General features: G+C 46.6%; 51 protein-coding genes and 1 other annotated feature (2 of these 52 cut by a window edge). Of the genes, 41 read left to right on the forward strand and 10 right to left on the reverse strand.

Going from position 1 to position 57,671, the window contains the following annotated elements; genetic code table 11:
- Window positions 1–867, forward strand: the 3' portion of a protein-coding gene (locus NQ095_RS10880) for a thiolase family protein (protein ID WP_258263490.1). 339 nt of this gene lie to the left of the window's left edge; the window shows 867 of its 1,206 coding nt (coding positions 340–1,206); the start codon falls outside the window, past its left edge; its stop codon occupies window positions 865–867.
- A 74-nt stretch (window positions 868–941) separates the two neighbouring features.
- Window positions 942–1,163, forward strand: coding sequence for a hypothetical protein (locus tag NQ095_RS10885; RefSeq protein ID WP_219167958.1), 222 nt, complete (start codon window positions 942–944; stop codon window positions 1,161–1,163).
- Between the two features lie 27 nt (window positions 1,164–1,190).
- On the opposite strand, the gene NQ095_RS10890 is transcribed toward NQ095_RS10885, so the two are convergent.
- Window positions 1,191–2,117 carry a hypothetical protein gene (locus tag NQ095_RS10890; protein ID WP_258263491.1) on the reverse strand — a complete coding sequence of 309 codons (927 nt, stop codon included), beginning with the start codon at window positions 2,115–2,117 and terminating at the stop codon, window positions 1,191–1,193.
- 170 nt (window positions 2,118–2,287) lie between these two features.
- Between NQ095_RS10890 and paaX the strand changes: the two genes are divergently transcribed.
- Window positions 2,288–3,163 (forward strand): phenylacetic acid degradation operon negative regulatory protein PaaX, encoded by an 876-nt coding sequence (gene paaX / locus NQ095_RS10895; protein WP_258263492.1) that lies wholly within the window; start codon window positions 2,288–2,290, stop codon window positions 3,161–3,163.
- A gap of 245 nt (window positions 3,164–3,408) precedes the next feature.
- Here paaX and NQ095_RS10900 read toward each other — a convergent pair whose 3' ends face one another.
- Window positions 3,409–4,074, reverse strand: coding sequence for a DUF1129 domain-containing protein (locus NQ095_RS10900; protein WP_258263493.1), 666 nt, complete (start codon window positions 4,072–4,074; stop codon window positions 3,409–3,411).
- Window positions 4,067–4,402: a PadR family transcriptional regulator gene (locus tag NQ095_RS10905; RefSeq protein WP_258263494.1), complete on the reverse strand. Its 336-nt coding sequence runs from the start codon at window positions 4,400–4,402 to the stop codon at window positions 4,067–4,069. The genes NQ095_RS10900 and NQ095_RS10905 overlap by 8 nt, the downstream gene beginning before the upstream one ends.
- Before the next feature lie 205 nt (window positions 4,403–4,607).
- Between NQ095_RS10905 and NQ095_RS10910 the strand changes: the two genes are divergently transcribed.
- From NQ095_RS10910 to thrB, 28 genes are all read left to right on the forward strand, one after another.
- On the forward strand, window positions 4,608–5,564 hold the full coding sequence (locus NQ095_RS10910) for an NAD(P)H-dependent flavin oxidoreductase (RefSeq protein WP_258263495.1): 957 nt from the start codon (window positions 4,608–4,610) through the stop codon (window positions 5,562–5,564).
- Window positions 5,565–5,938: 374 nt separating this feature from the next.
- A complete protein-coding gene (locus NQ095_RS10915; protein WP_258263604.1) occupies window positions 5,939–6,910 on the forward strand; it encodes an ABC transporter substrate-binding protein in 972 nt (323 codons plus the stop codon).
- Window positions 6,911–6,926: 16 nt separating this feature from the next.
- Window positions 6,927–7,955 carry an ABC transporter permease gene (locus tag NQ095_RS10920; protein ID WP_258263497.1) on the forward strand — a complete coding sequence of 343 codons (1,029 nt, stop codon included), beginning with the start codon at window positions 6,927–6,929 and terminating at the stop codon, window positions 7,953–7,955.
- Window positions 7,930–8,724: an ABC transporter ATP-binding protein gene (locus NQ095_RS10925; RefSeq protein WP_258263498.1), complete on the forward strand. Its 795-nt coding sequence runs from the start codon at window positions 7,930–7,932 to the stop codon at window positions 8,722–8,724. The genes NQ095_RS10920 and NQ095_RS10925 overlap by 26 nt, the downstream gene beginning before the upstream one ends.
- 249 nt (window positions 8,725–8,973) lie before the next feature.
- The gene (locus NQ095_RS10930) at window positions 8,974–9,369 is read left to right on the forward strand and encodes a thioesterase family protein (protein WP_258263499.1); all 396 of its coding nucleotides are present in this window, start codon (window positions 8,974–8,976) and stop codon (window positions 9,367–9,369) included.
- A 101-nt stretch (window positions 9,370–9,470) separates the two neighbouring features.
- A complete protein-coding gene (locus NQ095_RS10935; RefSeq protein ID WP_258263605.1) occupies window positions 9,471–10,577 on the forward strand; it encodes a Leu/Phe/Val dehydrogenase in 1,107 nt (368 codons plus the stop codon).
- Window positions 10,578–10,647: 70 nt separating this feature from the next.
- Window positions 10,648–11,712 carry a pyruvate dehydrogenase (acetyl-transferring) E1 component subunit alpha gene (pdhA, locus tag NQ095_RS10940; protein ID WP_258263500.1) on the forward strand — a complete coding sequence of 355 codons (1,065 nt, stop codon included), beginning with the start codon at window positions 10,648–10,650 and terminating at the stop codon, window positions 11,710–11,712.
- 1 nt (window position 11,713) lies between these two features.
- Window positions 11,714–12,709, forward strand: coding sequence for an alpha-ketoacid dehydrogenase subunit beta (locus NQ095_RS10945; protein ID WP_309137634.1), 996 nt, complete (start codon window positions 11,714–11,716; stop codon window positions 12,707–12,709).
- Window positions 12,710–12,724: 15 nt separating this feature from the next.
- Window positions 12,725–13,903 carry a dihydrolipoamide acetyltransferase family protein gene (locus tag NQ095_RS10950; RefSeq protein ID WP_258263501.1) on the forward strand — a complete coding sequence of 393 codons (1,179 nt, stop codon included), beginning with the start codon at window positions 12,725–12,727 and terminating at the stop codon, window positions 13,901–13,903.
- Window positions 13,904–15,331: a dihydrolipoyl dehydrogenase gene (gene lpdA, locus NQ095_RS10955; RefSeq protein ID WP_258263502.1), complete on the forward strand. Its 1,428-nt coding sequence runs from the start codon at window positions 13,904–13,906 to the stop codon at window positions 15,329–15,331.
- A 120-nt stretch (window positions 15,332–15,451) separates the two neighbouring features.
- Entirely contained in the window at window positions 15,452–16,567 is a 1,116-nt protein-coding gene (gene hppD / locus NQ095_RS10960; protein ID WP_258263503.1) for a 4-hydroxyphenylpyruvate dioxygenase, read from the forward strand.
- Between the two features lie 187 nt (window positions 16,568–16,754).
- Window positions 16,755–17,864: a histidinol-phosphate transaminase gene (gene hisC, locus NQ095_RS10965; protein ID WP_258263504.1), complete on the forward strand. Its 1,110-nt coding sequence runs from the start codon at window positions 16,755–16,757 to the stop codon at window positions 17,862–17,864.
- Between the two features lies 1 nt (window position 17,865).
- The gene (locus tag NQ095_RS10970) at window positions 17,866–18,477 is read left to right on the forward strand and encodes a flavin reductase family protein (protein ID WP_258263505.1); all 612 of its coding nucleotides are present in this window, start codon (window positions 17,866–17,868) and stop codon (window positions 18,475–18,477) included.
- Between the two features lie 6 nt (window positions 18,478–18,483).
- On the forward strand, window positions 18,484–19,467 hold the full coding sequence (locus NQ095_RS10975) for a fumarylacetoacetate hydrolase family protein (RefSeq protein ID WP_258263506.1): 984 nt from the start codon (window positions 18,484–18,486) through the stop codon (window positions 19,465–19,467).
- Window positions 19,415–20,560, forward strand: a complete 1,146-nt coding sequence (locus NQ095_RS10980; protein WP_258263508.1) for a homogentisate 1,2-dioxygenase — start codon at window positions 19,415–19,417, stop codon at window positions 20,558–20,560. The genes NQ095_RS10975 and NQ095_RS10980 overlap by 53 nt, the downstream gene beginning before the upstream one ends.
- Window positions 20,561–21,083: 523 nt before the next feature.
- Complete coding sequence (gene ilvE, locus NQ095_RS10985) at window positions 21,084–21,983, forward strand: branched-chain-amino-acid transaminase (protein ID WP_258263509.1); 900 nt, start codon at window positions 21,084–21,086, stop codon at window positions 21,981–21,983.
- Window positions 21,984–21,998: 15 nt separating this feature from the next.
- On the forward strand, window positions 21,999–23,666 hold the full coding sequence (ilvD, locus tag NQ095_RS10990) for a dihydroxy-acid dehydratase (RefSeq protein WP_258263510.1): 1,668 nt from the start codon (window positions 21,999–22,001) through the stop codon (window positions 23,664–23,666).
- Window positions 23,667–23,924 (forward strand) — a binding site (T-box leader).
- 115 nt (window positions 23,925–24,039) lie between these two features.
- Entirely contained in the window at window positions 24,040–25,761 is a 1,722-nt protein-coding gene (ilvB, locus tag NQ095_RS10995) for an acetolactate synthase large subunit (protein WP_258263511.1), read from the forward strand.
- Window positions 25,758–26,282 carry an acetolactate synthase small subunit gene (ilvN, locus tag NQ095_RS11000; protein WP_034761039.1) on the forward strand — a complete coding sequence of 175 codons (525 nt, stop codon included), beginning with the start codon at window positions 25,758–25,760 and terminating at the stop codon, window positions 26,280–26,282. The genes ilvB and ilvN overlap by 4 nt, the downstream gene beginning before the upstream one ends.
- A 54-nt stretch (window positions 26,283–26,336) precedes the next feature.
- Window positions 26,337–27,368, forward strand: a complete 1,032-nt coding sequence (gene ilvC / locus NQ095_RS11005) for a ketol-acid reductoisomerase (RefSeq protein WP_258263512.1) — start codon at window positions 26,337–26,339, stop codon at window positions 27,366–27,368.
- A complete protein-coding gene (locus NQ095_RS11010; protein WP_258263513.1) occupies window positions 27,355–28,905 on the forward strand; it encodes a 2-isopropylmalate synthase in 1,551 nt (516 codons plus the stop codon). Before ilvC ends, NQ095_RS11010 begins: the two co-directional genes overlap by 14 nt.
- Before the next feature lie 59 nt (window positions 28,906–28,964).
- Window positions 28,965–30,077 (forward strand): 3-isopropylmalate dehydrogenase, encoded by a 1,113-nt coding sequence (leuB, locus tag NQ095_RS11015; RefSeq protein ID WP_258263514.1) that lies wholly within the window; start codon window positions 28,965–28,967, stop codon window positions 30,075–30,077.
- A gap of 100 nt (window positions 30,078–30,177) precedes the next feature.
- Window positions 30,178–31,593: a 3-isopropylmalate dehydratase large subunit gene (gene leuC, locus NQ095_RS11020; RefSeq protein WP_258263515.1), complete on the forward strand. Its 1,416-nt coding sequence runs from the start codon at window positions 30,178–30,180 to the stop codon at window positions 31,591–31,593.
- 12 nt (window positions 31,594–31,605) lie between these two features.
- A complete protein-coding gene (leuD, locus tag NQ095_RS11025) occupies window positions 31,606–32,211 on the forward strand; it encodes a 3-isopropylmalate dehydratase small subunit (protein WP_258263516.1) in 606 nt (201 codons plus the stop codon).
- A gap of 26 nt (window positions 32,212–32,237) precedes the next feature.
- Window positions 32,238–33,194, forward strand: a complete 957-nt coding sequence (gene ilvA, locus NQ095_RS11030; RefSeq protein ID WP_258263517.1) for a threonine ammonia-lyase — start codon at window positions 32,238–32,240, stop codon at window positions 33,192–33,194.
- Window positions 33,195–33,648: 454 nt separating this feature from the next.
- Complete coding sequence (locus tag NQ095_RS11035) at window positions 33,649–34,947, forward strand: homoserine dehydrogenase (RefSeq protein ID WP_258263518.1); 1,299 nt, start codon at window positions 33,649–33,651, stop codon at window positions 34,945–34,947.
- A complete protein-coding gene (thrC, locus tag NQ095_RS11040; protein ID WP_258263519.1) occupies window positions 34,944–36,005 on the forward strand; it encodes a threonine synthase in 1,062 nt (353 codons plus the stop codon). The genes NQ095_RS11035 and thrC overlap by 4 nt, the downstream gene beginning before the upstream one ends.
- Window positions 36,002–36,937 carry a homoserine kinase gene (thrB, locus tag NQ095_RS11045; RefSeq protein ID WP_258263520.1) on the forward strand — a complete coding sequence of 312 codons (936 nt, stop codon included), beginning with the start codon at window positions 36,002–36,004 and terminating at the stop codon, window positions 36,935–36,937. The genes thrC and thrB overlap by 4 nt, the downstream gene beginning before the upstream one ends.
- 26 nt (window positions 36,938–36,963) lie before the next feature.
- Here the strand turns inward: thrB and NQ095_RS11050 are convergent, their stop codons facing one another.
- On the reverse strand, window positions 36,964–37,269 hold the full coding sequence (locus NQ095_RS11050; protein ID WP_152968534.1) for an AbrB/MazE/SpoVT family DNA-binding domain-containing protein: 306 nt from the start codon (window positions 37,267–37,269) through the stop codon (window positions 36,964–36,966).
- Between the two features lie 380 nt (window positions 37,270–37,649).
- Here NQ095_RS11050 and NQ095_RS11055 point away from each other — a divergent pair, with 380 nt between their 5' ends.
- Together NQ095_RS11055 and NQ095_RS11060 are read left to right on the forward strand one after the other, a co-directional pair.
- Entirely contained in the window at window positions 37,650–38,948 is a 1,299-nt protein-coding gene (locus NQ095_RS11055; RefSeq protein ID WP_258263521.1) for an ATP-binding protein, read from the forward strand.
- 40 nt (window positions 38,949–38,988) lie between these two features.
- Window positions 38,989–40,122 (forward strand): DEAD/DEAH box helicase, encoded by a 1,134-nt coding sequence (locus NQ095_RS11060; RefSeq protein ID WP_258263522.1) that lies wholly within the window; start codon window positions 38,989–38,991, stop codon window positions 40,120–40,122.
- 58 nt (window positions 40,123–40,180) lie between these two features.
- On the opposite strand, the gene NQ095_RS11065 is transcribed toward NQ095_RS11060, so the two are convergent.
- A complete protein-coding gene (locus NQ095_RS11065; protein ID WP_258263608.1) occupies window positions 40,181–41,788 on the reverse strand; it encodes an amidohydrolase in 1,608 nt (535 codons plus the stop codon).
- A gap of 155 nt (window positions 41,789–41,943) precedes the next feature.
- Between NQ095_RS11065 and NQ095_RS11070 the strand changes: the two genes are divergently transcribed.
- Window positions 41,944–42,489, forward strand: a complete 546-nt coding sequence (locus NQ095_RS11070) for a GNAT family N-acetyltransferase (RefSeq protein ID WP_309137635.1) — start codon at window positions 41,944–41,946, stop codon at window positions 42,487–42,489.
- Window positions 42,490–43,408: 919 nt separating this feature from the next.
- Here the strand turns inward: NQ095_RS11070 and NQ095_RS11075 are convergent.
- The gene (locus NQ095_RS11075; protein WP_258263524.1) at window positions 43,409–43,642 is read right to left on the reverse strand and encodes a hypothetical protein; all 234 of its coding nucleotides are present in this window, start codon (window positions 43,640–43,642) and stop codon (window positions 43,409–43,411) included.
- 258 nt (window positions 43,643–43,900) lie between these two features.
- On the opposite strand from NQ095_RS11075, the gene NQ095_RS11080 reads away from it, so the two are divergent.
- Entirely contained in the window at window positions 43,901–46,150 is a 2,250-nt protein-coding gene (locus NQ095_RS11080; RefSeq protein WP_309137636.1) for a UvrD-helicase domain-containing protein, read from the forward strand.
- A 75-nt stretch (window positions 46,151–46,225) separates the two neighbouring features.
- Here NQ095_RS11080 and NQ095_RS11085 read toward each other — a convergent pair whose 3' ends face one another.
- The 3 genes from NQ095_RS11085 to kynU all read right to left on the reverse strand — a co-directional run bounded on the left by NQ095_RS11085 (window position 46,226) and on the right by kynU (window position 48,401).
- Window positions 46,226–46,363, reverse strand: coding sequence for a hypothetical protein (locus NQ095_RS11085; protein WP_258263525.1), 138 nt, complete (start codon window positions 46,361–46,363; stop codon window positions 46,226–46,228).
- 115 nt (window positions 46,364–46,478) lie between these two features.
- Complete coding sequence (gene kynB, locus NQ095_RS11090; protein WP_258263527.1) at window positions 46,479–47,102, reverse strand: arylformamidase; 624 nt, start codon at window positions 47,100–47,102, stop codon at window positions 46,479–46,481.
- 21 nt (window positions 47,103–47,123) lie between these two features.
- Window positions 47,124–48,401: a kynureninase gene (kynU, locus tag NQ095_RS11095; protein WP_258263528.1), complete on the reverse strand. Its 1,278-nt coding sequence runs from the start codon at window positions 48,399–48,401 to the stop codon at window positions 47,124–47,126.
- Between the two features lie 221 nt (window positions 48,402–48,622).
- Between kynU and NQ095_RS11100 the strand changes: the two genes are divergently transcribed.
- From NQ095_RS11100 to NQ095_RS11110, 3 genes are all read left to right on the forward strand, one after another.
- Window positions 48,623–50,002 (forward strand): sigma-54 interaction domain-containing protein, encoded by a 1,380-nt coding sequence (locus NQ095_RS11100; RefSeq protein WP_258263530.1) that lies wholly within the window; start codon window positions 48,623–48,625, stop codon window positions 50,000–50,002.
- A 74-nt stretch (window positions 50,003–50,076) separates the two neighbouring features.
- On the forward strand, window positions 50,077–51,462 hold the full coding sequence (locus NQ095_RS11105; RefSeq protein ID WP_258263531.1) for a YjiH family protein: 1,386 nt from the start codon (window positions 50,077–50,079) through the stop codon (window positions 51,460–51,462).
- A 537-nt stretch (window positions 51,463–51,999) separates the two neighbouring features.
- Window positions 52,000–53,322: an aspartate aminotransferase family protein gene (locus NQ095_RS11110; protein ID WP_258263533.1), complete on the forward strand. Its 1,323-nt coding sequence runs from the start codon at window positions 52,000–52,002 to the stop codon at window positions 53,320–53,322.
- A gap of 41 nt (window positions 53,323–53,363) precedes the next feature.
- Here NQ095_RS11110 and NQ095_RS11115 read toward each other — a convergent pair whose 3' ends face one another.
- A complete protein-coding gene (locus NQ095_RS11115) occupies window positions 53,364–54,215 on the reverse strand; it encodes a MurR/RpiR family transcriptional regulator (RefSeq protein ID WP_258263534.1) in 852 nt (283 codons plus the stop codon).
- Window positions 54,216–54,519: 304 nt separating this feature from the next.
- Between NQ095_RS11115 and NQ095_RS11120 the strand changes: the two genes are divergently transcribed.
- The 3 genes from NQ095_RS11120 to NQ095_RS11130 form a co-directional block, all read left to right on the forward strand.
- The gene (locus NQ095_RS11120; RefSeq protein ID WP_258263535.1) at window positions 54,520–55,863 is read left to right on the forward strand and encodes a GntP family permease; all 1,344 of its coding nucleotides are present in this window, start codon (window positions 54,520–54,522) and stop codon (window positions 55,861–55,863) included.
- A 78-nt stretch (window positions 55,864–55,941) separates the two neighbouring features.
- On the forward strand, window positions 55,942–57,465 hold the full coding sequence (gene gntK / locus NQ095_RS11125) for a gluconokinase (protein WP_258263536.1): 1,524 nt from the start codon (window positions 55,942–55,944) through the stop codon (window positions 57,463–57,465).
- A gap of 141 nt (window positions 57,466–57,606) precedes the next feature.
- Window positions 57,607–57,671, forward strand: partial view of a YebC/PmpR family DNA-binding transcriptional regulator gene (locus NQ095_RS11130; protein ID WP_098438242.1) — the start only. Its footprint extends 655 nt past the window's final position; 65 of the gene's 720 nt are visible here — the first part of the coding sequence; it begins with the start codon at window positions 57,607–57,609; the stop codon falls past the right edge of the window.

The raw sequence follows: 57,671 nt of genomic DNA on the forward strand, positions 1-57,671 counted from the left end.
GCAGGTGGTACCGAAAGCATGACGCGTGCCCCATATGTCATGGCTAAGCCTTCAAAAGAATTCCCGAGAGGAAATATGGAAATGTTCGATACGACGATCGGCTGGCGCTTCGTCAACTCCCGTCTGAAAGAAAGATACGGGACCGACTCCATGCCGGAAACGGCTGAAAACGTAGCGAAACAATTCAGGATTTCCCGTGAAGAACAAGATCACTTTGCCTATTGGAGTCAGGTGAAGGCGAAGCGTGCCATGGATGAAGAACGTTTTAAAGAAGAAATTGTACCGGTGGAGCTTCGTGATCGTAAAGGAAATGTCTCTACCTTTATGATGGATGAACATCCAAGACCCGACACCAATAGTGAGAAGCTGCAGAAACTTAAGCCCCTGTTCCAGGGAGGGACGGTAACAGCAGGGAATGCTTCCGGTGTGAATGATGGTGCTTCGGCCCTTCTTCTCATGAGCAGGGAAAAGGCGGAAGAATTAGGCGTTACGCCACTTGCCCGCTACGTGACGTCAGCCACTGCGGGACTGGAGCCTTCAGTCATGGGCCTGGGGCCGATCTATGCGACACAGAAGGTCCTGAAACGTTCAGGTCTAGCCCTGGACCAGATTGGACTAGTGGAGCTGAATGAAGCCTTCGCTGCCCAGTCACTTGCTTGCATCCGTGAACTCGGACTGAACGAAGAAATCGTCAACGTCAACGGAGGTGCCATCGCTTTCGGTCATCCGCTCGGAGCCAGTGGAGCCCGTATCCTCACCACCCTTTTATATGAAATGAAGAAAAGGAAGGTACGCTATGGCCTGTCCACCATGTGCATTGGAGTAGGTCAGGGAATCGCGACCCTCGTTGAGAATATAGAATCGTAAGTGCCCTGTTTTTGCAGGGCTTTTTGTGATTAAGAGTTTTCTTTTTTAGAAAGGATAGAGGTGAGGTGATAAAGATGGAATTTGAAATCATGACAGTCGAAAGTGAGATTCCTTGTCTTGTAGTCGCAGATGAAGATAACGGCAGATTTATGATCAGGAAGGCTGACACGAGCGGGGAAGTGTTCAACAGTCAGGAGGAACTTGTAAATTGGATCGAGGCAAACTGGTCCAAGGAAAAGGTAGTGAACACGTATGATTTTGTGAAGATGCTGGAAATGTTGAGGGTGTATCATTGAGGGACAGGCTCCCCCAGAGCCTGTCCTTCAATGTGTCACCGATCTTTTATTCTTTTTCGTAACGGGGATTCTGCCAATGAAGAATATTCCATTCAAGAAGATAGAGAAGGTAATGACATTCACGTAAAGGGCATAGAACATTTCATTTGGAACAGATGTATATAGTTTTGCGCCCAGCAATCCACCGAACCATGCACCACTCAATAGGATCGTATCGAAGAGAGACTGGTAGACAGGTTGCTTCTTACGCACATAACTGCCAAAAATATAAATCATAAGGATGGCAGCAAAATATAAAAACATCCCGTTAGAAAAAGTCCCTTCGTCATCAAGTCTCCAAAAAGGCATCCATAATAAAGAAACGAAGAAATTTGAGAGAAACACAAATAATGTGAGTTTCTTTATTCTTTCATCCCAGATGGTCTGTTTGTGCTCCCTTCTTTGATAAAAGGATGGTGGACGCCAAACAGGGTGTTCCTGATGATCTTTCGTCGTATCGAGGACGTTTGGTAACTGTGCCTCGTCCGTAAAGGGTTCTTTTATAATAGATTCATAATGGGAACGATAGTCCTCGGCCGGGACTTGATAGAGGTCCCATTTCGTCACATAGACCGATGCATTCATTTCCTTTATCCGTTGCAGCCAGGTTGCTAAATCTTTTTGTGTCTCAGATAGAAATAGTAGATAGTCTTCACTTTGGTCATTCACTTGATATTTGATGACGATTTTAGCCGCAATCCTATAGATGTCGACTGAAGATCTTTGCCTATCCGGATTAGGTAATACCAGAAGGGAGTAACCGATCAAAACTTCTTTCATATCTTCAAAGGGAATGGTGAGTTCTACTTCTTTTTTCTCAGATTTATGAAAGATCTTTTGAACATATCCCTCATCCGTCCACCGGGATTTCATGATGACCCTGTCTTCAGGAGGGTCATATTTTTGTAGGTCCATATGTTGCTCCTTTCTGTTATGCTATTTACCATTTTAATATATTCGATGGGTTCGTTTCACATTAGAATAAGAATATTCATTTATTTTCACGAAATGTTTGTGATATTATATTAATTAAACGTAAAATTAACGTCATAAATGAATGCAATAGGATAAAAGGAGAGGCAGCGATGAATACAAGATCAATGATCTTTACACTATACGGGGACTATATCCGCCATTACGGAAATAAAATTTGGATTGGCAGTTTGATTCGCCTGCTGAATGAATTTGGTCATAATGATCAGGCCGTCCGTGCCGCGATTTCCAGGATGAACAAGCAGGGATGGGTCCAGGCGGAGAAACAAGGGAACAAAAGCTATTACTCACTGACTGAACGCGGCGAGATCCGTATGGAAGAAGCGGCAAACAGGATATTTAAGCTGAAGCCTGAGCAGTGGGACGGTAAATGGAGGATCCTTATGTACTCCATTCCTGAAGAGATCAGGAGTATCCGTGATGAATTGAGAAAAGAGCTGGTTTGGAGCGGTTTTGGAACACTGTCGACGAGTACGTGGATTTCTCCCAACAACCTGGAGAAACAAGTGCAATCCCTTATCGATAAGTACGAGATTAAAGAGTACGTCGATTTTTTCATCGCAGAACATAAAGGTCCGAATGACAATCAACGGTTAATAGAAAAGAGCTGGGACCTGAACGAAATCAATGACCGCTACCAGGAATTCATTTCCCGTTACAGCCAACAATATATGATTGATAAGAGTAAAATCAGTAAAGGGCAAATGAGCGATGCCGAATGCTTCGTGGAAAGAACGAAGCTCGTCCATGAATACCGGAAATTCCTCTTCGTCGACCCAGGCCTGCCGGAAGAACTCCTGCCTGTAAAATGGCTCGGGGCCCACGCAGCCACTCTGTTCGGAGAATACTACAAAGAACTCGCAGAACCGGCATCCCGTTTTTTTGAAAGTGTATTTGAAGACGGAAACGAACTGAAGAACAAAGATGTGAGTTATAACGTGATGAAACATCCATTATTGCTGGATTGAATAAACCACCTGCCTGTTGCATTTAAGGATACCTTTTTAGAGCACAATTCAAGCTGGTTGGGAGATCAGGTTGAGAGGGAAAGAAAAAGTGAAACTCGCTAATTTTACTAAGGCGAATTTCAATTTTTTATATACCAATAATGTTGCTACGACAACTGCCATTTGAGCACATATTTTACAAGAAGCACCCCAATACGGATTGGTATAGGGGCATTTGACAGGTGGTTTTTTAGAGGGACGGACTTCTACTTTTTTAGAAAATAAGAGAGTGCTAAAAGGAACGCACCTGTAATAAGCGAAGCATACCAAGGAAACATGAATGAAGGCCCGATATTAGGCAGGAAGTAGATACTGCAAATAATGACCCCCATTGATATCATGCCCATTGTTCCTGCCTTAATGGAGTCTTTAATAGGGGTTTGCTTCTCTTTGAACAAGGATTTTTTAATAATAGAGAAGATAATCTTTACACCAATTAAACTTGAGCAGAATATAAGAATAGCAAGGATAGAGAATGTTACTGGATAAATTTCATTTCTTACTTCCTTAAACATTGGACCTATCAATAATAAAAATCCACGAGTCAACAAGAAGTATGCGAATAAATTCAAAGCTAATGATGCTATGAATGTAGCAATACTTCTCTTCTTTTCGAAGGGTAGCTGTTCAATGATATCGTCAGCGTAAGCCTTGGGATCTTCTCCTAAAATCATTCTCGCTGTTTTACCCTCACGCTGTCCATCAATGATATGATCCAGGATTTCCATCAATATTTCCTCGGTCTGCTGCTCTGATAATGTAAGCTGAAGACGCATGTATATCAGAAAGTCCGAATAATACTTTTCATTCTCTTCTGACAATCTTGTTCGTTTCTGATTATTTAATTCGATCAATTGCTTTGCTTCAATCATTCTGGTTCCCCCTTTTTAATAATGCAGTGACCGGTAATACGATTTGTTCCCATTCCCTTGATATATCAGAGAGTGCTGTATGTCCTTCCTCCGTTAAATAATAATATTTTCGGTTGGGTCCAGATTCTGAAGGCTGCATTTCCCCGCGGATTAAATTATTTTTCTGGAGCCGTAGCAATACTGGATATATAGTCCCTTCGCTTACATCCTGTAATCCTGAAGACTGCAGTTTTTTTGAAAGTTCATACCCGTAGACCGGTTCTTTTTCAATTACAGAAAGAACGCAACCATCTAATATCCCCTTTAATAGCTGACTGCGGATAGACATATGATATGAATCCCCCACTTCTATTATATTGCATTACAAGGTACTGAGTGATTAAACAGCTACCTTGCTTTGCAAAGTAGCTGCTTTTAGAATATGTGTTTAGGAATAAATTGTCAACAAAAAACTTCAAATTAGTGAAATTATCTTTTGGACTTGTCGAACAATCCCAAAAAGTATAACATAAATTTAACGAAGGGGGATTATAATGAATAATCTAACGAACGTCTTACATATAAAATATCCTATCATTCAAGGTGGCATGGGGAACATCAGCAATGCCCCGTTGACGGCGGCAATCTCTGAAGCAGGAGCACTCGGTACAATCGGAGTCGGTACCATGGGCGTGGAGGAAGTGGAAGGGATCATCACCGAAACAAAAAAGAGGACCAGTGAGCCTTTCGCGCTGAACATTCCGATTTCCATCACACCGCATCTGAAAGAAATGGTTCGCTTAGTGGTGAAGCATGGGATTCCGGTCGTTTCTTTATCAGCGGGAAATCCATCCCCGCTCATTCCCTATTTTCATGAACACAACGTAAAGGTGATCTGCGTCGTCGCTTCGAAAAAGCAGGGGAAGAAAGTAGAAGATGCAGGAGCGGATGTAATCGTGGCGGAAGGATATGAAGCTGCAGGGATCAACTCCAACCTGGAAACAACCACTCTGACTCTTATCCCACAGCTCGTGGATACGGTGAAGATTCCCGTAGTCGCTGCAGGAGGGATCGGTGATGGACGTGGACTTGCTTCCATGCTTGCCCTCGGTGCCAGTGGGGTACAAATGGGAACACGTTTCATCGCGACCAAGGAAGCTCCTTTTCATGAAAACTATAAATCTACACTGGTGGAAGCAAAGGACGATAGCACGGTCATCGTAGGACGTTCTGTCGGCAGGGTAAGACGTGTGATGAAGACACCTTATGCAGATGGGTTGCTTCAAAAAGAGCGGGAGGGGGTCGCCCCTGATGAATTCAACAACATGACATCCGAAGATCATCACCGGATTGGGGCGCTTGAAGGGAAACTGGATCAGGGCTTCATCAACGGCGGGCAGGTGTCCGGTCTTGTAGAGGATATTCCAACAGTAGAGGTGCTACTGGAAAGAATGATGAGCGATGCAAACAGGATTTTCAGAGAGCTTTCCAGTTACGGAATGCGTTCTTAATAGATTAAGGTTTTCTAAGCGCTGCTCCTTTTAGGGAGGGCGCTTTTTTTTGGGTGGAGCTCGCAAAGTGGCACAGGTTCAACATCCCCCATCACAGATTCCATCCTCATGTCAGAAAGCTATTGCACAAAAATTTTCCGTAACTTCCTCTAGATATTCACCCCAAGACCGACTATACTAGTATTAATTTTTAAATTTTCCGAATATTATTGACTATTTTGTGACTGGAGTGATAATATAACGTTGTATTTACGTTCGCTCATATTTTTATCATACATGGATTTGCTAGTCTAGTAGACTACTGATCATATATCAGGAAGAGAAAAAGGGGGATTTCTGTGAAAAAGAAGAGTTTATTACTTGTTGTGATCTCTATGTTATTTGGAATGCTGATCCTATCAGGATGCGGTAGTGATAAGAGTTCCGGCGATGGAGATGGTGAGAAGCAATATGTCATCGGGGTAACTCAGATTGTGGAACATCCATCATTGGATGCAGCGTTTGAAGGTTTTAAGAAGGCTTTGGATGAAAACGGTTTCAAGGAAGGCGAAAACGTTAAGTATGATGTTCAAATCGCGCAAGGAGATCAAAGTAATTCTCAAAGCATTGCGAAGAACTTTGTCGGGGACGGTGTAGACCTCATCTTTGCAAACTCAACCCCAAGTGCACAAACTGCCCTGAATGCAACGAAAGACATCCCAATCGTATTCACCTCTGTCACTGATCCTGTCGGTGCTGAACTGGTCAAGTCATTTGACGAGCCAGGTGAGAATATAACAGGTACGACAGATACTCACCCAGAAGCGATTTCAAAGACACTTCACTTTATTACGGATGAAATGAAAGCGAAGAAGATCGGGATTGTGTATAATTCCGGAGAGCAAAATGCTGTCGTTCAAGTAGCTGAAGTGAACAAGCTTGCGAAGGAAAAAGGCGTAGAAGTGGTTGAAGCAACGGTTTCAACGTCTGCAGATGTGAAGCAGGCGACTGAATCCATGGTAGGAAGGGTCGATGCCCTTTACATCCCGAAAGATAACACAGTCGTTTCAGCCCTTGAGTCCGTCATCACGGTAGCCAATGAAAAGGATATTCCTCTTTTTGTAGGAGAACTTGATTCATTGAAAAAAGGAGCTATTGCAGCGAGTGGATTCAACTATGAAGATCTTGGTTACCAAACCGGGTTGATGGCAGTGAAGATTTTAAAAGGAGAGAAAAAACCTTCTGAACTCCCTGTACAGGCTCCGGAAAACTTTGAATTGATGTTCAATAAAGCGGCAGCTGAAGAACAAGGTGTGGAAGTACAGGAAGCCTGGTCAGACCTTGGGAAGTTTATCGAAGAAAAATAGGAAAGGATGATGATTCGTGCCAACAGCAATATTCGCATCCTTTGAATCTGGAATCATTTACGCTATTATGGCCCTCGGAGTCTATCTGTCCTTTCGGATATTGGATTTTCCAGATTTAACAGTCGATGGCAGCTTCGTAACAGGGGCCGCTGTCGCTGCAACCATGATCGTCAGTGGCGTAAACCCCGTCATCGCAACGATTACGGCGATAGTGATTGGATTTGTAGCAGGATGTATAACAGGTTTACTTCATACGTTTGGTAAAATTAATGCCTTATTATCAGGGATCTTGATGATGATCGCCCTTTATTCCATCAATCTCCGGATCATGGGGAGGTCGAATGTACCCCTGCTCAGTCAGGATACTGCCTTTACAGGGATAGAAGGATTCTGGTCCCCTCTTGGAATCGATGCCGCCCTTAATAAAGTATGGACGGCCATCGGACTCGGGGAACCTGTTCCGGGAACGTGGAGCATTCTATTCATCATGACGATCATTACGCTTGTGATCAAATTTTTGACAGATGCATTTCTGAAGACGGAAATCGGGTTGGCGTTGAGAGCGACAGGGGATAATCAACGGATGATCCGCAGCTTCTCGGCCAATACGAATCTGATGATCATTCTCGGTTTAGGCATCTCGAATGGGATGGTGGCACTATCCGGTGCCCTGATCGCCCAATACAGCCGTTTTGCCGATGTCGGAATGGGGATCGGGATGATCATCATAGGGCTCGCTTCTGTCATCATCGGTGAAGCATTATTCGGAACGAAGACAATTGCCCGTACGACTTTAGCCGTAATCGGTGGGGCGATTATCTACCGATTGGTCGTTTCCATGGCCCTTCGAGTAGATTTCCTTGAAACAGGAGATATGAAACTGATCACGGCGACCATCGTCATTCTGGCACTTGTCATGCCTAAGGTGATGGATCGTTACAAGGATAAGAAACGGAAGGCACAGCGGATGGCGGACCGACTAAACCAAACGCCGATTTCAGAGAGAAAGGGTGATGGCGGTGTTACAATTAAATCGAATTCATAAGGTATTCAATGAAGGGACGCCCGATGAAAAAATCGCCCTTGATGATATTCAGCTCTCTCTGAAACCAGGTGATTTCGTCACGGTCATCGGCAGTAACGGTGCGGGGAAATCGACACTGATGAATATCGTTTCAGGGGTACTGCTTCCTGATATCGGAAATGTGTTGATTGATGATCACGAAGTATCGAAGGTTTCTGAGTATAAACGTTCCAAGCTGATCGGCCGCGTATTCCAGGACCCCATGGCAGGGACGGCGCCATCCATGACCATAGAAGAGAACCTGGCCATGGCGTATTCACGCAATCGGACGAGGACCTTTAAGATGGGGGTCACGAAAAAACGGAAAGTGTTCTTTAAAGAAGTACTTGAAACCCTGCATCTCGGACTTGAAAACCGTCTGAATGCCAAGGTTGGGTTATTGTCAGGTGGAGAACGGCAGGCACTTTCCCTCTTGATGGCGACCTTCACAGAGCCATCGATCCTACTGCTGGATGAACATACGGCCGCCCTTGATCCGGCCCGTGCGGATCTGATTACGAACCTGACAAAAGAGATTGTGGAGAAATACAAGCTCACCACGTTGATGGTCACCCATAATATGCAGCAGGCGCTGGATCTCGGGAACCGTTTGATCATGATGGATAAGGGGCAGATCATCCTTGAAGTGAATGAAGAACAGAAGAAGCATCTTACCGTCGAAGGACTGCTACATGAATTCCAGAGGATCCGAGGCAGTCAACTGGCAAGTGACCGTGCACTTCTTTCATAGGCTAATAAAAAAATAAACAACCTTCTGTAAAAAGCAACGGGACTTTGGTTCCGTTGCTTTTTTGCGTTAGTAGAGTGAGGGACGGACCTTCCGCGATGCGGAAGGTCCGTCCCTCTGCATAACTTATATTAATATAATATTTTAAATATTTTAACAATTTATTGACTATTTATAAAACAAAATGTTATTATATCGTTGAATTAACGTTATATAAAAATATATTATTCGTTGGTTTAAAGGGGGCAAGCAATGAAGTCTGGACTAGCAGTAGGCCATACAGCCGTTATTACGACTGAAGTCACCCCCGGCATGTATGCCCAGTTTGAAGGAAACGTGGTTCATCCCGTGTATTCAACGGTGTCGATGGTATATCACATGGAGTGGGCATCCAGGAAAGTCATTCTACCCTATTTGGAAGAGCACGAAGAAGGAATGGGGGCAAAGGTGAACGCCAGCCATGTGACGCCGGCGAAAACGGGTTCCCATCTTGAAATCAGAGCGAACGTTATTGAATATGAACGAAATGTCATCATAACCGAAGTGACTGTCAGAGATCGAGAGAATGACAGACTCATTGGAAAAGGTGAAGTGAAGCAAGTGGTATTACCCAAAGAGAAAATTAACGAAAGAATAAAAGAGGGCTAGATCCATTTAATAAGCAAGTAGTAAAAGGAGGAAGCACAGTGTCTAAAGTATCGACTGAATTGAAAGCGGTTACAAACAGAGAGCTTGTAGGGGGAAATGAAATGGATATGTTCCAGAGAATACAAAACCATGAACAAGTCGTATTTTGCAACGATGAAGAAACAGGGCTTAAAGCCATCATCGCCATACATAATACCACTCTTGGACCAGCTCTTGGCGGATGCCGCATGAGACCGTATGCATCAGTGGATGAAGCGCTTGAAGACGTCCTGCGCCTATCCAAAGGCATGACGTATAAATGTGCCGCAGCCGACGTGGACTTCGGTGGAGGCAAGGCGGTCATTATCGGAGATCCGGAAACAGATAAGCATCCGGAGTTGTTCCGTGCCTTCGGTCAATTCGTTGAATCCCTAAACGGAAGATTCTATACAGGGACGGACATGGGGACCACGCCTGAAGATTTCGTTTATGCCTTAAAAGAAACAAATTGTATCGTCGGTGTCAATGAAGAGTACGGTGGGAGCGGTGATTCATCCATCCCGACTGCCATGGGCGTGATTAATGGCTTGCAGGCGACAAACCAAAACGTATGGGGCTCAAAAGACCTTCATGGGAAAAGCTACGCCATTCAAGGACTTGGGAAGGTCGGGTTTAAAGTAGCCGAACGACTGCTTGAAGAGGGAGCAGATTTGTATGTAACGGATATCAGTCAGAAATCAATCGATCTATTGGTTGCGAAAGCGAAAGGCATGGGAGCAGCCATAAAGGTCGTATCGGGAGAAGAAATTTATTCTGTCGATGCGGATGTTTTCGTTCCGTGTGCCATCGGGGGAGTCATTAACGATCACACGGTGGATCAGTTGAAAGTTAAAGCGGTCGTGGGCTCTGCCAACAATCAACTATTAGATCTTTCCCATGGCATGAAGCTTCACGAAAAAGGGATCCTGTACGCCCCGGATTACATCGTCAATGCAGGTGGATTGATCCAGGTTGCGGACGAATTATACGAGCCGAACAAAGAACGTGTCCTGCAAAAGACTAGCGCCATCTACAACAGCCTTCAGAACATCTATCTGCAGTCAGAAAATCAGCACATGACAACGGTGGAAGCGGCCAACCGTTTCTGCGAGGACCGGATTCACGCACGCACGAGAAGAAACAGCTTCTTCTCCCATGCGAAGCGTCCGAAATGGTCGGTTAGAACGTAAATCCAGGCAATTTCATAAAAACATGATTATCCCAAATCTCCAACAATAATGCACCATACGAGGTGATGAAATGATCGAGGAATTTCAACTGGTCCGAGTCATGGATCAGGAAGGACAGTTGCTTAGAAACGAATATGAAAAGGATATTTCAGAGGATTTGGCCCGCACCTTTTACCGGCATCTCATCCGGATCCGTACCTTCGACCGTAAAGCCGTTAGCCTGCAGCGTCAGGGCCGTATCGGAACGTATGCACCATATGAAGGCCAGGAGGCATCTCAGGTCGGGAGTGCCCTTGCCCTGCAAGACAAAGACTGGTTATTCCCATCCTATCGGGACCATGGTGCGACCATGACGTTCGGCCATTCGCTCCTTCATATCCTGCTTTTCTGGAAAGGGAGGAATGAAGGCTGTGTGCCTCCTGAAGGTAAGAACATCTTCACTCCAGGCATCCCGATTGCGACTCAGCTTCCACACGCGGTAGGGGCAGCATTCGCCGAAAAGAGAAAAGGGACCCGTAATGCAGCCATTGTGTACTTTGGCGACGGTGCCACCTCTGAAGGAGATTTTCATGAAGGATTGAATCTGGCAAGCGTGTGGGGGGCTCCGGTCGTCTTTTTCAATCAAAATAATCAGTATGCCATATCTGTTCCCATACACAAACAAATGAAAACGAAAACCATTGCCCAGAAAGCGCTGGCCTACGATATCCCAAGCGTCCGAATCGATGGCAATGATATTTTTGCGGTTTATTTTGAAACACTGAACGCTTTGGAGAGGGCAAGAAACGGGGACGGACCTACCTTGATTGAGTCCGTGACGTGGAGATACGGTGCCCATACGACAGCCGATGACCCGACGAAGTACCGTGATCAGCAGGAAAGCGATTCGCGGCGTAAGGAGAATGACCCTGTCGATCGCTTAACAAAATACATGGAGCTAAGGGGCTGGCTTGACGCGGAATGGATGGCTTCTGTTCAAATGGAATGTGTAAAGGAAGTGGACCTTGCCGTTGACGAACTGGAAGCTTACCCAGCCGCAGATCCGAGCTTGATCTTCGATTATGTGTTTGAGAAGCCGACGTGGACAATCCGTGAACAAAAAGAAAAGCTCCTTGAGCAATTGAGAGGTGAGTAGAATGAACACCTTAACGAAAATGAAGACGTTGACGATGGTTCAGGCCATCACGGATGCGATGAGAGTAATGCTTGCGGAGAATGACGATGTCCTGTTAATGGGGGAGGATATCGGTACCAATGGTGGTGTGTTCAGGGCGACGGATGGCCTGCAACAGGAATTTGGGGAAGACCGGGTTCTTGATACACCTTTAAGTGAAGCAGGATTTATTGGAGCAGCAATCGGAATGGGTTTGAACGGTTATCGTCCCGTGACCGAGGTCCAATTTTTAGGATTCATATATCCTGCCTACGAGCAGATCATGACCCATGCATCAAGGATACGCGCCCGTACACTTGGACATTTTACCTGTCCGTTGGTCATCAGGGCTCCCTATGGGGCTGGGGTGAGGGCACCTGAGATTCATTCCGATAGTACAGAGGCAATCTTCACTCATATGCCGGGAATCAAAGTGGTTTGTCCGGCAACGCCGTATGATGCCAAGGGCCTTCTGATTGCGGCAATTGAAGACCCTGATCCCGTCCTGTTCCTTGAGCCTATGCGATGTTACCGGTCTTCCAAAGAAGAAGTGCCGGAAGAGAAGTACACCGTGGAAATCGGGAAGGGCAAGGTAGTAACTGAGGGTGAGGATGTCACGATCATTGCGTGGGGAGCGATGGTGAAGGTCGCAGAGGACGCAGCGAAAGAAGCAAATGGAAAAGGGATTTCCTGCGAGGTACTCGATCTTAGAACTCTCTATCCTCTTGATAAAGATCTGATCTCAAGCTCTGTCCAGAAGACGGGGAGAACGGTCATCGTACATGAAGCCCATGCAACGGGTGGGGTTGGCAATGATGTACTGGCGATCATCAATGACAAATCCTTTTTATATCAAAAAGCGCCGACAGAACGTGTAACAGGATTCGATACGCCTGTTCCGTATTTCGGATTTGAAGATTTCTATTTGCCTGACAGTAAACGAGTGCTTGCTGCAGTGGAGAGAGTGGCACGCTATTAGAGTAGGAGGGAGTCCATGGAAGTTAAGCTTCATGATATCGGGGAAGGGATGACCGAAGCCAACATCAATCACTTTCTTGTGAAAGTGGGGGATGTAGTTAGAGCGGATCAACCACTTGTAGAGGTACAAACAGATAAAATGACGGCGGAGATCCCGGCACCTTTTTCAGGTGTGATCAAGGAATTCACCGTAAGGGAAGGTGAGACGATCCCGGTTGGATCGACGGTCCTGTTGATGGAAAAGGAACATAGAGATGCAAGCCGACGTATCGTTCCCCAAACGACTCAGGTCTCGAAGAAGAAAAGGATCCTTGCTTCCCCGTATACGAGAAAAATCGCAAGGGAAAATGGGATCAACATTGAAAAAGTGGTCGGTTCCGGAGCCGGGGGGAGAATTGTCGATGAAGATGTTCTCCTCTATATGAAAGGGGAAGTCGGGCCACCTCCAAAACCCGAGGAAGAACAAGTGCCCGATGGTCAAGTGACTACAGAAGAGCACACCGGGACCACCATCCCTTTCCGGGGCAGAAGAAAACAGATTGCTTCCAAAATGTCACAGTCGCTCAGAACGATTCCGCACTGTACCCATTTTGAAGAAATCGACGTCACGAATCTATTAGTCTGGAAAGATACGATGAAACGATGCGGCCAGTCCATTTCCATGGGGGCGTATTTTGTCAAAGCCCTTTCTGTTTGTTTAAAAGAGTTCCCGATCTTCAATGCACGCCTCAATGAAGAGGAAGAGTGCGTCAAGCTTCAATCCCGGCATAATATCGGTATCGCAGTCGATACAGATGAAGGTCTGATCGTCCCTGTCATCAAAGGGGTGGAAGGGAAGACGATGAAAGAAATCCAGGCTGAAATGAAGGCACTCACCGTTAAGGCGCAGGAAGGCAAGCTTACGATGAAAGAGGTCAAAGGGGGTACCTTCACGGTCAGCAATGTCGGCCCGTTGAACGGTTCGATCGGAGCCACTCCGATCATTAACGAACCGGAAGTGGCCCTCGTCGCCTTTCATAAAACGAAGAAGCGTCCAATGGTGAATGATAAGGACGAAATTGTCGTCCGCTCCATGATGAATGTATCCATGTCATTTGATCACAGAGTGGCCGATGGCGGGACGGCCGTGAAGTTCACGAATCGTTTAAGAGATTTGATTGAAGAGCCTCAATCCATGCTTTTGGAGTTGATGTAAATGGTAGTAGGAGAAATTACAGAAGAAAAAGACGTTGTTGTCATCGGGGGAGGTCCAGGCGGCTATCACGCAGCGATCAGAGCAGCCGGCCTCGGTAGACAGGTCACGCTGATCGAACGGGAAGATCTGGGGGGGACCTGTTTAAATAAGGGATGCATCCCGTCAAAGGTATTCACCCATTTTGCCCAGGAATTCAAAAAAATGAAGCACTTGAAGGAAATGGGAATGGAGCTTGGGGAAGTAGAAGCAAATCTTGCGACTCTTCAACACTATAAACATAAAAAAATCACCCAGCTCAGAAGCGGTGTGGAATCCCTCTGTAAAGCGAATATGGTGGAAATCGTAAAAGGGACGGCATCCTTTCTGTCAGAATCCCGTATAGGGGTTGAAAACGGTCATGAGTTCAGTCTCCTTAATTTTAAAGAGGCGATCGTGGCGACAGGTGGAGACTTTCACTATCCGGATGGAATCATCTTCGATGGGGGTACTGTCTTGAAGGAAAGACAGGTTTTTGAGCTGGAGGAGACCCCCCGGGAATTGATCGTATATGGTGCAGATTATATTTCATTGGAGATTGCGTCCGTTTTCTGCACATTGGGAAGTCGTGTCACGTTGATCTTGAGTGAAGAATTAGCATTGGATACCTCCCTGGCTAAAGAATTGTCCAGACAGTTAAAAAAACAAAAAATCAGTGTCATCAAAAATTCCGTATTGAGAAATGCCTGTGAAAGGGACGGACATGTCATCGCTGAGATCGAAAAAGAAAACGGTGAAACAGTCTCGATAGAAGGCTCTCACTTTGTCGTGAGCGGACAAGTGAAACCGAACCTATCCGACCTTGGACTCGACCGTCTCCGGATGGAAATAACCGACGAGGGGTTTATCCAGACAGATCGGGAGGGACGGACCTCCATTCCCCATATTTGGGCGATCGGGGATGTGACGGAAGGTCCGTCCCTCGCAGTGAAGGCGATCAAGCAGGGGAAGACGGTTGCAGAGGCGATGGCGGGACTTCCGGTAGAGGCGGATTTGCGGTTTGTGCCTACGGTGGTGCAGATGAGTCCTCCGATTGCGTATGCCGGCCTTACAGAAGAGGAAGCGCAGAGGGAGGGCTACTCGGTCACAGTGAGTGAGAACCCCGTCAGAGGAAATGGGTACGCCCAGCTTACAGAGGAGAAGGACGGATTCGTCAAAGTCGTGTCAGACAGTGAAACGGATATGATCCTTGGTGTCCATATGATGGGAATGGGTGCGGTCGAGCTGATCACAGCAGGTGTAATGGGACTCGAAATGGCAGCGAGGGATGAGGACTTTCGCTTTCCGCTCTATCCCCACCCAAGCATGAATGAGACCATGCTCGAAGCAGTCGAAGGTTTAAAGGGGGATGCCGTGCATATGCCTCCCAGAAAAAAGGAACCAGCAAGATGAAAAGAGGGACGGACTTCATCACAGAGAAGCGTTTAAGCTTTACTAGCCGCTCTTGAGAAGTTCAATGAAACTATTTAATATAATATTCAGAATATACTAACGTTTGATGGAGGGATTAGTATGCAAGAAAATGCAGCAAAAAAACAGGTGAAAGTAGAAGATGTATTTCCGGTAAGGGATGTTGACTATTTAGAGTACTATACAGGGAATGCAAAGCAGGCAGCCCACTTCTTCTGTACGGCATTCGGCTTTAAGACCGTTGCCTATTCAGGACTCGAAACGGGGAATCGTGACACGGTATCATATGTACTGCAACAAAACAAAGTAAGATTGCTCATTACAGGAAGTCTGCACGAAGGAAGCCGGGTGTCCCAATTCGTGAAGAAACACGGAGACGGCATCAAAGACATCGCACTTGTCGTGGATGATGTTGAAAAGGCTTACAGTGGGGCAGTGTCACGGGGTGCGATTGAGATCATGCCTCCTTCGACACTGGAAGATGATAAGGGACAAGTGAAGAAAGCCGTGATCGGTACATATGGGGATACGATCCATACACTTGTGGAACGTAAGGATTACAAAGGGATTTTCATGCCTGGCTTTGAAAAATATGAAACCGCTCTTAAAAATGAAGATGCGGGCATCATCGCTGTCGACCACGTCGTCGGAAACGTGGAGCGCATGGAAGAGTGGGTGGAATACTACGAAAAAGTGATGGGCTTCAAGGAAATGCGTCATTTCACGAATGAAGACATTACAACCGAATATTCTGCCTTGATGTCCAAGGTCATGCATAATGGCGGCCGCATCAAATTCCCGATCAATGAACCTGCTGAAGGGAAACGTAAATCACAAATCCAAGAATATCTTGAATTCTACGGTGGTCCGGGAGTTCAGCATATTGCGATCTTAACGGAAGATATTGTGAAAACAGTCGGTATTTTGAAAGAAAATGGAGTGGAGTTCCTCAACACTCCTGATTCCTACTACGAAATGCTTTCAGAGCGTGTAGGTGAAATCGATGAAGAGATTTCGCAAATCAAAGAGTTGAATATTTTAGTAGACCGGGATGACGAGGGGTATCTGCTTCAAATTTTCACGAAGCCAATCGTTGATCGTCCTACATTATTCATCGAAGTGATCCAGCGTAAAGGGGCAAGAGGATTCGGCGAAGGAAACTTCAAAGCACTATTCGAATCCATCGAGCGTGAACAGGAACGCAGAGGAAACCTATAAATAAAAAAATAGACAGATAGAACATATATAACGGGGGTCAAAGGACCGGTCAGGGGGTTAACTCATGAAGAGATTAGCTGCTTCTACGCTTTAATATCGTACAGATTACAGGTACATATTTTAACGGGGAGACAAGCTAACACATGGGTCGACCCCCTTCATCCATGAGGAAGGCGAGGGTATATGTATGACATTGAAGTTCAAAACAAGAGAAGCGGTCACACATATCGCTCCATATGTGCTGGGGAAGACGCTTCTGGACTTAAAGAAGGAGCACGGGCTCAGTTCCATCAGAAAGTTATCGGAAAATGAAAATATATATGGCTGCTCCCCGAAAGTGAAAGAGTGGTTTAAAAAAAACGGAAGCGACCTGTTTTTATATCCGGACGGGGCTGCGGTTGATCTGAGTCAAAAAGTTTCAGCGTTCTTAGGGGTTCCGATAGAACAACTCGTATTCGGCAACGGATCGGATGAAGTGATCCGGCTGTTGACGAGGGCCTATTTGAATAGCGGCGACGAAGCGATCATGGCCGACGTGACGTTTCCCAGGTACCAGACCAATGTGTTGATAGAAGGAGGCACTCCGGTCATTGTCCCTCTAGTAGACGGCACACATGACTTACAAGGGATGCTTGCTCATATCACACAAAAAACAAAGATCATCTTTGTGTGCAATCCGAATAATCCGACGGGTACCATCGTCGGAAAAAAAGAGCTCCTGCATTTTATCGAGAGCGTACCGCCAGACATCCTGGTGGTGGTGGATGAAGCCTATATGGAGTACGTGACAACCGATGATTATTTAGAAACCCTGCCGCTTCTGCCTGCATTCGAAAATTTGATCGTCCTCAGGACATTTTCGAAAATATATGGCCTTGCCGGACTAAGGGTCGGGTTCGGGGTCATGAATGAAGAAATAGCTGAACAGCTCCGTAAAGTGAAAGATGTCTTCAATGTGAATACCGTTGCTCAGAAATCGGCGATCATTGCCCTGGAAGATCAGGCGTTTATAAGGGAGTGCACCCATAAGAACGAACAGGGTCGTCGTTATTTGGAGAGGGAATTCGACCGATTGGGCTTATCCTATTTCCCTTCTCAATCGAACTTTATCATGGTGGACACAGGGTGGAATGGGGATGTGGTTTCCTATGAGCTTGTCAAAAGGGGTCTCGTCGTCCGTTCAGGAACGCTTCTCGGATATCCGACCACGGTCAGGGTCACGATTGGAACCGAAGAGGATAATAAACGATTCGTTGGGGCATTAAAATCCATTTTAAATAACGAAGGGGTGAAGTGAAATGGATATCAAACCCCAGACGCTTGAGTGGCAGTCAGCTTATAAACTGATGATCGGCTCGATTCTGCCAAGGCCGATTGCCTTCGTATCATCCCTTGATGAAAAAGGAATTGCAAATCTGGCGCCTTACAGCTTCTTTACGGCGATTTCTGCAGAGCCTATGCTTGTCTGCTTCTCCCCGATGAGAAAAGGGAAGGATGGCAGCAAAAAGGATACCCTCCGAAACATCGAGGAAACGAAGGAATTTGTCATCAACATCGTCAGTGAAGAGTTCGTGGAGGAGATGAACAACTGTGCCATTGAATTTGAATCCGTCGTTGATGAATTTGCACAGGTCGGGCTTACGAAGAAAGAATCGATCACGGTAAAACCGCCGGGTGTAACCGAAAGCAAGGTTCAATTGGAATGTGTTCTTCATGACGTACTTCACTTCGGTGATCATCCAGGTGCAGGGAGCCTGATCATCGGGAAGGTTGAATGTGTGAGAATCAATGATGAACTCTATTATGACGGGAAAATAGATTCAGAGAAACTCAAACCGGTGGGAAGGCTTGCCGGTCAGATGTACACCAAACCATTATCCGATTCATTTGAATTGATTCGAAAAAGGTGATATGACGTGAAGCTTGTTAGTTTTATAAAAGAAGGAGAAGTGAGGCTCGGAATCGTTCAGGATGATCTTGTCGTGGACATCCATGCTGTAAGCGGAGGATACCTCCCTAAAGGTATGTTATCCATCATCGATCTTGGTGATGCAGGACTGAAACGGATGAAAGAGCTGGGCGCTTTTTCAGAGGGAGACGAAGGAGTGTATCCATTACGGAACGTCACACTGAAGGCCCCGATTCCAAGACCTGTCAGCATCAGGGATTTTTATGCGTTTGAAGAGCATGTGAAAACGGCCCGTAAACGGAGGGGGCTCGACGTGGTACCGGAATGGTATGACTTCCCAGTCTTCTATTTCACCAATCATTTGGCCGTCAAGGGCCCCCTTGATCACATTGAAAGGCCGGCTGGATGTGAGTGGCTGGATTATGAACTGGAAATTGCCTGTGTCATCGGTAAAGAAGGCAGGAACATTTCCCGCGACAATGCGGAAGACTTCATTTACGGATATATGATCATGAACGACTGGAGTGCAAGGGACATTCAGAAGCATGAAATGAAAGTCGGACTCGGTCCCGCGAAAGGAAAAGATTTTGCCACGTCTTTCGGTCCCTATCTAGTGACGAAGGATGAGATGGATGCTTATCGCAGAGGTGACCGTCTTGACCTTCCCATGACGGCAAAAGTGAATGGGAAGCTCTTATCACAAGGGAATTATCAGGATATTCATTATACATTTGGAGACATGATTGAACGCGCATCGAAAGACGTCACCCTGTATCCCGGTGAGGTGGTCGGATCCGGTACGGTTGGAACCGGCTGTATTTTAGAACTTGGTCCCGAGAAGCATCCGTGGTTGAAGCCCGGGGATGTGGTGGAATTAGAGATTAAGGGGTTAGGAGTTTTAAAGAATACGATTGCAGAGAGAAGAGAGGAGGAAGACCATGTACTATCGACAAATGGGGAGCATACCTCACAAACGTCACACCATGTTTAAAAAGGACGACGGCACCCTCTACAGGGAGCAGGTGATGGGGACGAAGGGATTCTCGGGAACACAGTCGATTCTGTATCATCATCATTTGCCGACGGCGGTGGCGAAAACAGAGTATTTAGGCAGTTATATGCCGGAATTTGAGGAAGAGGGTGCTCTGCGCCATCGACATTTCTTTACAGACAAGGTAGAAAAGAAAGGCTGTGCCTTAAAGAGCCGGGAGTATTTACTTGGTAATTCCGATTTATTGATTGGAACTGCCTATGTCACAGAAGAGATGAAAAGCTTTTACCGGAATGGTGATGGAGATGAGATGCTTTATATCCATTTTGGTAAAGGAAAGGTAGAGACGATGTTCGGAACGATCACATATGGAAAAGGTGATTATGTGGTGATTCCGATCGGCACCATCTACCGAGTACTTCCAGAAGAAGAGACGAAGATGCTGATCGTCGAGTCATTCAGCCAGATCACCACTCCTCGTCGCTACCGAAACGAGTACGGGCAGCTGCTGGAACACAGTCCATTCTGTGAACGGGATCTGCGTGGCCCGGAAAAGCTAGAAACCAAGGATGAAAAGGGCGAGTTTGAAGTGATCACCAAGTCAAGGGGTGCGCTCCATTCCCACGTGTTGAATCATCATCCACTGGACGTCGTCGGATGGGATGGATATTTGTATCCATGGGTATTCAACATAGAGGATTTCGAGCCGATCACCGGTCGTGTCCATCAGCCGCCGCCTGTTCATCAAACGTTTGAAGGGTATAACTTTGTGGTCTGCTCATTCGTGCCGAGATTATATGATTACCATCCGGAATCGATTCCGGCTCCGTATAATCACAGCAACGTGAATAGTGATGAGCTCCTCTACTATGTAGAAGGAAACTTCATGAGCAGAAAAGGAATCAAGAAAGGATCGATTACCCTCCATCCGAGCGGAATTCCACACGGACCTCATCCAGGAACGACGGAAGCCAGTATCGGAAAAAAAGAAACGTTGGAGCTCGCTGTCATGATCGATACCTTCAAGCCGTTGAAAATTGTCAAAAAAGCTAACGATGTCGAAGATAAGAATTATATGTATACATGGGTATAGAAGAATCAATCCAGGGGCCCGGCTTTCTGGATTGATTCTTTTTTTGTGGAATGGAAAAAGCATCTCGCTTAAAAAGACAGAAACATTCTCCATTGTAAGATAGTGAAAAGGATGCACCTGTCCCGATCCGCCTGGGTACAAACTCCCCGAACCCCCATTCCTGTAGGATTTTGTCGAAAAATTTTCGACTGAGATATTTGCCACTTCTGAATGGCCATTCACCCCTTAAATGAAAAAAATCTCATAAAATTTTTTCTCACCATAAACTCTATTAGGACAAAGATGTAAGCGTTTACTTATAATCAGATTAATCTAAATAGTCAAATAATTTACAAAAACCCTGTTGACCTTCCTGTGAAACGGGAGTAATATTGTCCTCAATATAAAAACCTGAGCCGGCGGGAAGCGGCAGTCATAAACCGATTCAGCCCCCTTTCAACAGGCTTACAGTCAACGTACTTTCGTTGCAAAAATAAATTTCTGAATAATCAAATAAATTTCAACCGGGAAAGGAATGATTAACATGAACGAACAGTGGATCTACTTAGACGGGCAATACGTAAAAAAGGAAGACGCAGTTGTATCTGTGTACGACCATGGTTTTCTATATGGAGATGGAGTGTTCGAAGGGATTCGAATGTACGATGGGAACGTGTTCCGTCTGGAAGAACATGTTGATCGCCTTTATGACTCTGCCAAATCCATCATGTTGCACATTGAGCTATCTAAAGATGAGATGAGCGACATTATCGTTGATACATTGAAAAAAAATCAGCTGGAAAATGCCTACATACGGGTGGTCATCTCCAGGGGTGTTGGAAACTTGGGATTGGATCCATTCACTTGTAGAAAGCCACAGATCATCGTCATCGCAGAACAGCTGGCCCTTTTCCCTAAAAGCTTATACGAAACAGGCATTGATATCGTTACCGTTGCTAGCCGGAGAAATCGTGCGGATGTTCTCTCACCTAAAGTCAAATCATTAAACTACTTAAATAATATTCTCGTTAAAATCGAAGCAAATCTTGCAGGCGTAAGCGAAGCGTTGATGTTGAACGATCAGGGATATGTAGCAGAAGGATCTGCGGATAACATCTTCATCGTGAAAAAAGGGAAAATCCTTACGCCGCCAGGATATGTAGGGGCACTGGAAGGGATCACGCGGAATGCCATCATCGAAATCGCCGAAAAATCAGGTTTCGTGATGAAAGAAGAAGTTTTCACCCGGCATGATGTATATACAGCAGATGAAGTGTTCTTAACAGGGACAGCCGCTGAAGTCATCGCCGTTGTAAAAGTTGATGGACGTGTCATCGGAGACGGAAAACCTGGGAAGTATACGAATCAATTATTGCAGGAATTCAGAAACACTGTCACGCAGGATGGAAGAAAAGTTTACAAACAAAATGCTCAAGTCGGCTAAGTTGGAGGTGATGACGTGCGAAGTGACATGATCAAGAAAGGGATCGACCGGGCTCCCCACCGCAGTTTACTATATGCGACGGGAGTCAAGCTCGAAGACATGGAAAAACCATTTATCGGGGTATGTAACTCTTACATCGACATCATACCCGGTCATATGCATTTAAACGGATTCGCCCAGGTGGTGAAAGAAGCGATCCGGGAAGCGGGGGGAATCCCGTTCGAATTCAATACGATCGGTGTCGATGACGGAATCGCCATGGGTCATATCGGGATGAGGTACTCACTCCCGAGTAGGGAACTGATCGCCGACTCAGCAGAAACCGTCATCAACGCTCACTGGTTCGACGGAGTGTTCTACATTCCGAACTGTGACAAGATCACACCGGGAATGCTGATGGCATCAGTCAGAACCAATGTCCCTTCCGTTTTTGTATCGGGTGGCCCGATGGAAGCAGGTGTTTCGAGCGATGGAAAGCCTTTGTCCCTCGTATCTGTATTCGAAGGGGTTGGAGCTCATCAGTCAGGAAGGATGACGGCGGAACAACTTCTCGACATTGAAGCCAATGCTTGTCCGACTTGCGGATCATGTTCTGGGATGTTCACGGCGAATTCCATGAATTCCTTGATGGAAATGCTAGGAATGGCTCCACCGGGGAACGGGACGATCGTAGCCACCTCCGAAGAACGGCACAAATTGATCAAGGACGCAGCGAAACATCTTGTAGAAATGGTGAAAAAAGATATCAAGCCACGAGATATCATAACGAAGGACACGATCGATGACGCATTCGCCTTGGATATGGCGATGGGCGGTTCAACGAATACCGTCCTCCACACCCTCGCGATTGCCAATGAGGCGGAAATCGACTATGACATCAATCGGATCAATAAAGTCGCTGAACGGGTTCCCTATTTATCCAAGATAAGCCCGGCATCCGATTACTCCATGCAGGATGTTCACAATGCTGGAGGGGTCAGCGCCATCATTAAAGAGTTGTGTGAAATGGGAGCCGTACACAAAGACCGCATCACCGTTACTGGAAAATCCCTTTATGAAAATGTGAAGGATGCTCATATTCAAAATGATGATGTCATCCGCCGCAGGGAAGATGCCCACAGTCCAGTCGGAGGATTATCCGTCCTTTTCGGGAATATTGCTCCAAATGGCGGTGTCATCAAGGTAGGGGCAGTCGACCCATCCATTAAAACATTCATGGGCGAAGCGATTGTATATGAATCACAGGATGAGGCCCTTGCCGGAATCGAAAGCGGAGAAGTAAAAGAAGGTCATGTTGTCGTTATCAGATATGAAGGTCCAAAGGGCGGACCGGGAATGCCGGAGATGCTGGCACCGACGGCAGCCATTGCAGGACGCGGGCTTGAGAAGCAAGTCGCACTCATGACAGACGGCAGATTTTCAGGAGCATCCCGGGGCATTTCAATCGGGCATGTCTCCCCTGAAGCAGCTGAAGGAGGGCCGATCGGCGTGGTGGAAAATGGAGATCCCATCTTCATTGATCTCACGAACCGGACGATTTCCCTTATGGTTTCTGAAGAAGAATTGAAGTTCAGACAACAGGAGTGGGTACAGCCTCCTCCGAAAATCAAAAAAGGGTATCTTGCAAGATATGCCAAACTTGTAACATCAGCTAGTACAGGTGGAATCTTGAAAACGGAATAAGTGAAAGCGTTGAAGAGGTAAAAGGATTGGGAACTGTATTTTCAGAGAGCTGGTGGTGCTGCAAACCAGTAATACAACCAATACCGACATCCCCTCTGAGTATCGTTCTGAACCGTGTAAGTAGGAACGATCGAGTAGATGATACTCGTTACAAAAACAAAGGCTGGTGAAACCGATCAGCCTGCAAAGGGAGATGCTTTGGCATCTCTGAACTAGGGTGGTACCGTGGAAAGGAAATAAGGCCTTTTCGCCCCTGCGAAAGATGAACTCTGTCGTAGTGGGTGGAAAGGTCTTTTTTGTTTGAATAATTTGATGAAAAACGTTCAGGGGAAAATCAATCATAGCAATTCAAAAAGGAGAGGAGAGATAGGCAATGAGGGCAAAAGTTGAGGCAGAACTGGCTTCACAGAAACTGGCGGAATATGTAAACGGTGCTGATATGCTCATGAAGTCGTTGAAGGAGGAAAAGGTTGAGATTCTTTTTGGATACCCTGGAGGTGCGGTCTTGCCGATTTACGATGCTCTTTACAAAGCCCCGATCAAGCACGTACTCGCCCGTCATGAGCAAGGAGCCATCCACGCGGCGGAAGGATACGCCAGGGTATCGGGAAAACCGGGTGTGGTCATCGCCACTTCAGGACCCGGTGCAACGAATCTCGTGACAGGGATCGCTGATGCCATGATGGACTCCTTGCCTCTGGTCGTTTTTACGGGGCAGGTCGCTTCAGGGGTGATCGGGACCGACGCATTCCAGGAAGCGGACGTGGTAGGCATTACGATGCCGATTACAAAGCATAATTACCAGGTGCGGGATCTCAAAGATTTACCGAGGATTGTGAAGGAAGCTTTTCACATTGCGTCAACGGGCAGGCCGGGACCGGTACTCGTAGATATTCCGAAAGATTTGACTCTGCAGCAAGCGTATCCCGTTCATGAAGTGGAGATGGATCTCCCTGGATATCAGCCTAATTTCCAACCTAATCCCCTCCAAATCAAAAAACTGGTGGATGCGATCAAGGTTTCGAATCAGCCCGTCATCTTAGCGGGTGCGGGAGTCCTCCACGGAAAGGCCACAGAGGAATTGAAGACCTTCGCTGAACAATATGACATCCCGGTGATCCACACCTTATTAGGATTAGGGGGATTCCCGGCAGACCATTCCCTGTTTCTTGGCATGGCAGGGATGCACGGGTGTTATGCAAGTAATATGGCCATCCATGAATGTGACTTGCTCATTAATATCGGTGCCCGTTTTGATGACAGGTTAACCGGGAATCTTGCTACCTTTGCACCAAGGGCCAAAGTGGTGCATATCGACATCGACCCTGCTGAGATCGGGAAGAACGTTGAAACCCAGATCCCGATCGTGGCCGATGCGAAACAGGCGCTTGCCAGACTCCTCCAGCATGAGCCCGAGAAGCCTGATTTTGATGCCTGGCATCAGCATCTTAAGTCATACAAAAGGGAATATCCTTTCTGGTATAACCAGGCTCATGATGTGTTATCCCCTCAGCGTTTGATTGAGCAGGTGTACGAAATGACGAATGGGGAAGCCGTCGTCACAACCGATGTTGGACAGCATCAAATGTGGGCGGCCCAATACTATTCTTTTAAAAAGCCGAATAACTGGGTCACATCCGGAGGACTTGGAACGATGGGATTCGGATTCCCCGCAGCCATCGGGGCACAGCTGGCCAATCCCGACAATACGGTGGTTGCGTTTGTAGGAGATGGGGGATTCCAGATGACTCTCCAGGAGCTTGTTCTCCTGAAAGAGCTGAACCTTCCCGTTAAAGTGGTCCTCCTCAATAACGGCACACTTGGAATGGTGAGACAGTGGCAGGAAACATTCTTCGAAAAGAGGTATTCACAATCAGTGTTCTCCACCCAGCCTGATTTTGTGAAGCTGGCCGAATCATATGGGATCAAGGGGTATCAAGTGAAGACCCAGGAGGAAGTCGATTCTGTTTTAAAAGAAGCCTTAACAAGTGATGAACCGGTGCTCATCGATTGCTGGGTGAACCCGAAGGAAAATGTCTACCCGATGGTGGCTCCAGGAAAAGGATTACACGAAATGTTAGGGGTGAAACCATGAGGAAACGGATTGTAACGGCACTTGTTCATAACCGGAGCGGTGTCTTGAACCGGGTGACCGGATTGTTTACAAAGCGTCAGTTCAATATCGAAAGCATTTCCGTCGGATATACAGAAACGGAAGGAATTTCAAGGATGACCTTTGTCGTCAATGTAGAAGACGATCGCAAAATCGAGCAGCTGTTAAAACAGCTCCATAAACAGATCGATGTCCTCAAGGTTTCCGACATCACAGATCAAGGTGTCGTCGCCAGGGAGCTCGCACTCATCAAGGTGCTGAGTACAGGGCAGACCAGGTCGGAAATCAACGGAATCGTGGAACCGTTCAGAGCTGCCATCATTGATGTGGCAAGGGACAGCGTAACCGTCCAGGTAACGGGGGAAACCTCCAAGATAGAAGCGATCATTGACCTATTAAGGCCTTATGGGATCAAAGAAATTGCCCGAACAGGCATCACGGCATTCGCCAGGGGAAATGGAAAGTCGGTCACAGACCTGAAACAGTATTCAATTGTGAATTAGAAGCTCCACATTTATAAAAAACTAATTATTCAAAAAATGGAGAGGATGAGGGAAATGGTAAAGGTATATTATAACGGAGATGTGAAGGAAGAGGTTTTAAAAGGGAAGAAAGTAGCGGTCGTCGGTTATGGCTCACAAGGTCACGCACATGCTCAAAATCTGAAGGAAAGCGGATTTGATGTTGTAGTGGGATTGAGAAAAGGAAAGTCATGGGACCAGGCGGAAAAAGACGGCTTTGATGTCTACACCGTACGGGAAGCATGTGAACAGGCGGACGTCATCATGGTTCTCCTTCCGGATGAGCATCAGCCGAAAGTGTATGAGGCAGAAATCAAGCCGGCCCTGTCATCAGGCAAAGCACTCGCATTTGCACACGGATTCAATATCCATTTCCATCAAGTCGTCCCTCCGGAAGATGTGGATGTATTCCTGGTAGCACCTAAAGGACCGGGACACCTGGTAAGAAGGACATTTGAAGAAGGAGCAGGGGTGCCAGCACTCTTCGGGGTTTATCAAGACGCTTCAGGTCAAGCCGCAGAACTGGCGCTGGCGTATGCAAAAGGGGTAGGCGCAGGACGTGCAGGAATCTTGGAAACATCCTTCCAGGAAGAAACGGAAACCGATCTATTCGGGGAACAGGCAGTCCTGTGTGGAGGGGTGACATCCCTGGTCAAAGCAGGATTCGAAACGCTGGTCGAAGCCGGTTATCAGAAAGAGGTCGCCTATTTCGAGTGCTTACACGAGTTGAAGCTGATTGTCGACCTGATGTATGAACAAGGATTGGAAGGAATGCGCTATTCGATCTCTGACACGGCTCAATGGGGAGATTTCGTTTCAGGTCCACGGGTCGTGAACGAAGAAACGAAAGCCCGCATGAAGGAAGTATTGACGGATATCCAAACAGGAAAATTTGCGAAGGGATGGATCCTGGAGAATCAGGCGAACCGTCCGGAATTCAACGCTATCAATCATCGTGAAAGTCAGCACCCGATTGAAGTCGTTGGAAGAGAGCTTCGTAAAATGATGCCATTTGTACAGAAACCTTCAACTAAAGAAAAGGAAGTGGTAGCGAGTGCGAACCATTGAGATCTTTGACACAACTCTACGGGACGGAGAACAGTCAGCGGGCGTAAATCTTAATACGATTGAAAAGATCGAGGTGGCGAGACAGCTGGAGAGACTGGGAGTGGACGTCATTGAAGCTGGATTTCCTGCAGCTTCAAAAGGGGATTTCGATGCCGTGCAGCGGATTGGTTCCACCATCAAGAACAGCTCGGTAACGGGGCTTGCACGGGCACAGCAGCGGGACATCGATGCCGTTTGGGAATCCCTTAAAGGAACGGCCGAACCAAGGCTGCATGTCTTCCTTGCAACGTCGCCCATCCACATGACCCATAAGCTGAAGATGTCACCGGATCAGGTCATCGATACAGCCGTCCAGGCCGTTCAGTACGCGAAGAAATATTTCCCGGTGGTTCAGTGGTCGGCGGAAGACGCGTGCAGGTCGGATCTCAACTTTTTAGTAAAGATCATGGAAAGGGTCATTGATGCAGGAGCTTCCGTCATTAATCTTCCTGACACGGTGGGGTATATCACCCCTCATAAATACGGTGAATTGTTTCGATACGTAAGAGAAAATGTTCCGAATATCGACGGGGTAAAGCTATCGGCACACTGCCATGATGACCTTGGTATGGCGACGGCCAATTCCCTTGCAGCCATTGAAAACGGAGCCGATCAAATTGAGGGAACCATCAATGGAATCGGTGAACGTGCCGGGAATGCTGCTTTGGAAGAAGTGGCGGTGGCCCTTCGGATCCGTGAAGATTTTTACGGAGCCACGACCAGACTGAAGCTGGATGAAATCAAGAAAACAAGCTCTCTTGTCAGCAAGCTGACGGGGATGAGGGTACCGGCTAACAAAGCGGTTGTAGGCGATAATGCTTTCGCTCATGAATCAGGTATTCATCAGGACGGTATGCTGAAGGAAAAAACAACGTATGAAATCATCACCCCTGAACTGATTGGAGTGAATGCAACCCGCCTGGTTCTGGGAAAACACTCCGGACGTCACGCCTTTAAGAATAAGGTGATTGAATTAGGCTTTGAACTTTCAGATGAGAAGCTTAATGATGCATTTCATGCATTTAAGGATCTGGCTGATAAGAAGAAGGAAATCGTCGATGAAGATCTCTTCAGCATCTTGACGAATAAGCAGACGGAAATGACTGAAGGTGTCGGGTTTACATTGGAAAGAATGCAGGTTCAATACGGCATGGACAATATCCCGACGGCCACGATCGAATTGAAGTTTGAGGACGGAAACGTAACCCGCCTTGCATCAACGGGATCCGGGAGCGTGGAAGCCATCTACAATACCATTGAAAAAATCCTCCCAGGCCAGTCCAGGCTGTTGGATTACAAAATCAACTCAGTGGGCGGCGGCCGTGATGCCCTCGCCGAAGTGTATGTCCGACTGGAGTATGAAGGAGAAAATACAAGCGGACGCGGAACAGCTCAGGATGTATTGGAAGCATCTGCGCGAGCGTATTTAAATGCTGTTAACCGGTCGGCACAGCGATCACACATGAGAGAGAAAGAAGCAGTGGAAGCGAGCTTATAAACAGCGGGAGCCTTGAATTTCAAGGCTCCTCCTAAATCCAAAAACAGGAGGTAATTCTAATGAAGAAAAAAATCGCTGTACTACCAGGAGACGGTATCGGTCAAGAGATTATGGACGGGGCATTAGAAGTACTGAAGGCAGTGGGTGATTGGTTCGGCCATGAATTCGAAGTGGAGAAAGGATTCATCGGCGGAGCGGCCGTTGATCGCTTCGGTACACCATTACCTCCTGAAACAATCAAGCTTTGTAAAGAGAGCGATGCCGTTCTATTAGGGGCAGTCGGAGGACCGAAGTGGGAGCACCTTCCGAAAGAAATCCGTCCTGAAAAAGGGCTCCTGGCCATCCGCAAAGAGTTCGACCTTTTCGCGAATCTGCGCCCGGTGAAGGCATTTGAAAGTTTACTGGAGGCATCCCCGCTCAAACGGGAGATTGTGGAAGAAGTAGATTTGGTGATTGTCAGAGAGCTGACGGGAGGATTATACTTCGGTCAGCCGTCCGGTCGCCAGGGAAAACGGGATGAAGTAGCCATCGACACCCTGGTATATGAAAAAAGTGAAATCGAACGGATCGTTCACAAGGCATTCAAGCTGGCTCAGAAGCGCAAGAAAAAACTAACGTCCGTCGACAAGGCAAACGTTCTGGAAACCAGTCGAATGTGGCGGGAAGTCGTGAATGAAGTGGCGACTGAATACCCGGATGTAGAAGTCGAACACATGCTTGTGGATGTCGCAGCGATGAAGCTGATGTACCAGCCGAAACAATTCGATGTGCTCGTGACCGAGAACATGTTCGGGGATATCCTGAGCGACGAAGCCTCCATGATCACAGGCTCACTTGGAATGCTTCCTTCCGCCAGTTTAAGAGGGGACTCATTCGGGCTATACGAACCCGTTCACGGATCAGCCCCTGATATCGCCGGAAAAGGAAAAGCCAATCCACTGGCTATGATCCTATCGGTTGCCATGATGCTGCGCCATTCCTTCGGCTTGAAAGAAGAAGCGGAAATGATCGAAATGGGGGTCCAGGAAGTTCTCAATGCAGGCTACCGGACAGGAGACCTGTGGACGATGGGACGTGGAACCGTTGTCGGGACAGGTGCCATGAGTCAACTGGTCGTAGAGCGTCTGGAAGCGGATCATGCCCTTTCTTCCATCCTGGCAGCGTACTTGTAATAGAGAATTTCACCATGTTAAAACGAAGGTGACCGGAGCGGAAATCAATGACCACACGCTCTTCATTGAAATAATATCTTACCAAACCAGGAGGGAGTTCATGGCAGGGAAAAATATAATCGAAAAAATATGGGAAAAACACATCGTACACAGGGAAAAGGGCAAGCCGGATTTATTGTATATCGATCTTCACCTTGTACATGAAGTAACGTCCCCCCAGGCATTCGAGGGGCTGCGCCTGAAAGATCGCAAGCTGCGGAGACCGGACCTGACGTACGCGACCATGGACCACAACGTTCCGACAAGAGAGCGTCACATTGTCAGGGATGAGATCGCCAAACTGCAAATGGAAACGTTGAAGAAAAACTGTGAAGAATTCGGCGTCGCCCTTGCCGACATCCATCATCCCGATCAAGGAATCGTCCACGTCATCGGTCCTGAACTGGGTCTGACCCAACCAGGGAAAACGATCGTGTGCGGAGACAGCCATACTTCAACCCATGGAGCGTTCGGAGCACTCGCTTTTGGGATCGGGACGAGTGAAGTGGAGCATGTACTGGCGACCCAGACACTCTGGCAATCGAAGCCCCGGACCCTTCAAGTCGAAGTGTCCGGGGAACTTGGATTCGGTGTCACGGCAAAAGACGTGATCCTGAACATCATTTCCACCTATGGAGTAGGATTTGGAACCGGATATGTCATCGAATTCACGGGAGACGTGATTCGCAAGCTGTCCATGGAAGAAAGAATGACCGTCTGTAATATGAGCATTGAAGCAGGTGCGAAAGCCGGATTGATCAGTCCCGACGAAACGACCTTTGACTATTTAGAGGGCCGGGAATACCTTCCTAAGAACAAATCGTTCCAACAGTGCAAGGAAGAGTGGAAATCCCTTACAAGCGATCGTGACGCCACCTATGATCATAGAATCGAGGTGAGGGGTGAAGAAATCGAACCTCATGTGACATGGGGGACGAACCCGGGGATGGGTGCCGGGATTTCAAGGTCCGTCCCTCACCCGGATGAGTACGGGGACCCTTCTGAAAGGGAAGGGGTGGAGCGGGCGCTTCATTATATGGGGCTTGACGCCGGAATGAGAATCGAGGATATCGAGGTTGATTATGTATTTATCGGTTCTTGTACGAATTCACGGTTGAGTGACCTGAGAGCGGCGGCTGAAGTGGTGAAAGGACATACGGTTAAGCATGGCGTCACCGCTTTGGTTGTGCCCGGCTCGTTTAAAGTGAAGAAAAAGGCAGAAGAGGAAGGCTTGGATACGATCTTTAAAGAAGCTGGTTTTGAATGGAGGGAAGCGGGCTGCAGCATGTGTCTGGCCATGAATGACGACATCGTTCCACCCGGTAAACGCTGTGCATCGACTTCCAACCGGAACTTTGAGGGCAGGCAGGGGAATGGTTCAAGAACACATTTATTGAGTCCTTCCATGGCAGCAGCGGCTGCCGTGACCGGAAAATTGACTGACGTCCGTAAGCTTGAAAAAATGCCGATTTCATAGGAGGTGAAAAGGGTGGCAATCAATCATGTGGAAGCAAGTGTATTTCCTCTCAGGAGAGACAACGTAGACACGGATCAAATCATACCGAAACAATTTTTGAAAAGGATCGAGCGTAAAGGCTTCGGTCAGTACCTATTTTACCATTGGCGGTTTGAAGACGACGGGAAGACCCTGAGACATGACTTCTTATTGGATACCCCAAAATACCGGGAATCTGAGATTCTTCTCGGCGGAAAGAATTTCGGATGCGGGTCTTCTCGGGAACATGCGCCATGGGCCCTTCAGGACTATGGATTTCAGGTGATCATCGCGAAGAGCTTCGCGGACATTTTTTATAATAATTGTTTAAAGAATGGAATCCTGCCGATTCAGTTGGATGATAAAACAGTCGATGCCCTCATGAAGAATGAGAGTCAAGTGGATTTATATAAAATTGAAGTGTCCCTTGAGCACCAGACTATCTGTGATTCTGAGGGGCTGCGTGTCTCCTTTGACATTGATCCTTATTGGAAAACGATGCTTCTGAAAGGTCTGGATGAAATCGATTTAACTTTGCATTACGGTAAAGATATCAAAAACTACGAAAAAAAATATGAGGTGAGTGACTTGGGAATTTAATGGATAACACTGAAGTGGTAGAAGCAATGGAAAGAATCAGTCATCAGGTGCATCGAACACCGTTAAAGCAATCGTCAACGCTGAATGCGTTCACTGGTGGAGAGATCTATTTGAAAATGGAGAACCTGCAGCGGACAGGTTCCTTCAAAGTAAGGGGCGCCATGAATAAAATCATGTCATTGTCTGAAGAAGAAGCGGGGAGGGGCATCATTGCTGCGTCTGCAGGAAATCATGCCCAAGGAGTGGCACTGTCTGCTTCTAAGCGCGGGGTCCCTTCAAAAATCTTCATGCCAAAGCGGACGCCTTCTACTAAAGTTGCAGCAACGAAACATTACGGAGCTGAAATCGTTTTGACAGGAGACACCTATCAGGAAGCCTACGGGGCAGCGCTTGAGGAGAAAATCAAAAAAGGCTCGACGTATGTTCATGCATTTGATGACCATAAAGTGATGGCTGGACAAGGGACAGTCGCACTGGAAATGCTTCAACAGCTCAGTGATTTAGACATGATTCTCGTCCCCGTCGGTGGAGGCGGTCTGCTGGCAGGGATGGCACTGGCCGTGAAAGCCTTTAATCCCCGCGTGCAAATTGTTGGTGTGCAGGCACTGGGGGCGCCGGCAACGTATAACTTTTTTACAGGAAGCAATAAAGGTTCACTTGAGCATGTTCATACCATTGCAGACGGGATTCTCGTCAAGAAGCCGGGAGAGCTTACGTTTCCGATCATCCGGAAGTATGTGGACGATATGGTCACCGTGACCGATGAAGAAATCTCCTATAGCATCATGTTCATGCTTCAACGGGAGAAAACCCTGGTCGAAGGAGCGGGAGCCGCATCCTTGGCGGCGGCCATGTGTCAAAAAGTCAAGGTACAGGGTAAGAAGGTGGGCTGCGTCATCAGTGGCGGGAACGCCGATCCGAGTAAGATCCCTGTTTATCGCGATTTGTCCAAAATGGCCAGACAGCTGCATCATATTGTGTAAAGATGGGACGGCTCTTAACTGCGTGAGTAGTTGGGAGCGGTCCTCTGTTTTTAGCAATTTGATACGGGTTTCGGTCATTTTCCTATAAATGGCAAATGGCGCAATTATTGAGAAAATAACGCAATAAACATAATCATGACGCAATTATCTACAAGTTGGGATAGGAAGCGCCGCAACAACAGGAGAAGGTGCCGCAATAACAGACAAAAGCCACACATCAACCCGAAAAAAGATCAACAAATCATAGGTGATCCTTGAAAAGTACAAATCCAGCATAAATTATTCGTGGAGATAACTAGAATGATCCAGAACCATCACAATCATTTAAACTTGTAAGCTCTTACATTCAGAAAATACGCAAAAACCTATTGTAATAGGAAATTTTTTCAACTATAATGTCCACTATACAAATACAAATGTACACCAGAAATAAACAAATGGAGGTTTTCGGCTTATGGAATCAATTTCAATCGGACTTTTAGGACTCGGAACGGTGGGAGCCGGAGTGGTGAAGATAGTAGAGAATCATCAGGATAAATTGTCTCATCAAATTGGCTGCCCGGTGACGGTGAAAAAAGCCCTCGTTCAGGATTTAGAGAAAGACAGGGGACTGGATATCGAAAACAGCATATTGACCTTAAATCCTGAGGAAGTCCTGTTTGACCCTGAAATTGATATTGTGGTCGAGGTCATGGGTGGAATCGAAGCAACGAAGGAACATCTCCTGCATGCTTTAAACGAGGGTAAGCATGTCGTAACGGCAAACAAAGATCTCATGGCGCTCCATGGACCTGAATTATTAAGGGCGGCCTCCGAAAATGGCTGTGACTTATTCTATGAAGCCAGCGTCGCGGGAGGCATCCCGATCTTAAGAAGTTTAGTAGACGGCCTGGCCTCCGATCGCATCACCAAAATGATGGGAATCGTCAACGGGACGACGAACTTCATTCTGACAAAGATGACGAAAGAGGGACGGACCTTCGATGATGTCCTTAAGGAAGCGCAGGACCTCGGCTATGCAGAAGCGGATCCGACGGCAGATGTCGGTGGATTGGATGCGGCGAGGAAAATGGCGATCTTGTCCACACTGGGATTCTCCATGAATGTGGACCTGGCAGATGTGAAGGTAAAAGGCATCACGGAAGTAACGGGTGATGACATTGAATATGCAGGACAGTTCGGCTACACGATGAAACTCATCGGGTACGCCCATCGGGAAGGGGAGAAGGTCGAGGTAAGCGTGGAGCCGACACTTCTACAAAATGAACATCCCCTCGCATCCGTACACGATGAATATAACGCCGTGTACGTTTACGGCGAGGCGGTGGGAGAAACGATGTTTTACGGTCCTGGGGCGGGAAGTCTCCCGACGGCGACTGCTGTTGTATCGGATATGGTGGGAATCATGAAGAATATGAGACTGGGTGTGAACGGGAAGAGTGCCGTGAACCCCCAGTACCCGAAGAAACTGAAAGAACCTGATGAAATTCATTCGAAATATTTCCTGCGGCTGCATGTTCAGGACGAAGTGGGCGTTCTGGCCAAACTGACGTCCATCTTCTCGGATCACGGAGTAGGTTTCGAGAAAATACTTCAGAATCCCCTGGACAGTGATGAGTTTGCTGAAATCGTCCTTGTGACTTATAAGGCATCCCTGGAGCATTACGAAGATATCTTAATGGAGCTGAAGGATTATAAAGCGGTTCATTCGATCGAAAGCTCATACCGCGTAGAAGGAGGAGAAAAAGGATGAGATGGAAAGGGCTACTGGAACAATACGGAGAACATCTTCCATTAAATGCAGATACTCCCCTTTTAAGTTTGAATGAAGGAAACACTCCATTGATCGAGCTGAAGTCGTTGTCCGAGGAATGGGGCATCGAATTATATGCAAAGGTGGAAGGGGCGAACCCGACAGGTTCCTTTAAGGACCGGGGGATGGTCCTTGCCGTTGCGAAAGCGGTGGAGTCCGGCAGCTCGACGGTCATTTGCGCTTCGACAGGCAATACTTCTGCATCAGCTGCAGCTTATGCAGCAAGGGCGGGAATCAAATGCATCGTCGTCATTCCGGAGGGGAAAATCGCTCAAGGGAAATTGGCTCAAGCCGTCATGTACGGGGCCGAGATCATTTCAATCGAAGGGAATTTCGATGAGGCCCTCGAGATTGTTCGGGAGTTGAGTGAAACGGAATCCGTCACACTTGTGAATTCGGTGAATCCATATCGACTGGAAGGACAGAAAACGGCGGCTTTCGAGGTTATAGAAGGATTGGGGGAAGCCCCAGATGTGCTTGCGATACCTGTTGGGAATGCAGGGAATATTTCAGCATATTGGAAAGGATTCAAGGAATATTCTGACCGCAGCGCTTCAACGCTTCCACGGATGTTCGGCTTTGAAGCATCGGGGGCAGCGGCTCTCGTCCATGACCGCATATTTCCCCAGCCCGAAACGATTGCCACTGCCATCCGTATCGGGAACCCGGCAAGCTGGACATTGGCCGTCGACGCGCTGAGGGAATCAAACGGACATATAGATGAAGTGACGGATGAAGAAATCCTGGAAGCCTATCAACTTATGGCAAGGAAAGAAGGGATCTTTGCAGAACCGGCTTCATGTGCTTCCATCGCAGGGATTAAGAAGTCATTGGAAAAAGGGCTGCTTGAACAAGGGTCGAAGGTAGTCGCCGTATTGACGGGGAATGGCTTGAAAGATCCGGTTACAGCCATGGAGTGCAGCCCGGTGACGCCTGCTAAGCTGCCAAACGATCGTGAAATGGTGAAGGATTATATCAAGGGAACGATCGGGGTATGAAGGCCAGGGAACAGCGCTCTTGGAAAATCGTCGTCCCAGGAAGCACAGCTAATCTAGGGGCCGGATTTGATTCCCTTGGTTTAGCTTTGAATGTCTTCCTAACCGTTGAGGCACATGAAGCAGACGACTGGGGGGTGACTCCTTTGTCAGCGGCCCTGGAGGTTTTTCCGACTGATGAGTCGCATTTCATCATTGAAGTCGTCAAGGAAGTGGCGGATGAATATGGAAAGAAGCCTGTTCCGTGTCACTTGTACGTATCAAGTGATATCCCTTTGACGAGGGGACTCGGATCCAGTGCAGCGGCCGTCGTGGCAGGAGTCGAGCTCGCCAATGTATTATGCGGTCTCAACTTGACCCAGGAAACGAAACTGGTGCTTGCCAATCGTTTTGAAGGTCATCCCGATAACGTAGGGGCATCGCTCTACGGAGGGTTTGTCGTCAGTTGTCAGCATGAAAAGGGTGTTAACCTGATAACGGTACCTGACCTTCCGATTGATGTGGTATGTGTCATCCCGAAAGCAGAGCTGAAAACATCGGATTCGAGAAATGTCCTTCCGTCCACACTATCGTTTTCAGAATCTGTGGGGGCCGGAGCGATATCGAATGTATTAGTGGCGGCGTTCCTGACTGGTGATTGGGAAATGGTCGGGAAAATGATGAGGCGGGATCGTTATCATCAGCCTCACCGGAGAAAGCTTCTTCCCCATTACGATGCTGTTGAAAAAGTGGCGGATCGATTCGGTGCTTTCGGCGTCGCTTTAAGCGGGGCCGGCCCAACGGTTGCCTGCTTTGTGGAGCGGGAAGCAAGTGAATGGCTCTTCCGCCAGCTCGAACAATCATTCCCGACCATGGACGTCCGCAAACTATCCATCTCCCAAACGGGAAGCAGCATCACCACCCAACAACCAAAGGTCCGTCCCTCATCGCTTTAAAGCGGAGAGGGACGGACCTCGTTTTATTATTTTTCCCTTGTGATCATAAAACAGTTGTCTTTTTCGTTGATGTGCAGGCAGTAGGAGGATGGATACGTCATGCCCATTTCTTCCCGCAGTTCTTTCGGGATGTGGACCGTTCCTTTTTCTGAGATGTAGCGTTTGTTATGGGTTGAGTCCCGCGTGGCCTGCTTAATATAGAGGCAATTGTTTTGATAGACGAGCTCTGCAAGTTTTCCCGGCAGCAGTCCAAACTTTTCCCTCCATTTATGGGGTAGGGTGATTGTACCGCTTTTACTGAAAGGTTTGCTCCCATACATCATACTTAACATTCGCATCACCTGCCTTCACTATCATATTGTTCTCTTTTTACCTTCCCTTAGAAAAATAAACACCAATTTGAAAAATTAGGAAAAAGGACAGGGTTTCTTTGGGGGGAATAGGGAGAATAGATGGATGAAAAGGATATAGTCAGCAGTGTGAACGGGTGGAGGCGCCTCATGGATGTAAAAGATCCTCTGAAATCCGTGGTTCATCTTATTATTTATTCTCTTCATACAGGCTGCCTATGTTATTATTATGTGTGTTGTAAAAGTAAATGGAACAGATGAAGATACTCTCATATTTCTGTCTTATGAGTATTTTTGATAAATGGATAAGAACTGAGAAACCATAGGGGAAAGACTATTGGAATTTAGGTGAACTTCACATCATGAAACAAGCTAAAGATATTGCCTTGAAAATATCCGTCACCTATGTATTGTTAGGCGCATTATGGATTGTGTTGTCAGATTATGTTTCCATGATCATCGCACATGAAAAGCTTAGTATGTATATTTATTTTCAGCGCTATAAGGGCTGGTTATTTACGTTTGTAACAGGTATCATCATTTTTTTCCTCATTTACCGAAGGACAAATGAGCTGATTCTCTCCAACGAGAAACTGTCGAAAAAGGAGAAGCAGCTCCAAATAAGGAATCAGCATTATCATTCCCTGTTCGAACAAAATCCCGATGCCGTCTTAGAGCTGAGCCTGGATGGGCATGTTGTATCCGTGAACGCCGAAGCTGAGGGGCTACTTGAATTCACCCATGATGAGTTGAAGGAAGTGAAATTCAGTAAATTCTTGGATGAAGAAGAAATGAAGCGGGTGACAGACTACTTTTTCGCTACATTCAAAGGGCTCGCATCTACCTTTGAAACGAAGATCCATATCGGCGATAATAAAGGAAAGATCCTCAGGTGCTCCCTCGTTCCGATTATCATTAATCGAGAGGTGACAGGAATGTTCGCAATCGCAAGGGATATCACACTGAATCGGGAAAACGAAGAAATGGTGGTCGCATCTGAGAAACTTTCCGTTATTGGTCAGTTAGCAGCGGCCGTTGCCCATGAAATTCGCAACCCCCTCACATCTCTCAAGGGGTTTATCCAACTTATGCAAACGACCAATACCATCAACCACGATCATTTGGACATAATGCTCTCTGAAGTGGATCGAATCGATTTGATTTCAGGTGAGATGCTGATTCTTGGAAAACAACAAGAAACCCATTTCAGTCATGAAAGACTTGACGATATCCTCCAACAGGTCCTCGTCCTGATGGAAGCACAGGCAAATCTTGATAATGTGTCCATGATATATGAGAACCTGTCTGAGAAACCTTTGTATGTATTAGGTGAGTCAAATCAGCTTAAACAGGTTTTCATCAATATCATAAAAAATGCCGTGGAAGCCATTCCCGCATCCAGGGATGGGAAGGTCTCAATCACGTTGGAAGAGAAAGGGACAAACGCCCAGGTAATCGTGAAGGATAATGGAGTCGGCATGGAGCCTGGCAGAATCGAACATCTGGGAGAGCCGTTTTACTCGACGAAAGAAAAAGGTACTGGCCTGGGACTTGCCGTATGCAAAAAAATCATCCAGCGCCATAAAGGACATATACACTTTCAAAGTGATATAGAAAAAGGAACGGCAGTGGAAATCAGCTTACCCACCTGCGGAAGATGAGGAGCCTTCTGCCTTTGCCGATTAAGAAAGGACGAAACGAATGAATTCAATCTCAAGCATCATCCATTCACCAATACTACAGAAAAACTGGGAAGAATCAGGGTTTACTGCATTCACTCCCGTACAGGAAAAAGTCGTGCCCCTTATCATGGAAGGGAAAGATGTCGTATGTGAATCACCAACGGGGACCGGGAAAACCCTGGCTTATTTACTCCCGATCATCCAGGCCATCGATCCATCAAGAAAACAGGCACAGGCAGTAATACTTGCACCATCAAGAGAACTGGTTATGCAGATCCACCAGGAAATCCAGAAATGGGCTAAGGGGACGGACATTACGAGTGCTGCCTTCATCGGTGGGGCGAACGTTAAGAAACAAGTCGAGAAGCTGAAGAAAAAGCCTCATATTGTAGTCGGAACAACAGGTCGCCTGATCGAACTGATGAAAATGAAAAAACTGAAGATGCATGAAGTGAAAACCATCGTCGTCGATGAGTTTGACTTAATGATTTCATCAGAACATATCCGGGAAGTGAAGGATATCATCAAATCAACCTTGAAAGAGCGTCAGGTGCTTTTCTTCTCTGCCACTTTATCAGATGAAACGGAACAAGTAGCCGACTCTCTCTTACAGAATCATGAAATTGTCAAAATGGAAGCCAACCTCGATAATCCGAAAGTGGATCATGTCTTTGTGTATAGTGAACTGCGGGATAAGGTGGAAGCCCTCAGGAGTATCTCTTATTTCAAAGGGATCAAGGCACTTGTATTCTTTAATCAACTGGAGAGACTCTCTGAAATGGAAGAGAAACTTAAATATAAGGGAGTCGAGCTCGAGGTACTCGCAGGAGAATCGAACAAGATGGAGCGCAAGCAATCCTTGGACCGCTTCCGCTCAGGTAAGGTGTCCATGCTTCTGACCACCGATGTCGCGGCACGGGGCCTCGATATCACGGATGTCACACACGTGATTCATTTCGATTTCCCGAGCGACACGAAGCAGTACATTCACCGTTCAGGAAGAACCGGCCGCATGGGTGCGGAAGGAACCGTCATCTGCCTCGTGTCCAAGCGTGAACTGAGCTTCCTTGAAAAACTGAGCAAAGAACTCAACCTCCCATTCAAGGAAAAAACCATCCGCGGCGGCGGACTGCAAGAACCGGAAACAAAATAAAAATAGAGGTCCGTCCCCGGATGTGAGGGACGGACCTCTATTTATTTTTAAGCTGCAGCTATTTTTTATACGTAATCCTGCCGTCCATCATTGTCATCCACACAGTCGTCTCAAGGAGTTCCTCCACATCAACTTCGAATGGATTCCGGTCTAAAACGGCTAAATCAGCTTTCTTTCCGACTTCAATCGTTCCTAAATCATGTTCCCTGAAATTTCCGTAAGCAGGGGATTTCGTGTAATGAATCAGGGCATGCGCCAACGAAATTTTCTCCTGAGGATTCCATCCTCCTTTAGGAGAACCGTCTTCATGTTTCCTGGTGACTGCCCTGTAAAGGCCGAGCATCGGATTCAAGTCCACAATCGGAAAGTCCGTTCCGAACGAAATGGATGCGCCATGCTTCTGCAATGAAGCGATCGGCCACGTATAGCGTGCCCGCTCCATCCCGAGTCTGTCCAGATAAGCATGGGAATCCATCGAACCGGACGTGAGATGCTCCGGCTGGATGGATGCAATGACTCCGAGTTCCCGGAATCGCTCGAAATCATGTGGGTCGCACACTTCAATATGTTCGATTGTATGCCTCGAGTCCCGGACCCCATTGATTTTCTGCGCATGCTCATACACATCCAGACCCAAACGGACGGCTGCATCCCCGCAAGCGTGAAGGCGAATCCGGAACCCTTCCCGGTCCGCATCCTCGATCCATTTTTGATACACATGTGGTTCATATATGGTCCCGCCTTTTTCAGCGGGCCGGTCAGTGTATGGCTGAAGCAAATAACCGGTATACGTCAGGGGGACCCCATCCAGGAACTGCTTCAAACCTGAAAACCGAAGCTTATCCGACTGATAGGCCTCCCTATAATATCTACCACGCTCGAGATCACCATCCAGCACGTCCAGGAAGTGAATGCGTGTCGTCAATTCCCCTTTTTCTTCAAATTCCCGATAAAACCCGGGATCTCCCAATGTATAACCGGGAAGAGGCAGCATGTCACCAACAGAAGTGATTCCGTAGGATGCCGTCTTCTTCAGCATTCCGTTCATCAATCTGTCCTTTACTTTCTTCTCAAATGTAAAAACTTCCGCCACATACTTTACTGCCGTCTCATATAAAAATCCGGTTGGTTCACCGTTGGCATCTTTTTCAATCTTTCCGAAAGGAGGTTCGGGAGTATCACTGTGGATCCCCAATTTCTCGAGGGCAGCAGTATTCAGCCATGCGCTATGTGCTTCTTCGTTGAGCAGCACAACGGGGCGGTGGGGCAGGTGTCGATCCAATGAATGGCGAGTGGGAAGAGTCTGGTCCGGCCAGCGAACATGATGCCATCCGAATCCAAGTATCCACTCCTCATCGGGATGTTCCTGGGCATATTCCGCCACCATTCTCGCTGTCATTTCCTCGGTATATCCGAAAGTCAGTTGACAAAACCCTTCAAACATCGCTCCTAAAAACCAATGCAGATGAAAGTCATGGAACCCTGCCGTCACCAGCCGGTTTCCGGCATCCTTGATGTCCGTAGAGGGTCCTATGAAACTCTCCATCTCCGAACGGGAACCAACCCCGATGATCACATCATCTTTTACTGCAACGAAGCCGTCGATTGGAGAAGTCGCATTCCCGGTGAATAGGGCTGTACTTACCAGTAGTTTATCCGCTTTCATCACAATCCCCATCCTTTTTCATCTAATACATCGATTGTAACCAGATGAAGGAAAGAACACAATCGGCGATTTTATAAAAAATTTCTCTTTCAAGAAGGCATTGGAAAATCCCGTGTTGAATACTTAAGGAGAACAAGAAGCAAAGGAGAATGAAAATGTTGACACGAACTTTTCCGGCACTTGAAACAGAAAGATTTCGCTTACGGCAGATGAAAGAAGGGGATGCTCCCCGTGTTTTTGATTATTTCTCAAAAGATGAAGTCACCAGATATTATGATTTGGACACATTTCAAGAGGAAAAACAGGCAGTAGAGATCATCGAGAAGTGGAACGAAAGGTTTCATATAAATGAAGGGATCCGGTGGGGGATTGCCCTGAAAGGATCCGGCGAGATCATTGGAAGCTGCGGGTTTCATCAATGGGAAAAAGAACATTTTAAAGCCGAGGTGGGGTTTGAGGTGCATCCATCCTATTGGAGACAAGGGGTTCTCACAGAAGTATTACAGCCGATCCTGAGATACGGCTTTGAAGAAATGAATCTTAATCGGATTGAAGCGTATTACGATCCTGAAAATGTGGCATCGAAGAATAGTCTTGAAAAAGCCGGCTTTACGTTTGAAGGCATATTGAGAAAAGCGGCATTTGAAAAAGGCGCTTTTTGCGATGCAGCTGTTTGCTCTTTATTAAAAGAAGAATATTGACCACAAATTTAAGACGCTGCTTATGCCTATACCACATAAACAGCGCCTTAACTTAAGTAAACCTTATTCAATTAACTTTCCTATCCTTTCTTACTAATACACATACGTAACATTCATTTAACATTAAATTAATGGTCTTGCATGGTTTATTAGTTTATTTTCATTTGCCGCTGATTTCCCCACACGCCCACATGTTACGAAGATAGTTTTCACGGGCTATCTTCTTGCGTACCATGATGTTAGCATGCTTCGCTTACACTCTTCATTGGAATCATCTCCTGAATTAAGATTGCGCATTCCCGCATATCCACACATCTTGAAATCAGTTTTCACGGGCCGATCTCAAAAGCGAGATGTGATGCTGACATGCTTTGCTAACTCATTTCATTGGAATCACGCCTTCCTTTAAAGATTGTTTTGTAAATCATTTATTAATTATATATTAACAAATTATAAAATTAATGCAAATGTTCAGAATAATCAATATAGTGCGATTTTGGGTGATTTTTGAATTGAAATGGGCGGTTATCTTACTTTATCTTAATTTTTCTTGTTTTTTTAAAAGATCTTTGGTGTAGTAGCTTCGGAAATCGGATTCAAAAAAACGGAGACCGTTCCTTTCCGCTGCAGGTGCTCGCTTTCCGCGGGGCGTGAGTTGAGCCTCCTCGGGCTTCAAGTGGTGTCCTACCCTTGTCCAGCTCCGGCGGCTAGCCCTTCGAGGTCATAAGCTAAATGGTCCAAGAAGGCAAAAACGCCTTCTTAGGCCCATTCATCTTATGCTTGTCGGGGCTGAGCAAGCCGCCTCCGCTTATCGTTGTTTCCCCGCAGGAGTCGAGCACCTTCCGCTACATTCCACTCTGTGCATCTCATTGAATATCACTTATAAGGCATGGATAATCCAAACACTTAATTCTAGCATTTAATCCAATCTCCTCTTAAGGTAATTCTCCTCCAGATCCATTTCCCTATTCACCAGCAATTCCATTTGCTCTAGATGATGGGTTTCGACCACGGGGTCAAGGTGGGACCAGTGGATTTTGTTTATGAAATAGTAGTTTCTGATTTTTCTTAGGATGACAAGGGAGTGGGGGAAGTGGTCAAATTCTGCTTTTATGCTGTTGAAGCGGGTAAAGCCCCATTTTGTTAGTTTCATTGTTTATCACCTAGTGTTCTATTACCTTTTCTTTCAATCTATTAATCCTTGTGAAGCATATTGGATTTAAACAAACGTTTGATTAGTGTTTCAAAACATTTATTCTACTAGGGTTGGGGGGATTAAACAATCGTTTAACAGTATTTTCTTATCCAGTGGTCTATACCTTTCGACCTGAGATTGTCATTGCTATTCACGAAGGGCTCTTGTTATGATGAGAAGGTTATGAATCGTAAAGAAAAGCTAGGAGAATGAGCTTTGAATAAGGTATTATCCAACTATTCCATTTACCCATATGAAGCAGATAAGAAAGAGATCCCCATGGCACCGCTCCATAAGGGAGAGACTACGAAGCAGCTGATATCCTCCCGTGATGAGGATGCTTTTTTCTTTCGGACGATGGAGGAAGCGGGCATTCATCTGAATGCGGCACAGATTGAAGCAGTCCGTCATGTGCAAGGGCCATGCTTGACCCTTGCAGGGGCGGGAACGGGAAAGACGACAGTTCTTGTCTGCCGTGCAGGCTACTTGATGGCAGTGAAAAATATTCAGCCAAGAAATATTTTGCTTGTCACATTCACGAAGAAAGCCTCTGAAGAAATGAAGCAGCGGATTGCAAGGCTTCCGGGAGCTGAGCATGGTGGACAGGTTCATGCCAGCACGTTTCATGCCCTTTTCCTCTATTTACTCAGATCCCGTCATTACACACAGGAAGTGATCGGGAACGAGCGCTATAAACAAATCATTTTGAAGCAGATCCAGAGAGAAATGAATATTTATGATCCGTATGACGCCGAGACGCTCCTTGCCAAGCTTTCTCATTATAAGCTGAATCAGAAAGATATACGGGAGCTCCCTGAGAAGTCGAAGTCAGAAAAAGAAGTGCGAAGCATCCTCATAAAATATGAAGAGTGGAAGCGTATGAATCACAAGATGGATTTTGATGATATTTTGACAGAGGCGTATCAACTATTATTAGGGAACCCGAATCTGCTGACTTCGCTTCAGCACCGTTTCCAGTATGTGATGGTCGATGAATTCCAGGATACGAATCTGGTCCAATATGAACTGATCAAATTGATTGCGGCTCATCGGAATTTGTTCGTGGTCGGGGATGATGATCAAACGATTTACACTTTTAACGGCGCCCGGAACGAATTCATTTTGGATTTTGATGAGGAGTTTCCCGATGCCAAAGTCGTGACCCTGAAAGAAAACTACCGGTCAGACGCCTATATCATCGGACTCGGGAATGAAGTCATCGGGCGGAATGATCACCGGCGGAAGAAAGAGCTGCTTGCCACAAAAGTGGAGGGACAGAAGCCTCTTTATTCAAGACCCGCTACAGCCGATGAAGAAGCCGTCTGGATCACAGAAGAGATTCATAGATTACTGGATGAAGGCTATGGTTATGGGGATATGACGATTCTCCACCGTACGATGAGCAGTGGACGTGCCGTCTTCGAGCAGCTCCTGTTAAAGGAGATTCCCTTCACACCATACAATCAAAAGGATTCCCTTTTCTATGATAACTGGACCGTGAAACCCGTGGTGGATTACTTGCGATTATCGATCGTCCCAAGAAATTTCTCAGCCATGGAATCGCTGCTGCCCACCCTTTTTATCCGAAGGGACCGGGGAATGGCTCACATCCTGGAAGAAGAACAGAAAGAGCGGAAGAAATATCCCCTCATTCACTTAACGACTCTATCCGGTTTGAAGCCTTTCCAGGTGAAGAATGTGAAAGAACGGATGAAGTTCCTGAAGGAGATCGGTGACCAGTCACCGGAAAGTGCCATCAAACGCATCCGGAAGGAATTCTATCACCAGTACATCGATGCCCAGGAATCTCACGTGGTGACTGAACAGAAGGAGCTCATTAAAGAAATGCTGGATGAGCTTGAAGGCTCGGCAAAGCGCTTTGATACGATTTCAAGCTTCATTACCTTTATTGATGAGATGAAAGCGAAGTATGAGGAAATCTATTCGAATCAAAGAGGGAACAAAGACACAAACAGTGTTTCCCTCATGACGATCCACCGCTCAAAGGGCCTTGAGTTCCCCGTCGTGTTTTTAATCGGGGCCATCGAAGGGAATCTTCCCCACAGTTCTGCCCTTAATGCCAATAAGCTCGAGGATAAGGTGTATAAGGACCCGGACCAGAAGGAGAAGACGACAGGTGCAGTGGAGGAAGAGAGGCGCCTTGCTTATGTAGCCATCACGAGGGCAAAAGAGAAATTATTCATTTCTTCCCCTGCTTATTATCAAGGCGAACAGCGGAAGAGCTCGCGTTTTATTTCGGACTTATTCAAACAGACACCAAACGCTGAGCCGAAACCTTCTAAAAAGCCGAGAAGTGGAAAGGTGAGTAAGATTCTTGCCTGGGTGTGCACAAATGCAAAGTGCATTGCCTGGCAGAGGCCGGAAACCCATGAAGATACCGAATCCAAAATTTGTCCCCTTTGTTCAAGCCCGATGAAACTGGGAGAAAAGGAAATTATAGAATAAAAAAGCCCCAGCGTCCTGAAATTGACAGGAGGCCGGGGCTTTTTTTGAGGTTTGTCGCGTCAATAAACGGATCCGTCACTGCGAAAAATGATCATCCCGCGAATCAACCTTCTTCGAATCTTTCGAATCCAAAGCCTGTCTTAAAAAATAAATAAGAATACCCATGATCATTCCGAGTATCACGATAAAACCGATGGTGATGGTAATTCCCATTAGCCCCACTCCTTTTTTCTGACTCTTTCATGTATATGATTCTATACGTCTACTATCAGTCTATGAAAAAGGAGTGGGGATATATTCGACCCGAAGGACAAAAAGGTTCGCGATTTTACGTTCGGTCAATCAAAACGGCACGAACCGGGGAACCATCCCCTTCTTTAAGAGGGAGGGGGAGGGCTATCAGTTCGTATATCCCAGGGGTTACATGGGTAAGGTCGATCCCTTCCAGAATTCCGATGTCGTGTTCACGCAAAGAGTGATGGGCCTCCAATTCCTTGCTGTCCAAAGGATCAACAGAGGGAAGATCCACCCCGATCAGATCAATGCCCTTTTCCTTTAAAAAAAGAGCAAGTTCCTTCGTGATAGGGGGAATCTGCCCGGGGAAGCGATTTGGATCACTCCAGGCATTGGTTTTAAACAGAACTTTTTTGACATCAGTAAAGTCGATTTCCCTTAATCGGTCAGGACTGATTTCCGGCGTATCCTCCAACGAAACCACGATGGCCGGTCCCATAAAACGTTCTGGGGACATATCGAGTACCCTTTGCCCGTCACTGTCGAAGTGGAAGGGAGCATCCACATGGGTGCCGGTATGGGAGCTCATGGTCAGCTGTCCGACATTGACGGATCCGGTTTCTTCCTTTGTCCAATTCAAGGAGAAGGAAAAAGGCGTGTCTCCCGGCCAAACAGGCGTTTCATTATGCAGGGGTCTTGAAATATCGATCATTTTCATGATTGCCTCTTCCTTTCCGTGTTAAGCGATAACATTCCGTGTATTTTCAAACTGCTTGTATTCTTCTTTTTCCATGATGTTCTTCAAGATGTGTATCGTTTCCCAGACATCTTCGTACGACGAGTAAAAAGCCACCGGTGCCAGCCGGATCACATTCGGTGCCCGGAAGTCAGGTGTCACCCTATTTGCTTTCAAGGCTTTGCAGATTCTTGCCGCTTCTTCATGCTGCAGACTGATATGTCCCCCCCGACGATCATCTTCAAGGGGATTACAGATGGTAAATCCAAATCCGTTAAGCTCCTGTTGGAATACATCCATCATGAACCTTGTAAGAGATAGGGATTTCTGTCTCAGATTCTCCATCCCGGCTTCTTCAAATAACTGCAGGGAGCCGAGGAGGGGTGCGCTACTCAAAATATGGGGGGTTCCGATTTGGAATGCGCCGGCAGAATCGGCATGAGAGAGCGTATGATCCATATCAAACTGCGCATCTTTCCGGGAACTGAACCAGCCGGAAAGACCGGGCTTTTTCCCCCTGTGCCGTTTGTGAACGAACAATCCCCCGACACCGCCCGGTCCGCTGTTTAAGTATTTGTAATTGCACCATACCGCAAAGTCCACCCCGTCTTCGTGGAGCTGATGAGGAAGGGCCCCGATCGAATGAGCGAGGTCAAATCCGATGACAATATCACGTTTATGGGCTTCCTCCGTCAAGCGTTTGATATCCAGCAGCTGCCCGCTTCTGTAAAGGACGGAAGGTAATAGGATAAGGGCGATCTCATCGGTCATCTGAAGAATGATGTCTTCCTCACGCAGGGTGTACCCATCCCTGCTTTTCACCTGGACCAAATGTTCATCAGGGGAATACCCCTTTAATTCCAGCTGACTTTGAACCGCGTAAATATCCGACGGGAAAGTCAGTTCATCTGCCAGAATCTTCGTTCGCTTTTCGTGAGGTTGATAGAATGTGGCCAGTAACTGATGAAGATTCGTCGTGATCGAACCCGTGACAATGACTTCTTCCTTTTCCGCACCCACTAAAGGAGCCGTCATTTCTCCAAGCTTTTCAGAATAATAGAACCACGGCTCCTGCCCGTCCATCCAGCCGTCGATGCCATGCTCCTTCCAATCATTCAATGAGGTCAAAAGCGACTCCTCGGCTCGCTTCGAGAGTAGCCCCAAGGAGTTCCCGTCCATATAATAATGATTTTCCTTTATGTAGAATTCCTTTCGGAAATGGGCAAGCGTATCCTGTTTATCCATCTCTTTAGCGTGTTCCAACGTTAATGTATATGTCATCCCTAGCCCTCCTTTAACAGTCTTACCAAAATGATAATCGAAATGGTTTGAATAGTAAAATAATTGTTTTTGTAAGAGGATAGAATTTATACATATTTAAATAAATTATTCAAAAATGTATAAAAAATCAAAATAGTCTGGTATAAATGGATTAATATAAATAAATTCAGTGGAATTATTCATAATTGAATATTCCAAGTAAGAGGAAGGGAGTGTCCGTGGTGACTGAGACGAAAAAAAGTTGGAATGAAAACGAAGCCATTCTTCACTCATTGCAGGACGATATTTTAGTAACGAATACAGACGGGATCATTTTGAAAGTCAGTGAGGCGACTGGTGGCATTTATAACGTGAAATCAGAGGATATGGTAGGGAAATCCGTCTATGATCTTGAGAGAGAGGGAATCTTCACCCCAATTTTGACTCCATTGGTTTTAAAGGAAAAAAAGAAAATTACGCTGGTTCAGACAAGTAAAGAAGGGAAAAAGCTTCTTGTTACAGGGATTCCGGTTTTTCATGAAAATGGAGAGCTTGTGCGGGTCGTCAGCTATTCACATGACGTAACGGAATTATTGAATATGAAGAAATACTTAGAGGACATGGAAGATGAGATGGAAAGGGTGAAAAGCGAACTTGAAATTCTCAGGAGCCGCCACTATTATTCGGAAGGGATCATTGCCACAAGTGATGAGATGAAGAGGGTTCTCCAGATTGCCCTTCAAGTCGCAGAAGTGGATGTGAATGTTCTGTTGCTGGGGGAATCCGGTGTCGGCAAGTCCCATATTGCGAAATTCATCCATAATAAAAGCCAAAGAAAAGGGGGACCTTTCATTGAGGTTAATTGCGGTGCGATACCGGAATCCTTATTTGAAGCTGAGTTCTTCGGTTATGAACCCGGCTCGTTCACAGGGGCAGATCGCAAGGGAAAGGTAGGGTTGGCTGAACTTGCAGAAGGCGGGACTCTTTTTCTCGATGAAATCGGGGAGCTGTCACAACCTAATCAAGTGAAAATTTTAAAATTCATCCAAGAGAAACAATTTTACCGGGTAGGCGGTACGAAGCAAAGGAAGGTGGACTTTCGGGTTTTGGCAGCGACGAACAGGGATTTGGAGATGGCCGTTGAGAACAGGGAATTCAGGCAGGATTTATTCTTTCGTCTGAATGTCGTTCCCATCACCATCCCGCCTTTAAGGGAGCGGACATCGGATATTATAACGATGATCGATTATTTTGTGAGCTATTTTTGTGAAAAATATCAGCGCCGGAGGACCTTGGATGAAGGGGTCATCCATCAGCTTCTCATTCAGGAATGGAAAGGGAATGTCAGGGAGTTGATGAACCTGATCGAAAGGCTGATTGTCACATCCTCCAGGCAGATCATTGAGATGGAGAACCTTCCGGGTCGATACATAAAGCAGAGTGGTGATCTTTCAGCGTTTGACCGTGAAGGACAATCACTGAAAGACATTCTTGAAGCGGTTGAAGAGCAGGTGCTGAAGAAAGCGAGGCATCAGTATAAAACGACGACTGTCATGGCACAAAATCTTGGGATCAGTCAGCCTTCGGTAGTCAGAAAAATGAAAAAATACAGCATTGAATGAAAGATTGGCATGATACTTGCAGGTTCTTAAGTGAATAGAAGGATAAATGAATCATTTCAAAGGGGTGTTTGACAATGGAGGTTGGGAAACAAAATGTCAGTCAGTTACAAACCGGGTCCGGGAGATCAGCAAGGGAAGCAATGAAGTTTATCATTCCTTCCATAATAGGAGTATTGCTGTTTTTGGTTCCTGTGACATACGAAGGGAACATGACCATCGGTGTCGGGATTTTTGCTTCTTATTTTCAGGGGTTGTTAGAAGGAGTATTGCCATTATTCATGACGATCATTTTTGGAATATCTGCTCTCATGGCCATTTATACGAAACTTCTTCAACCTAAGTGGATCGTCTCACAACCATTTCTAAAAGGGCTTTTTGATGTAGGTGCGTTCTGGATCGCCATCCGTGTAATCGGATCAGTCTTTGCCATCATGACCGTAAACGGAATCGGTCCTGAATGGATCATATCCGACTATACAGGCGGGACGGTTCTGTATTCCTTAGTCCCTGTTTTGACCACATGGTTTTTGTTTGCAGGTTTACTGATGCCCCTTTTATTAGATTTTGGACTGATGGATTTCTTCGGGACTCTGCTGCAAAAGATCATGAAGCCTTTATTCCAGCTGCCGGGACGTTCTTCCATTGATGCTCTGGCTTCCTGGATGGGGAGTGGGACGGTCGGGGTCCTCATTACAACGAAACAATTTGAAGAGGGCTACTACACAAAACGGGAAGCTGCGGTCATTGCAACCAACTTCTCTGTTGCTTCCATCGCTTTCAGTCTCGTGATCGTCAGTTTCATAGGTTTGGAATCCATGTTTGCGCAACTATACGGAACGGTCGTCATCGCCGGGATCGCAGCAGCGGTGATTTGCCCGCGCATCCCGCCTCTTTCCCGTAAAAAAGATACGTATTATGAGCCGGTCGGCATGCAAATCTCTGAAACGGTTCCTGAAAATGTTTCCCGCCTTCAATGGGGTTTCGAAAAAGCTGTGGAAAAAGCCTCTGAAGTGAAAAGCGTCGGTGAAGTGACGAAAAAAGGATTGCAAAACGTATTTGATATCTGGTTCGGACTCATTCCACTCGTCATGGCCCTTGGAACACTTGCTTTAGTCGTGGCAGAGTATACCCCGGTGTTTGATGTGCTTGCTTACCCGGTCGTACCTCTCCTTGAGTTATTACAAATCCCGCAGGCTGCCGATGCTGCCCCTGCAATGATCGTCGGGTTTGCCGATATGTTCCTCCCTGCAGTGGTGGGAAGCGGGATCGAAAGCGAGTTAACGAGATTTGTGATCGCGGCCATGTCTTTGACTCAACTAATCTACATGTCTGAAATCGGGATCCTATTAATCAAGTCCAAAATTCCCATCAGCTTCCTGGATCTCTTTATCATCTTCATCCAAAGAACCATCATCACATTACCAATCGTCGCATTACTGGCTCACTTTTTCTTTATGTAAAACCTTGAGGATTTAGACAATAGGCTCTTTTTCTATACATTGTTGCTTTTGACCAAGCGAGTTGTGGTTGATTTCCGTTCCAAGTGCTCGCTTTCCGCGGGGCGTGAGTTGAGCCTCCTCGGGCGCTGGCCTGCGGGGTTTCAACTTTCCCGCGTTTCCCGCAGGAGTCGAGCACCTTCCACTCCAATCAACTGGCTATGAAGATGTCATCACTAGTATAGAAACACCACCTTGTAAAAATTGGTATTTCTTGATTTGAGGTCTATTACATAAATAAACAGTGTCTCGAGTGTCTTTAACCATATACCTCTGTCACGCTAAACTTGTTTAAAAGGTGAGGGGAACTGCGTAGACTCCTGCGGAAAACGGGCGTGCCGAAACCCCGGAAGCGAATTGTGCTGAGGAGGCTTGGCCGATCGCTAGCTGCAAGCAAAGCAGTAAGTACATACTGATTGACAGAGCATGGAAATCAAAGTCTTTGTAAAAATACAACAATTTATGAAAAGAGACATACAAAAAGAACATGGGGGTACTGAAATGGAACGAACGTTTGAAGAGCTTATTGAGAGGATGCCGGATCGTCTGGCACCGAGTATGGCCAAGGATCATCCCAATTTACCGGTAGTGAAGGAAGAGGGGTGCTACTACTACGGACTGGACGGAAGGAAGTATCTTGATTTTACCTCTGGCATCGCCGTAACGAATGTGGGGCATCGTCATCCGAAAATCGTACAGGCGATCAAGGATGCAGCGGACGGTCTGATGCACGGTCCTTCAGGCGTCATCATGTATGAATCGATCCTTCGCCTGGCTGATGAACTGGCAGAGATCCTTCCAGGTGACCTTGATAGTTTCTTCTTTGCCAACAGCGGTACGGAAGCCATCGAGGGGGCGATCAAGCTTGCTAAATATGTAACGAAGCGCCCTTATGTCATATCCTTTACAGGGTGTTTTCATGGGCGATCCCTGGGGGCACTCAGTGTCACGACTTCGAAGAGTAAGTATCGGAAGTTCATGCAGCCTTCGGGTTTGGCGTATCAGATTCCGTATGCGAATGAACGGGAGTGTCCGGAGGGAGAGGATTCAGCCCGGTATGTTGTCAGCAAACTTGAAAAGGATTTTGAAGCACTTTTCAATCACCAGGTCACCCCGGAAGAGGTGGCGTGTGTCATTTTAGAACCGGTGTTGGGGGAAGGGGGATATATCGTCCCTCCGAAGGCATGGCTTAAGAAGGTAAGGGAGATTTGTGACCGGCATGATATATTACTGATTTTCGATGAAGTCCAAACGGGTTTCGGACGTACGGGTAATTGGTTTGCGGCACAAACCTTCGATGTGACGCCGGATATCATGGCGATCGCGAAAGGTATTGCGTCGGGTCTTCCCCTGAGCGCAACGGTGGCATCCAATAAACTGATGAAACAGTGGCCGCTTGGAAGCCATGGGACGACATTCGGCGGGAACCCGATCGCATGCTCTGTCGGTCTTGCCACCCTGGAAGTCATGAAGGAGGAAAGACTCCTTGATAATACGAAGACGATGGGTGCATATGCCGTTTCGAGGCTCGAGAAGTTGAAAGAAAAACATCCTGTGATCGGAAGCATCCGGGCAGTGGGATTGATGATCGGGATTGAAATCGTCCATCCAAAGACCAGTAAACCGAATTCTGGAGGCTTGATGGACATCCTTGACCGGGCGCTTGAAAAAGGGGTTTTATTTTATCTATGTGGAAATCATTCCGAAGTGATCCGCATGATTCCACCCCTTACGGTTACAAAAGAGCAGATTGACGCCGGTCTTCACATGCTGGATGAAGCGGTGACGGAATATGAAGCGTCGTTGATGAGTCATCTGGATTAAAATAAAAAAGGCTGGTCAGTTCAGAACTGATCAGCCTTTTTTTACAGCCTTTTAACCGAAATGGCCTTCCTCATCTTCCGGAGGGCATCTTGTCCTTCCGTTTCCCTCCTCATCATTAAGTTCACATAGAGGGCATCAATCAATGTTAACTGAGCAATGCGTGATGACAAAGCTTCTGAACGGTAGTCGGTTTCCTCGGAAACGGTGAAGAGGGGTGTGTCGACCCTCTGGCTTAATGGGGACTTGGCGAAATTGGTGATGCAGATGGTCTTGGCCCCGGTTTCTTTCACTATGTCGAGAAGTTGGAGTATATCCTTTGTGGATCCTGAGTGGGATATGAAAACAGCGCAATCGTCACTCGTCATCTGGGAAGCGGTCATAAGCTGAATATGACTGTCACTTGCCGCATGCACACGCAGGCCGGTCCGGATGAATTTATGGTAGGCATCAAGGGCGATGACACCGGACCCGCCGCTTCCAAAGAACTCGATGGAACGGGCGGTGCTCATCATGTCCACGGCTTTCATCAGCCTCTTTTCATCCACCACCATCAAAGTGTCTTCAATGGTTTTGATATTGGACCTGAATACTTTTGTGGCGATCGTTTGTGCCGTGTCACCTTCATCGATGCGTTCGTGAATGTCCTTAAGTCCAGTCACGATTTCTGAGGCAAGAGCAATTTTCATCGCCTGATAGCCTTTGAAGCCGATTCGTTTACAAAAGCGGAAAACGGTAGAATCGGCCACTCCTAAATCTTCTGCCAGACCATTGATCGTTGAATGGATGATCTCGTTCGGGTTTTCAAGTATATAGTCGGCAATTTTTTTCTCGGTCACACTGAATTGAGGATAGTGTGAACGGATGCTTGCTAAACAATGTTGATGTTGACTCATAGACACCTCTCCTGTAAGGGTTTTCATATTGATAGTATACAAGAATAATAGAAAAAATAAAAATAATTTCTGTAAACGGTTGCAAAAAGAAAAATATTTTTTATAATAGAGATAGACAGAAAATAATTTTCCTGATTATTTGTTCGTTCGAAAAGGCTGTTCTCTTATTGAATTAAGAGAGTAATAGTTACATAAAGTGTTTTGCAAACGCTTTACGAGTCCCTTGGGAACAAAGAAGCTGGATCATTTGGTATAAAAAATTGGCAGCAGGGCTGCCGTGAGGGAAGAAAGGTAGGGATACAAAATGTCAGATCAAATGCTCATTTTAGTGGCACTGGCCGGAATTTTTCTTTTATTATTTTTAGTTATTAAAACAAAGCTTCACGCTTTTGTTGCCCTATTATTAGTAAGTTTAATCGTAGGGATCGCTGCCGGCATGCCGCTTCAGGAAGTCGTAGCTTCGATACAGAGCGGTATGGGCGGGACCCTTGGGTTTGTCGCAGTTGTCGTTGGTTTAGGTGCGATGTTCGGGCGCATGCTTGAAGTATCAGGGGGAGCGGAACGACTTGCTCAGACACTGATTAACAAATTCGGGGAAGATAAGGCACAATGGTCCCTTGGGATCACTGGTTTCCTGGTAGCCATTCCCGTTTTCTTTGATGTAGGATTCATCATTCTTGTACCGATTGTATACGGTTTAGCTAGAAAAACAGGCAAGTCACTCCTGTACTATGGAATTCCATTGCTTGCAGGTCTTGCCGTAACACACAGCTTCATCCCTCCGACTCCAGGACCGATTGCGGTTTCTGACTTGATCGGGGCGGACCTTGGATGGGTCATCCTGTTTGGTGCGATTGCCGGTGTTCCATCCATGATCATCGCTGGTCCACTTTTTGCAAAATGGATTTCGAAACGCATTCATGCAGTGGTTCCTGACTATATGCAGGCGGAAGAAATGGAGTACGATAAAGAGCTTCCGAGTTTCGCTTTGATTGCTTCTCTTATCTCGATCCCATTAGTATTGATTCTTTTGAACACGCTTTCGGGTGTTATCCTGGATGAAGGAAACATGATTCGTTCCATCCTGACTTTCTTAGGACATCCATTCGTAGCACTAACGATTGCAACATTGTTGACGTTCGTTCTATTAGGAACGAAGCGCGGATATTCCCGCCAGGAAGTACAGGACATTGCAACGAAAGCGCTTGAGCCTGCTGGGATCATTATCCTTGTAACGGGTGCCGGTGGAGTATTCAAGCAAGTATTGATTGACTCCGGTGTTGGGGAAGTATTAGGAAATATGATGGCTGGTTCAAGCCTGCCACCGATCGCCCTTGCCTTCTTGATCGCTATGGTCGTCCGTGTCGCTCAAGGATCTGCGACTGTTTCCATGGTAACAGCGGCAGGATTGATGAGCCCGCTGATCGACACTCTTGGTATGCAAGGTCCCGTTCTTGGTTTGATGGTTATTGCCATCGCTTCAGGAGCGACAGTCTTCTCCCATGTGAATGATAGTGGTTTCTGGTTAGTGAACCGTTATTTTGGATTAGATGTGAAAGATACGTTAAAATCATGGACCGTAATGGAGACACTCATCGGTTTTGTAGGATTTGCCGTTGTGTTCATTTTAGGGATATTCATTAGCTAAAATAGGATAGAATAATAGCAGAAGAGGGAAGAGCCATGTCGCTTCTTCCTTTTCTCTATTTATTTAGGAGGAACGAAGATGTCAGAATTCATGATCGGTGTCGATATCGGGACCACCAGTACAAAAGCCGTACTATTTAATAAAGAAGGAAAAGCGATCGAGCGTCACGGGATCGAATATCCATTACATACACCAACGCCCGGGACGGCTGAACAGGATCCTGAAGAGATTTTTCAGGCAGTCCTGAAGTGCGTCAAGGAAGTGGCTTCAAGTACAAATGAAACGATTTCATTTGTGTCGTTCAGTTCTGCCATGCACAGTTTGATCCTTGTGGATGAAAACGACCAGCCATTGACCCCTTCGATTACATGGGCAGATAACCGAAGTGCTGCATGGGCGGAGAAGATCAAGAAAGAAATGAACGGGATGGAGATTTACAGAAGGACCGGTACGCCGATCCATCCGATGTCACCCCTTGTGAAGCTTGCCTGGCTGAAGGACGAAAAGCCGGAATTGTTCGGAAAAGCGGCAAAGTTCATCTCGATTAAAGAATTCGTTTTCCATCGTTTGTTTGGGAAGTATGTAGTGGATTATTCCATTGCTTCTGCTACAGGGATGTTCCATCTGGAAAACCTGGCTTGGGATGAGGAAGCCATGAAAGTGGCCGGAGTCTCGAAGGATCAGCTGTCGACTCCGGTATCCACAACAGAAAGCCTGGTTGGTTTAAAGTCTGAATACACAGAGATGCTGGGCTTACCTGCCGATACGCCATTTGTTGTCGGCGCAAGCGACGGGGTTCTATCAAATCTTGGTGTCAATGCCATCGAGCCGGGAGTGGTCGCCGTGACGATCGGAACAAGTGGTGCGATCCGGGCTGTGACGGACCGGCCGGTGACCGATCCAAAAGGACGGATCTTCTGCTATGCCTTAACGGATAAGCACTGGGTGATCGGCGGACCCGTGAACAATGGTGGAATGATCTTCAGATGGGTCCGGGACGAACTTGCTTCCGGTGAAGTGGAAGTGGCGAAACGATTAGGGAAGGATCCCTATGAAGTACTAACGGATATTGCGGCAAAAGTAGAGCCGGGATCAGAAGGACTCCTGTTCCATCCTTACATGGCCGGGGAACGCGCTCCCCTTTGGAATGCAAAAGCACGCGGTTCTTTCTTCGGCCTCGGGATGCATCATAAAAAAGAGCATATGATACGTGCCGTCCTTGAAGGAATCGTCATGAACTTGTACAGTGTTTTACTTGCCCTGGAGGAATTGATCGGTACGCCGAAACGGGTCCAGGCAACCGGTGGATTTGCCCGCTCTGAGCTGTGGCGCCAAATGCTTGCCGATGTATTCGATCAAGAAGTGGAAGTGCCGGAAAGCTTCGAAAGCTCTTGCCTTGGTGCAGTGGTCCTTGGTATGTACGGCAGCGGCATGATCGACTCACTTGAAGAAGTGAAGGAAATGGTCGGCTCCGTCCATTCCCATCAGCCCGATCCGAAAGCTACAGAAGCTTATACTAAGCTCATGCCGATCTTTATTCGTGTACCACGATTGCTGGAAGAAGAATACGAAGCCATCAGTGCTTACCAGGAAAGAAGCTGACTCACCTGAGTCGGCTTTTTTTCGAGAGGGGATGGAAGGGAATCACTTAGCCAAAAGATGTCCTTTTCATGTATAATAGAAACGAAAATACCTTTTATTATCAGAAATTATCCATAGATAAATGAAAGAGAGTGAAACGATATGGGACGTAAGTGGAATAATATTAAAGAAAAGAAAGCGTCTAAGGATGCCAATACGAGTCGTAT

It is taken from the genome of Rossellomorea sp. SC111 (assembly GCF_024733565.1).
Taxonomy (GTDB): Bacteria; Bacillota; Bacilli; order Bacillales; family Bacillaceae_B; genus Rossellomorea.

Excerpts from the sequence above, each read along its gene's own strand:
- NQ095_RS10885 (WP_219167958.1), top strand. The coding sequence starts at position 942 with ATGGAATTTGAAATCATGACAGTCGAAAGTGAGATTCCTTGTCTTGTA.
- NQ095_RS10890 (WP_258263491.1), bottom strand. The coding sequence starts at position 2,117 with ATGGACCTACAAAAATATGACCCTCCTGAAGACAGGGTCATCATGAAA.
- paaX (WP_258263492.1), top strand. The coding sequence starts at position 2,288 with ATGAATACAAGATCAATGATCTTTACACTATACGGGGACTATATCCGC.
- NQ095_RS10900 (WP_258263493.1), bottom strand. The coding sequence starts at position 4,074 with ATGATTGAAGCAAAGCAATTGATCGAATTAAATAATCAGAAACGAACA.
- NQ095_RS10905 (WP_258263494.1), bottom strand. The coding sequence starts at position 4,402 with ATGTCTATCCGCAGTCAGCTATTAAAGGGGATATTAGATGGTTGCGTT.
- NQ095_RS10910 (WP_258263495.1), top strand. The coding sequence starts at position 4,608 with ATGAATAATCTAACGAACGTCTTACATATAAAATATCCTATCATTCAA.
- NQ095_RS10915 (WP_258263604.1), top strand. The coding sequence starts at position 5,939 with ATGTTATTTGGAATGCTGATCCTATCAGGATGCGGTAGTGATAAGAGT.
- NQ095_RS10930 (WP_258263499.1), top strand. The coding sequence starts at position 8,974 with ATGAAGTCTGGACTAGCAGTAGGCCATACAGCCGTTATTACGACTGAA.
- NQ095_RS10935 (WP_258263605.1), top strand. The coding sequence starts at position 9,471 with ATGGATATGTTCCAGAGAATACAAAACCATGAACAAGTCGTATTTTGC.
- pdhA (WP_258263500.1), top strand. The coding sequence starts at position 10,648 with ATGATCGAGGAATTTCAACTGGTCCGAGTCATGGATCAGGAAGGACAG.
- NQ095_RS10945 (WP_309137634.1), top strand. The coding sequence starts at position 11,714 with ATGAACACCTTAACGAAAATGAAGACGTTGACGATGGTTCAGGCCATC.
- NQ095_RS10950 (WP_258263501.1), top strand. The coding sequence starts at position 12,725 with ATGGAAGTTAAGCTTCATGATATCGGGGAAGGGATGACCGAAGCCAAC.
- lpdA (WP_258263502.1), top strand. The coding sequence starts at position 13,904 with ATGGTAGTAGGAGAAATTACAGAAGAAAAAGACGTTGTTGTCATCGGG.
- hppD (WP_258263503.1), top strand. The coding sequence starts at position 15,452 with ATGCAAGAAAATGCAGCAAAAAAACAGGTGAAAGTAGAAGATGTATTT.
- hisC (WP_258263504.1), top strand. The coding sequence starts at position 16,755 with ATGACATTGAAGTTCAAAACAAGAGAAGCGGTCACACATATCGCTCCA.
- NQ095_RS10970 (WP_258263505.1), top strand. The coding sequence starts at position 17,866 with ATGGATATCAAACCCCAGACGCTTGAGTGGCAGTCAGCTTATAAACTG.
- NQ095_RS10980 (WP_258263508.1), top strand. The coding sequence starts at position 19,415 with ATGTACTATCGACAAATGGGGAGCATACCTCACAAACGTCACACCATG.
- ilvE (WP_258263509.1), top strand. The coding sequence starts at position 21,084 with ATGAACGAACAGTGGATCTACTTAGACGGGCAATACGTAAAAAAGGAA.
- ilvB (WP_258263511.1), top strand. The coding sequence starts at position 24,040 with ATGAGGGCAAAAGTTGAGGCAGAACTGGCTTCACAGAAACTGGCGGAA.
- ilvN (WP_034761039.1), top strand. The coding sequence starts at position 25,758 with ATGAGGAAACGGATTGTAACGGCACTTGTTCATAACCGGAGCGGTGTC.
- ilvC (WP_258263512.1), top strand. The coding sequence starts at position 26,337 with ATGGTAAAGGTATATTATAACGGAGATGTGAAGGAAGAGGTTTTAAAA.
- leuB (WP_258263514.1), top strand. The coding sequence starts at position 28,965 with ATGAAGAAAAAAATCGCTGTACTACCAGGAGACGGTATCGGTCAAGAG.
- leuC (WP_258263515.1), top strand. The coding sequence starts at position 30,178 with ATGGCAGGGAAAAATATAATCGAAAAAATATGGGAAAAACACATCGTA.
- ilvA (WP_258263517.1), top strand. The coding sequence starts at position 32,238 with ATGGAAAGAATCAGTCATCAGGTGCATCGAACACCGTTAAAGCAATCG.
- NQ095_RS11035 (WP_258263518.1), top strand. The coding sequence starts at position 33,649 with ATGGAATCAATTTCAATCGGACTTTTAGGACTCGGAACGGTGGGAGCC.
- thrC (WP_258263519.1), top strand. The coding sequence starts at position 34,944 with ATGAGATGGAAAGGGCTACTGGAACAATACGGAGAACATCTTCCATTA.
- thrB (WP_258263520.1), top strand. The coding sequence starts at position 36,002 with ATGAAGGCCAGGGAACAGCGCTCTTGGAAAATCGTCGTCCCAGGAAGC.
- NQ095_RS11050 (WP_152968534.1), bottom strand. The coding sequence starts at position 37,269 with ATGTTAAGTATGATGTATGGGAGCAAACCTTTCAGTAAAAGCGGTACA.
- NQ095_RS11055 (WP_258263521.1), top strand. The coding sequence starts at position 37,650 with ATGAAACAAGCTAAAGATATTGCCTTGAAAATATCCGTCACCTATGTA.
- NQ095_RS11060 (WP_258263522.1), top strand. The coding sequence starts at position 38,989 with ATGAATTCAATCTCAAGCATCATCCATTCACCAATACTACAGAAAAAC.
- NQ095_RS11065 (WP_258263608.1), bottom strand. The coding sequence starts at position 41,788 with ATGAAAGCGGATAAACTACTGGTAAGTACAGCCCTATTCACCGGGAAT.
- NQ095_RS11070 (WP_309137635.1), top strand. The coding sequence starts at position 41,944 with ATGTTGACACGAACTTTTCCGGCACTTGAAACAGAAAGATTTCGCTTA.
- NQ095_RS11075 (WP_258263524.1), bottom strand. The coding sequence starts at position 43,642 with ATGAAACTAACAAAATGGGGCTTTACCCGCTTCAACAGCATAAAAGCA.
- NQ095_RS11085 (WP_258263525.1), bottom strand. The coding sequence starts at position 46,363 with ATGGGAATTACCATCACCATCGGTTTTATCGTGATACTCGGAATGATC.
- kynB (WP_258263527.1), bottom strand. The coding sequence starts at position 47,102 with ATGAAAATGATCGATATTTCAAGACCCCTGCATAATGAAACGCCTGTT.
- kynU (WP_258263528.1), bottom strand. The coding sequence starts at position 48,401 with ATGACATATACATTAACGTTGGAACACGCTAAAGAGATGGATAAACAG.
- NQ095_RS11105 (WP_258263531.1), top strand. The coding sequence starts at position 50,077 with ATGGAGGTTGGGAAACAAAATGTCAGTCAGTTACAAACCGGGTCCGGG.
- NQ095_RS11110 (WP_258263533.1), top strand. The coding sequence starts at position 52,000 with ATGGAACGAACGTTTGAAGAGCTTATTGAGAGGATGCCGGATCGTCTG.
- NQ095_RS11115 (WP_258263534.1), bottom strand. The coding sequence starts at position 54,215 with ATGAGTCAACATCAACATTGTTTAGCAAGCATCCGTTCACACTATCCT.
- NQ095_RS11120 (WP_258263535.1), top strand. The coding sequence starts at position 54,520 with ATGTCAGATCAAATGCTCATTTTAGTGGCACTGGCCGGAATTTTTCTT.
- gntK (WP_258263536.1), top strand. The coding sequence starts at position 55,942 with ATGTCAGAATTCATGATCGGTGTCGATATCGGGACCACCAGTACAAAA.